The following is a 56,726-nucleotide window of genomic DNA, read 5'->3' on the forward strand; positions in this document are numbered from 1 at the left end:
ACGACGCCAAACCCTGTGGGAGCGAGCCTGCTCGCGATGGCGGTGGCCCATTTGGCATTGCGATGGCGGTGGCCCATTTGGCATTGATCTTGGCTGACAGGTCGCTATCGCGAGCAGGCTCGCTCCCACAGTGGAACTGCTGATAGAGGATATTTGTGTATCTTGGCTGACAGGTCGCTATCGCGAGCAGGCTCGCTCCCACAGTGGAACTGCTGATAGAGGATATTTGTGTACGACGCCAAACCCTGTGGGAGCGAGCCTGCTCGCGATGGCGGCAGCTCATTCGGCATTGAGTTGGCAGACAGACCGCCATCGCGAGCAAGCTCGGCTCCCACGGCGGGATGATTATGACAATTTTGAATAAGGTCTATTCGAAAGCGGTCTGTCCCCAAGCGGCATTTCTGCCCCTGATTCTGCGTCCTAGTCTTACGAGCCAGCCTGTTCGGGATTAGATTTCCTGAACGCCGTGGGGTCCCGGCTTTATTCAGGAAAGAGGAATCGGCTATGAACAGGTTTCTACGCGTGATGTTGTTGCTGAAGGTGTTGGTGATGTTGTCCCTGGGGTCCGGCGCTGTGTGGGCCGAGTGCGTGGATCATGAGCAACATGCCTCGAGCGGGCAGGGGGGACAGGGAGCAATGATGTTTGCTGCGGCCGACACCCAATCGGGGGATCAGGACGATGATGACTCGACGATCGACCAGCCCGACACCGACGATGGGGATGAGGGCGACGAAAGTGACGAAGGCGACAGTCAGACGTAATTTCTCGGCCGAGTAGAACACCGTGGCGAGGGAGCAAGCACCCTCTCCACGGTTTCAGCGGGTGTTACGCTGCGCCGTCAAGGAATTGCTCGGCGTAGTGGCATGCCACCAACCGATTATCCAATGGACGCAAGGCCGGCTCTTCGGTCTTGCAACGCTCGGTGGCATACGGACAGCGCTTGTGGAAGGCGCAGCCTGACGGCGGGTTGAGCGGGTTGGGCAGTTCGCCGACGATCTTGATCTTCGGCTTGTTCGGGTCCGGATGGATCGTCGGTGTAGCCGACAGCAGCGCCTGGGTGTACGGATGCAACGGGCGGCTGTAGATCGACTCGTTGGGGCCCATCTCCACTGGACGGCCGAGGTACATCACCATCACGTCGTCAGCGACGTGTTGCACCACCGCCAGGTTGTGGGAAATGAACACGTAGGCGGTATTGAACTCTTGCTGCAGATCCATGAACAGGTTCAGCACCTGGGCCTGGATCGACACGTCCAGCGCCGAGGTCGGTTCGTCCGCCACCAGCACCTTGGGTTGCAGCATCATGGCACGGGCCAGGGCGATGCGCTGGCGCTGGCCGCCGGAGAACATGTGCGGGTAGCGCTGATAATGTTCGGGGCGCAAGCCCACCTGCTTCATCATCGCCTGCACCTTCTCCCGCCGCTCGGTGGCCGACAGGCTGGTGTTGATCAGCAACGGCTCGGCCAGTTGATCGCCGATCTTTTGCCGCGGGTTGAGGGACGCGTAAGGGCTCTGGAACACCATCTGCACGTCTTTGCGTAACTGCTTGCGTTCGGCCTTGTTGGCGCCGGCCACTTCCTGTCCGGCGATTTTCAATGAGCCGGAGGACGGCTCTTCGATCAGGGTCAGGGCCCGGGCGAGGGTGGATTTGCCGCAACCGGATTCACCCACCACGGCCAGGGTCTTGCCGGCCTCGAGTTCGAACGACACGCCGTTGAGGGCGCGCACGGTGGCGTGGCCCTTGAACATGCCACGGGACACTTCGTAATGACGGGTCAGGTCACGGGCGGTAAGTACGACGGCCATCACGCCACCTCCTGGTTCAACGGGTAGAAGCAGCGGGCGAGGCTGTTGGTTTTCGGGTCAAGGGCAGGGCGCTGTTGACGGCAGTTGTCCTGCACGTAGGGGCAGCGTGGCGACAGCAGGCAGCCTTGCGGACGGTCATAGCGACCGGGAACGATGCCCGGCAACGTCGCCAGACGGTCGGCGCCCATGCTGTGTTCCGGAATCGCCGCCAGCAATGCCTCGCTGTACGGGTGGGCCGGAATGTCGAACAGCTCCGGCACCTTACCCACTTCCACGGCTTGACCGGCGTACATTACGCAGACGCGCTGGGCGGTTTCCGCGACGACGGCGAGGTCGTGGGTGATCAACACCAGGCCCATGTTCTGCTCTTTCTGCAAGGTCAGCAGCAGGTCCATGATCTGCGCCTGGATGGTCACGTCCAGGGCGGTGGTCGGTTCGTCGGCGATCAACAGCTTCGGCTCGCCGGCAATGGCCATGGCAATCGCCACACGCTGGCTCATGCCGCCGGACAGCTGATGAGGGTAGGCCTCCATGCGGCTGGCAGCGCCGGGGATCTCGACTTTTTCCAGCAATTCGATGGCGCGCTTGCGGGCGGCCTTGCCGGACATTTTCAGGTGCAGGCGCAACACTTCTTCGATCTGGAACCCCACGGTGTAGCTGGGGTTGAGCGCGGTCATCGGATCCTGGAAGACCATCGCCAGGTCCTTGCCGACGATCTGCCGGCGCTGGCGGGCGCTCAGCTTGAGCATGTTCTTGCCGTCGAAGTTCAGCGCATCGGCGGTGACGATGCCAGGGTGCTCGATCAGGCCCATCAGCGCCATCATGGTCACGGATTTACCCGAGCCCGATTCGCCAACGATGGCCAATACTTCGCCTTTATCCACGCTCAGGTCCAGGCCATCGACCACGGGAACGGCGTTGGCGTCGCCGAAGCGGACGTTGAGATTCTTGATTTCTAGCAGTGACATGGGAATCTCCTCAGGCGGCATTCTTGAGTTTCGGGTCCAGCGCGTCGCGCAGGCCGTCGCCCATCAGGTTGATTGCCAGCACGCTGAGCAAAATGGTCAGACCGGGCAGGCTAACGACCCACCAGGCGCGTTCGATGTAGTCCCGGGCCGAGGCCAGCATGGTGCCCCACTCCGGAGTCGGCGGCTGGACGCCCAGGCCGAGGAAGCCCAGGGCGGCGGCGTCGAGGATGGCCGAGGAAAAGCTCAGGGTCGCCTGCACGATCAGTGGTGCCATGCAATTGGGCAGCACGGTGATGAACATCAGGCGCGGCAGGCCGGCACCGGCCAGGCGGGCGGCGGTCACGTAGTCGCGGTTCAGTTCGCCCATGACGGCGGCGCGGGTCAGGCGCACGTAGGACGGCAGCGACACGATGGCAATGGCGATTACGGTGTTGATCAGGCCAGGGCCGAGAATGGCGACGATCGCCACGGCCAGCAGCAGCGAAGGCAGGGCCAGCATGATGTCCATCAGGCGCATGATGGTCGGGCCGAGGATGCGCGGGAAGAACCCGGCGAACAGGCCCAGCAGAATGCCCGGGATCAGCGACATCACCACCGACGACAAGCCGATCAGCAACGACAGGCGTGAACCCTGGATCAGCCGTGACAGCAGGTCGCGGCCCAGTTCGTCGGTGCCGAGCAGGAATTGCAGTTGCCCGCCTTCGAGCCAGACCGGTGGCGTCAGCAGGAAATCGCGATACTGCTCGCTCGGATCATGAGGGGCGACCCATGGGGCGAAGATCGCGCAGAACACCACCAGGATCATGAACATCAGCCCGGCCACGGCACCCTTGTTACGGGAAAATGCCTGCCAGAATTCTTTGTACGGGGACGGATACAGCAGGCTTTGATCGACTGCTACCGAAGGAGTTGGAGTACTCATGGATTTGATCTCAGCGCTGATGACGGATGCGTGGGTTGGCAAAGCCGTAGAGGATGTCCACGACGAAGTTGACCAGAATCACCAGGCAGGCGATTAACAGGATGCCGTTCTGCACCACGGGGTAGTCCCGGGCTCCGATGGCTTCGATCAGCCACTTGCCGATGCCCGGCCAGGAGAAGATCGTTTCGGTCAGGACCGCACCGGCCAGCAGCGTGCCGACCTGCAGGCCGACCACGGTCAGTACCGGGATCAGTGCGTTGCGCAGGCCGTGGACGAACACCACGCGCGCCGGCGACAGGCCCTTGGCCCGGGCGGTGCGGATGTAGTCTTCGCGCAGCACTTCGAGCATCGAGGAGCGGGTCATGCGGGCGATCACCGCCAGCGGAATGGTGCCCAGCACGATGGCCGGCAGGATCAGGTGATGCAGTGCGTCGAGGAACGCGCCCGGCTCATCGGCGAGCAAGGTGTCGATCAGCATGAAGCCGGTTTTCGGCTCTATGTCGTAGAGCAGGTCGATGCGTCCCGATACCGGTGTCCAACCCAGGGACACCGAGAAGAACATGATCAGGATCAGGCCCCACCAGAAGATCGGCATCGAATACCCCGCCAGGGAGATGCCCATCACCCCATGGTCGAACAGGGATCCTCGCTTGAGTGCCGCGATCACCCCGGCCAGCAGGCCCAGGATACCGGCGAACAACAGGGCGGCCATGGACAGTTCCAGGGTCGCGGGAAACAGGGAGCTGAACTCGGTCCAGACGCTTTCGCGGGTGCGTAGCGATTCGCCGAGATCACCGTGGGCCAGTTTGCCGATGTAGTCCAGGTATTGGGCATACAGCGGTTTGTTCAGGCCAAGGCGTTCCATTGCCTGAGCATGCATTTCGGGATCGACCCGACGTTCGCCCATCATCACTTCCACGGGGTCGCCGGGGATCATGCGAATCAACGCGAAGGTCAGCAAGGTGATGCCGAAGAACGTGGGGATCAGTAATCCCAGTCGGCGGGCAATAAAACTAAACATCTTCAGGTGTACCTCATCAGCCGGTTAGGCATGTCCGGCACCCCTTTGATCAGGGGATACCGGACGCTTTCTTATCTACTTCACCTGGGTGGTGGCGAAGTTGTTGGTGGTGAGCGGGCTAATGGAGTAGCCCTCTACGTTCTTGCGCATTGCCGTGAACATCCGGGTGTGGGCCATACTGATCCACGGTTGGTCCTGGTTGAAAATCACCTGGGCCTGTTCATAGAGCTTGATCCGCTCTTCAGGGTTCACGGAGGCGCGGGCCTGGTCGATCAGCGCCTGGAATTTCTCGTTGCACCAGCGGGCGTAGTTTTCGCCGTTCTTCGCAGCCTCGCAACTGAGCATAGGCGTCAGGAAATTATCCGGGTCGCCGTTATCGCCCGCCCATCCGGCGGACACCATGTCGTGCTCGCCGTTCTTCGCGCGCTTGAGCATTTCGCCCCATTCCATGACGCGGATGTCGACCTTGATCCCGATCTTCGCCAGGTCGGCCTGCATCATCTGCGCGCCGAGCATCGGGTTGGGGTTGGTCGGGCCGCCGCCGTTGCGGGTGAACAGGGTGAACACGGTGCCTTCCGGCACGCCGGCTTCCTTGAGCAACTGGCGGGCCTTGTCCAGGTCACGGGGCGGGTTCTTCAACTCGTGATTGAAACCCAGCAGTGTCGGCGGGTAGGGGTTGACCGCCACGCTGGCGTTGCCCTTGCCGAACAGCGCGTTGACGTAGGCTTCCTTGTCGAAGGCGATGTCGATGGCTTTGCGCACCCGCACGTCGCTCATGTACTTGTGTTGGGTGTTCATGGCGACGTAGGACACAGTCATGGCGTCCAGTTCATCGACTTTCAGGTTGGGGTCTTTCTTGATGCTCGGAATGTCGTCGGGCTTGGGGTACAGCGCGACCTGACACTCATTGGCCTTGAGCTTCTGCAGGCGCACATTGTTGTCGGTGGCGATGGCCAGTATCAGTGCATCGGCCGGCGGCTTGCCGCGGAAGTAATCCGGGTTGGCCTTGAAGCGAACCTGGGCGTCCTTGTTGTAGCGCTGGAAGATGAACGGCCCGGTGCCGACCGGCTTGCTGTTGAGGTCGCCGGTCTTGTTGGCCTTGAGCAACTGGTCGGCGTATTCGGCCGGGTAGATCGAGGAGAAGGCCATGGCGATGTCGGCCAGGAATGGCGCTTCACGGCGGGTCAGGGTGAACTTGACCGTATGCTCGTCGACTTTCTCGACGCTTTTCAACAGCTCTTTGAAACCCATGCTTTCAAAGTAGGGGAAGCCCACGCTCGACAGTTTGTGCCACGGATGATTCGGGTCCAGCTGGCGCTGGAAGCTCCAGACCACATCGTCGGCGTTCATGTCACGGGTTGGCTTGAAGTATTCGGTGGTGTGGAACTTGACGCCTTTGCGCAGGTGGAAGGTGTACGTCAGGCCATCGTCGCTGATGTCCCAGGATTCGGCCAGGGCCGGAATCACTTCGGTGGTGCCAGGCTTGAAATCGGCCAGGCGATTGAAAATGGTTTCCGCCACGGCGTCGGCAGTGACTGCAGTCGTGTACTGGACCATGTCGAAGCCTTCCGGGCTGGCTTCTGTACAAACCACCAAGGGTTTGGCCGTGGCGCCAACGGCGACACTCAGCAGCGCAGCGGCGAGGGCTGCGCGTAGGGGGATCATGTTCATCGTCATATCCTCTGCAATCGGTGAAACGGCAAAAGCCGGACGGCCGACCTCGTGAGTCGACCGTCCGGCGCAGGGTTTACAGAATGTTGAACGGGATGGTGGTGACCAGGCGGAACTCATTGATGTTGCCGTCGGCCTGATGTTCGCTGGCGCGGTGGGTCGTGTAGGTGGCACGAATCGCGGTGGCCTTGAGCGGGCCGCTCTGCACGGCATAAGACGCGCCGACGCCGTATTCGTAGTGACTTTCACCGTCCATCAGGCTCAGGTCGCCGCGCTGGGCACCTGGGTCGGTATAGGCCGTGCCCTTGTAATGAGTACCGTCAATACCCCAGCCGCGTGCTTGGTAGATATTGAACTTCAGACCTGGCACGCCGTACTCGGCCATGTTGATGCCATAGGCAATCTGGAACGACTTCTCATTCGGGCTGTTGAAGTCCGACAGCAGGGAGTTGGCCAGGTAGATGCCGTTGGTTTCGTGCAGGTAGTCGAAGTATTCGTCACCGTTCACTTCCTGATAGGAGAACGTCAGGCTGTGGGCTTGGTGCGTAAGACCGAACGACAGGGAGTAGGTATCGTTGTCGATATCCCCCATCAGCTTTTTGCCTTCATCGACGGTCTTGTAGTAGTTCAGGCTTGTGGTCAGGCTCACTACCTGGCTGTCACCCAACTCGTGGGTGGCGCCGAAGTAGTACTGGTTCCAGAAGTCTTCGACATTGGCCCCATACAGGCTGGTTTTGAGGCTCTTGAACGGCTGGTAGTTCACCCCCCCCATGTAGACCTTATCGGTTTCCACGCCGGTGGCGGAATATTCGCTGCGGAATTTCGACAGGCTCTGTTCGGTTCGTGGCGAAACACGGTCGAATCCGGCGACATCGAATGACAGGTTGTTGAATTCTTCGCTGTGCAGGCTGATGCCTTCAAAGCTGGAAGGCAATGGACGGTTACCGATAACGTCGACAATAGGCGTGCTGAAGTTCTGGCGGCCGGCGGTCAACGTGGTGTTCGATACACGGAACTTGACGTTGGCCAGACCCAGTTTGCTCCACTGGTCTACGGCATCGCCGTTGGAGTCTGCCAGGGTACGGTTCGAACCACCGGCAATGTGCTTGCGATCACGGTCCAGCACGATTGCGTTGTAGGCGGCCACTTCCGTGCTGACACCTACGGTACCTTGGGTAAAGCCGGAGGTGTAGTTGACGATGGTGCCCTGCACCCAGTTGATGCGACGGGAAATCGGGGTCCGGGGCACGGAAGGATCATTTTTGACGCTGTTTGGCTTGTAGCTGAACCGGTCGTCCCGGCGACGCAACTCATTGGCGTACCAGTTGCGGGTCGTACCGCTCAGGCTTTGCCCATCAATGAAACCTTTAGCTTCGCTTTGGGCGCTGCTGCCAGCCAGAGTGGTAGGTACGAACTCCTGACTTACAGATTCAGCGTAGGCGCTGGCCGTAACGCTGCTGATGGCCAGGGCCAGTAACGCGGTGCTGCTCAATTTCATGGGTAACGCTCCTTTTTCTTTCTTAATTAACGCCGGTCTTTTTTGGTGATACGGCTATCGGTTTTGCTGCTGAATACAGTTCGCAAACGTTTGCAGAAGGCCTGATCGGCGAATTACGGCAAGACGTCTGCGTAAGGCCCCCAAGGGGGCCTCGCTGTAGGACTAATCGGTTATGGGTTCAGGCTGACGCCCGAGAACACGTTGCGACCGAAGGGGCTGACCTTGAATCCTTCGACTTTGGCGCTCAGCGGCTGGTTGACCGTCGAGTGGGCAACAGGGGTGATCGGCACTTGCTGCTTGAGCAACTGCTGGGCCTGTTTGTAGAGCACGGTGCGCTGGTCGCGGTCGGTGACGACCTTGGCCTGTTTGATCAGCTTGTCGTAATCCTGGTCGCACCACATGGAGTAGTTGTTGCCGCCAATGGCGTCACAGCTGTACAGCGTGCCCAGCCAGTTGTCCGGGTCACCGTTGTCGCCGGTCCAGCCGATCAGGCTGATGTCGTGCTCACCGTTCTTGGTGCGCTTGATGTACTCGCCCCATTCGTAGCTGACGATCTTCACCTTCAAGCCGATCTTCGCCCAGTCGGCCTGGAGCATCTCGGCCATCAGCTTGGCATTGGGGTTATACGGGCGTTGCACGGGCATGGCCCATAGGGTGATTTCGGTGCCTTCCTTGACCCCAGCGGCCTTGAGCAACTCCTTGGCTTTTTCCGGGTTGTAGGCGGCGTCCTTGATCGTGTCGTCGTAGGACCACTGGGTCGGTGGCATGGCGTTGACCGCCAATTGCCCTGCGCCCTGGTACACGGCGTTGAGGATGGCCTGCTTGTTCACCGCCATGTCCAACGCGCGGCGCACTTCGACCTGGTCGAACGGCTTGTGGCGAGTGTTATAAGCGATGTAGCCAAGGTTGAAACCGGGCTTTTCGATCAACTGCAGCTTGGGATCGTTCTTCAAGGCCGGCACATCGGCCGGACGTGGATGCAGGGTGACCTGGCATTCGTTGGCCTTGAGCTTCTGCACCCGCACCGAGGCGTCGGTGTTGATCGAGAAGATCAGGTTCTTCAGCTTGACCCGTTCCGGCGCCCAATAGTGCGGGTTGGCGACGTAACGGATATTGGAATCTTTCTGGTAGCTCTTGAACTCGAACGGGCCGGTGCCGATGGGCTTCTGGTTGATGTCGCTCGGCTTGCCATTCTTGAGCAACTGCTCGGCGTACTCGGCCGAGAGGATCGCGGCGAAGCTCATGGCGATGTTCTGGATGAAGGCTGCATCGACACTGTTGAGCGTCATGACCACGGTCAGCGGTCCGGTCTTCTCCACCTTGGCGATGTTCTTGTTCAGGCTCATGCCATTGAAGTAGGGGAATTCGGTGGGGTAGGCCTTGCGAAATGGATGCTGCGGGTCAAGCATGCGGTTGAAGGTGAACAGCACGTCGTCGGCGTTGAAGTCCCGGGTCGGCTTGAAGTAGTCGGTGCTATGGAATTTCACGCCTTCGCGCAGGTGGAACGTGTATTTCAGGCCGTCTTCGGAAATATCCCAACTCGTCGCAAGGCCCGGTACGACATTGGTCGCGCCCTTTTCAAACTCGGCCAGGCGGTTGTACAGCGGCTCGGCGGCATCGTTGTCGGTGGCGGTGGTGTATTGCGCCGTGTCGAAACCGGCGGGGCTGCCTTCGGAGCAGAACACCAGGCTACCGCCGGCGGCGGCCTGGGCCACGGATGTCGCGGCCAGCAGGCCGGTACTCAGCAATGTAGATAAAACCAGGGTATGGCGCATGACGCTCCCTCTTTTGTTCGGGGTGTTTGACAGTGAACCGGCGTCCATCCGGGGACAGGTCCGGGGCACTGAGCTCATTCCATTGCATACAGCGATGCCGCAGGGTCGGCAGGTCTGCCGGGTCCCAACGGTAGGAGCCGTGGGTCTGGCAGTAAATGCGTAACGCCTGAAAGACTTGTGAGAAAGGGCGGTACGTCCTCAACCAGCTGCCGCGCTGCGCAGATGTTTTGGACTTAGGCGATTTCCTGGGTCTTGGCAGATAAAACAACGGCGCCGTCAGGAGACGCCGCCGTTGAACACCTTATTTGCTGACGCTGACACCGTAGAAGGAGTTCAAGCCGAATGGGCTGATCTTGAAGTCCTGCACATTGGTGCGCATGGGTTGGAACACCGTCGAGTGAGCGATAGGTGTCATCGGCACGGCATCCTTGAGGATGTGTTGCGCCTGCTTGTACAGCTCGGTGCGCTTGGACTGGTCCGAAGTGCGCTTGGCCTGCTTGACGATGTCGTCGAACTTCTTGTCGCACCACTTGGAGAAGTTGTTGCCCTGCAGCGAGTCGCAACCGAACAGCACGTTGAGCCAGTTGTCCGGGTCACCGTTATCGCCGCTCCAGCCGATCAGCATCGCGCCGTTCTCGCCGCCCTTGGAACGCTTGATGTACTCGCCCCACTCGTAGGTGACGATCTTGGCCTTGATGCCGATCTTGGCCCAGTCGGACTGCAGCATTTCAGCCATCAGCTTGGCGTTGGGGTTGTACGGACGCTGCACCGGCATCGCCCACAGGGTGATTTCGGTACCTTCCTTGATGCCCGCTTCCTTGAGCAACTGCTTGGCTTTCTCAGGATTGTACGGCGCATCCTTGATGGTGGTGTCATAGGACCACTGGGTCGGCGGCATGGCGTTGACCGCCAGTTGGCCGGCGCCCTGGTATACCGAGTCGATGATCTGCTGCTTGTTGACAGCCATGTCCAGTGCCTGACGCACTTTCAACTGGGCCATCGGGTTGGGCTGGTCGCTGCCCTTGATCTTGTCCATCACGTTGTAGGCGATGTAGCCCAGGTTGAAGCCTGGCTGGTCCGGCATCTTCAGGTTCTTGTCTTCACGGATGGCCTGCAAGTCGGCAGGGCGCGGGAAGAGGGTGATCTGGCATTCGTTCTTCTTCAGCTTCTGGATACGCACCGACGGGTCGGTGGTGATGGCGAAGATCAGGTTGTCGATCTTCACGTCTTCCGGAAGCCAGTAGTCCTTGTTGCCGGTGAAGCGGATGTTCGAGTCTTTCTGGTAGCTCTTGAACACGAACGGACCGGTGCCGATCGGCTTCTGGTTGATATCGGAAGGCTTGCCTTCCTTGAGCAACTGGGCGGCGTATTCGGCGGACTGGATGGACGCGAAGTGCATCGCCATGTTCTGGATGAACGCGGCATCGACAGCGTTGAGGGTGAACTTGACGGTCTTGTCGTCGAGCTTCTCGACCTTGGCGATGTTGGTGTCCATGCCCATGTCGGTGAAGTACGGGAATTCGGTCGGGTACGCCTTACGGAACGGATCGTCCTTGTTGATCATGCGGTTGAATGTGAACAGCACGTCGTCGGCGTTGAAGGTACGGGTCGGCTTGAAGTACGGGGTCGTATGGAACTTGACACCATCGCGCAGATGGAAGGTGTAGGTGAGACCGTCTTCGGAAATGTCCCACTTGGTCGCCAGGCCCGGGATCACGGCGGTGCCGCCACGCTCGAACTGGGTCAGACGGTTGAAGATGGTCTCGGCTGAGGCGTCGAAGTCGGTTCCGGTGGTGTATTGACCCGGGTCGAAGCCAGCCGGGCTGCCTTCGGAGCAGAACACCAGGTTAGTCGCAGCGGAGGCGAAGGGTGCGCTGGCTAATAAGCTTGCGCCGACTAAAAACGGAATGACCGCGTGTTTAAGCATGTTGGCCTCATGATTTGTTGTCATTTTTGGATTTGAGGGCGACCTCGTGAGTCGTCCTGCGGATACTTATGCAGGCCCCATACCCAATGCAAGATCCAGAGCGGTTCCAAATCTGAAACAGTGGCACGAACGTACCTTAATGTCGCATCTGTGTAAGTTCTGACGCAGTTGATCGTTTGCGCCGGCTTTTTTGGTGCAAACGATGCTTTGAATCGGTGCGCGTCGGAGGTGTCGCGCACCGGGTTGGGGCGGGTTTTACTGCTGCAAACCCACGCCGTAGAAGGGGGTAAGGCCAAACGGGCTGAGTTTGAAATCCACGACTTTCTTGTTTATTGGCTGGAACACCGTGGAGTTGGCAATCGGCGTAATCGGCACCTGTTGCTTGAGAATCCGTTGCGCCTGCCGGTACAGATCGATTCTCTGCTGGCGGTCGGTCGAGACCTTGGCTTGCTGGATCAGCTTGTCGTAGGCTGGGTCGCACCACTTCGCGTAGTTGCTGCCTTTGACCGCCGCGCAACTGTAGAGCACGCCAAGCCAGTTGTCGGGGTCGCCGTTGTCGCCGGTCCAGCCGTAGATCATCGCGTCGTGCTCGCCATTCTTGGCGCGCTTGATGTACTCCCCCCACTCATAGCTGACGATGTTGGCCTTGATGCCGATTTTCGCCCAGTCCTGCTGGATCATTTGCGCCGACATCCGCGCGTTGGGGTTGGAGGCGCGTTGCACCGTCATTGCCCATAAATTGATGGTGGTACCTGGCGCCACCCCGGCTTCCTTGAGTAGCGCCTTGGCCTTGGTCACGTCGTGGGGCGCATCCTTGATGGCCGGGTCGAATGACCACTGGGCCGGTGGCAGGGCGTTCTGGGCCAGTTGTCCGGCGCTCTGGTACACCGCTTTGATGATCGCCGGTTTATCGATGGCCATGTCCAGCGCCTGGCGGACCTTGAGCTGGTCCAGGGGCGGGTGCGTGACGTTGTAGGCGAGGAAACCCAGGTTGAAGCCGGGTTGCCTGAGCACCTGCAGGTTGGGGTCCTTTTCCATTACCTCGATGTCGGCCGGACGCGGGTAGCCGCTGACCTGGCATTCGTTGCGCTTGAGCTTTTGCAGGCGCACGGCGGCGTCGGGGGTGATGGAAAAGATCAGGTTATCGATTCTCACGTCCTCGGGTTTCCAGTAGGCCGTGTTGGCGGCGTAGCGGATCTGCGAGTCCTTCTGGTAACGCTTGAACACGAACGGGCCGGTGCCGACGGGTTTCTGATTGAGATCGCCGGCCTTGCCTTCCTTCAACAACTGCGCCGCGTATTCGGCGGACTGCACGGAGGCGAAACTCATCGCCAGGTTCTGCACGAACGCGGCGTCGACGTTGTTCAGGTTGAAGCGCACGGTGTGCTCGTCGACTTTTTCGACGTTCTTGATCGTGGTGTTCAGGCCCATGTCGGTGAAGTAGGGCGACTCGGTCGGGTAGGCCTGGCGGAACGGCTGTTGCGGATCGAGCAGGCGCTGGAAGGTGAACACCACGTCGTCGGCGTTGAAGTCGCGGGTGGGGGTGAAATAGTCGGTGGTGTGGAACTTCACACCGCCGCGCAGATGGAAGGTGTAGACCAGGCCATCGGCGGAGACGTCCCAGCTCGTCGCCAACCCCGGTTCGACTTCGGTGCCGCCGCGCTTGAACTGGGTGAGGCGATTGAAGACGGTTTCGGCCGAGGCGTCGAAGTCGGTGCCACTGGTGTACTGGCTGGGGTCGAACCCAGCGGGGCTGGCTTCGGAGCAGTAGACCAGGGTAGTGGCGGCCTGGGCCAGCGGGGCGCAGCCGATCAGGGCGAGGGTGAGCAGCAATGGTTGGAAAGTGGTTCTGTCCATGAAATCCCTTGGGGCGTGGTGACGGTTTTCATGGAGAGTAGCTGTGTAGTGGGGATGGTTGGAAATATCCAAAAGTGAGGGGGACCCCTGGCTTTGGGCATAGCCGCAGGTTGGATGCTGTCCTGTGGCGAGGGAGCTCGCTCCCGCTGGGCTGCGAAGCGGCCCCAAAAGCAGCGACGCTGCCTGTCTGACACGCCGAGGTGTCAGCTTCGGGTCTGCTTCGCAGCCCAGCGGGAGCAAGCTCCCTCGCCACGGTGTTGCGGTAGGGCTGGAGGCAGCGCGAATCATTCAGGTGCATCGGAAGGATCTTCTGGACCGAAGGGAAATTTTAGGGTTGCCCCTCGGAAGTGGGCTCCCTAACCTTTTGCCTGTCGCTGCGAACCAGTGACCAGGAGTGGAAACCTGAAATTAGTAGGTCGTAAGCCTCACGACCATAACGGCAAGTGATGGCTCCAATTTCATCGGGAGCATGCACATGAATGAAGGAAAGGCCGAACCAAACTTCAATAGAACCCATCCGCTATCAGACTTCGACGCCGTCGAAGATTTACTCAAGGACCGCGCCGCCGCCGAGCGTGCCTTGGGCCACTACCTCAAACCCAAGTCGCCAGAGCCACCCACCGATCCGCGCATCGACAGCCTGTTCTCCGTGACCGCCAAAGCGGACGCCGACACGCTATTGACCAGCACCTGCGAAACCCTGGCCTCGGTAAAGGCCATGGCCGAGGATCTGGCCTTCGAGGTGGATGGCACGCGCCGTAGTGTGGCGCTGGGGATTCATCAGTTGGTGGAGTTGTGTCAGTTGCTGGTGGACAAGGCGCTGGATCAGCTTGAAGTGCCGGCCAGTTCGGTCGAGGTGTAGCACGGACGGCCCTTGTGGCGAGGGAGCTTGCTCCCGCTGGGCTGCGAAGCAGCCCCAAAAGCAGCCACTCAGTTCATCTGACACACCGAGGTGTCAGGTTCGGGGTCTGCTGCGCAGCCCAGCGGGAGCAAGCTCCCTCGCCACAAGGACAGGGTTCAGCCAGTAGAGAAAACTGGCTGAGTACTCCTTACATCACTGCATCAACACCTCAATCGCCCCATCCGCCGTCATGCTCACCTTGCTGGTGCCCGCTTCCACTTCAGGTGTGACGGACTCGGCATCCATGGCCCCGGCCTTCATCATCATCGGTGCGCGCAGGTAGGGCTGCGGATAACCGTTGGTGTTGAGGTTCAGGTTGACGATTTTGTAGCCCTTGCCACCCAGGGCTTCGGTGGCCAGTTGGGCGCGGGCCTTGAAGGCGTTGACGGCGTCCTTGAGCAGGGCGTCTTCGCTGCTCTGGCGGGTGGCGGTGGAGATGGCGAAGTCCATGCCGCCCATTTTCATGTCGGTCAACAGTTCGCCAGTGAGTTTGGACAGGGCGGCGAAGTCGGCGCTTTCCAGGCGTAGTTCGGCGCGTTCGCGCCAGCCGGTGATTTTCTGGCCCTTGCTGTCGTAGATCGGATAGCTGTTGCGGCTGCCCTGGCGCAGGGTGATGTCCTTGACCTGCTTGGCCTGGCCGATGGCTTTGTTCAGCCTGGTGCTGACGGCGGCGGCGAGTTTGGCCGGGTCGGTGTTTTGTTCTTCGGTGTAGAGCGTGACGATCATCAGGTCACGGGCCACTTCCTGGCTGGCTTCGGCGCGCAGGGAAATCTGGTTGTAGTGCAGTTCATCGGCGGCCAGGGCCGGCAGGCTGGCGACGGTGCCGAGGCTGAGGGCGAGGAGGGCGGCGGGGCGACTGAACGTGTGCATGAAAGCTCCTTGGGATGATGTGCAGGGGTAAGGTCCGGGCCTGCGTGAACGATAAGACTCTAGCGTTTGTGGTGTGGTTCGCCCAGTTACAACTTCTATACAGATGCATGAGGCCAATGAAGATCCCCTCGCCACAAGGTGATAGGCAGCGTTCAGAGGCTGTGGCGCTTTGCCGCATAGCTGCCTCTGCAACCCGCGCCTTGGTTATACTCCGTGCGATTCGCCTGGAGCACTCATCAGGAGAGCTCATGCTCGCCCCTTTGCAAATGACTTCCGCCTCACGCCAGAATCTCTGGCGGCTGACGTTCATCCGTATCCTGGTCCTTGCGGCCCAGGCCGGGTCCGTGGGGCTCGCCTATTGGTTCCAGCTGTTGCCGCTGCCCTGGCTGCAACTGGCGATTACCCTGGTGTGCGCCTCGGTGTTGTGTGCGCTGACGGCCATTCGGCTGCGCGCCTCGTGGCCGGTGACGGAGCTGGAGTACGCGGTGCAACTGGCCTGCGACTTGTTTATCCACAGTGCTTTGCTGTATTTCTCTGGCGGTTCGACCAACCCTTTCGTGTCTTATTACCTGGTGCCGCTGACCATTGCCGCAGTGACATTGCCGTGGCGTTATTCGCTGATTCTTTCCGGTATCGCCCTGGCGCTGTACACCCTGTTGCTGGCGCGGTTCTATCCCCTGGAAACTTTCCCGATCGCCCGGGAAAACTTGCAGATCTACGGTATGTGGCTGAGTTTCGCCCTGGCCGCGGCGGTCATCACGTTTTTCGCCGCGCGCATGGCCGAGGAGCTTCGTCGCCAGGAGGAGCTGCGGGCGATCCGTCGTGAAGAAGGCCTGCGGGACGAACAACTGCTGGCCGTGGCTACCCAGGCCGCCGGCGCCGCCCATGAGCTGGGCACACCGCTGGCGACCATGAGCGTGCTGCTCAAGGAGATGCAACAGGATCATCCCGACCCGCTGTTGCAGGACGACCTCAGTGTGCTGCAGGATCAGGTCAAGCTCTGCAAGGAGACCCTGCAATACCTGGTGCGCGCCGCCGAGGCCAACCGCCGGCTGGCGATCGACATGCAGGACGTCACCGACTGGCTCGACGAAGCCCTCAATCGCTGGCACCTGATGCGCCCGGAGGCCAGTTATCGCTTTCGGTGCCTGGGCTACGGCCCCGTGCCGCGCATGGCGCCGCCACCGGACTTGACCCAGGCGTTGCTGAACCTGTTGAACAACGCTGCCGATGCCTGCCCCGAAGGCATGGAGGTGGCGCTGGACTGGAATGCCTACGAATTGATCATCAGCATTCGCGACCACGGTGCCGGTGTGCCGCTGGCCATCGCCGAGCAGATCGGCAAGCCGTTCTATACCACCAAGGGCAAAGGCCTGGGCCTGGGCCTGTTTTTGAGCAAGGCGAGCGTGACACGCGCTGGCGGCTCGGTGAAACTCTACCCCCATGAGAGCGGCGGTACGCTCACCGAGCTGCGCCTGCCCCATGCCGACCGAGGAGACGAACATGAGTGACGAGATCCAAGTCGATGGCGAAGAACTGCCGCACCTGTTGCTGGTGGATGATGACGCCACGTTTACCCGCGTCATGGCCCGGGCGATGTCCCGTCGCGGTTTTCGCGTGAGCACCGCCGGCTCCGCCGAGGAGGGCCTGACCATCGCCCAGGCCGACCTGCCGGACTATGCTGCCCTGGACCTGAAGATGGACGGCGACTCGGGCCTGGTGCTGCTGCCCAAGCTGTTGGAGCTGGACCCGGAGATGCGTGTGGTGATCCTCACCGGTTATTCGAGCATCGCCACGGCGGTCGAAGCCATCAAGCGCGGCGCCTGCAATTACCTGTGCAAACCGGCGGATGCCGATGACGTGCTGGCCGCGCTGCTGTCCGAGCACGCCGACCTCGACACCCTGGTACCGGAAAACCCCATGTCGGTGGATCGCCTGCAATGGGAGCACATCCAGCGGGTGCTGACCGAACATGAGGGCAACATTTCCGCCACCGCCCGCGCACTGGGCATGCACCGGCGCACCTTGCAGCGCAAATTGCAGAAGCGGCCCGTGCGTCGCTGAACCTGTGCTGAACGGATGTGGTCCACCCCCTCGCGGCACATCGGGCCGTTGCTCTATGATCGGCCCGAATCTTTCTCTTTATTGAGCTTTAACCATGAATCAGAACGCTGAATATTCCGCGGTCAACGATGCAGTGCGCGGGCAGTTTTTCCGCCGTGTCTGGCATATGACCACGCCTTACTGGCGCAGTGAGGAGAAGGGCAAGGCCTGGACGCTGTTGATCGCCGTCATCGCGCTGTCGCTGTTCAGCGTGGCGATTTCGGTGTGGATCAACAGTTGGTACAAGGATTTCTACAACGCCCTGCAAGAAAAGAACAGCGCGGCGTTCTGGCAGTTGATCCTGTACTTCTGCGGCATCGCCGCGGTGGCAATCCTGGGAGCGGTGTACCGCTTGTACCTCACGCAGATGCTCACCATCCGCTGGCGGGCCTGGTTGACCGAGCAGCATTTTGCCCGTTGGCTCGACAACAAGAATTACTACCAGCTGGAGCAGGGGGGCTACACCGACAACCCGGACCAGCGGATTTCCGAAGACCTCAACAGCTTCACCAGCAATACCTTGGGCCTGGGGCTGGGCTTGCTGCGCAACGTGGTCAGCCTGGTGTCGTTCTCGATCATTCTGTGGGGGGTGTCGGGCAGCATCGAGGTGTTCGGCTATACCATTCCCGGTTATATGTTCTGGTGCGCGTTGGTGTACGCGGCGGTGGGCAGTTGGCTGACGCACCTGATCGGCCGTCGCCTGATCGGCCTGAACAACAACCAGCAGCGCTTCGAAGCCGACCTGCGCTTTTCCATGGTGCGAGTGCGCGAGAATGCCGAAAGCATTGCGCTGTACAACGGCGAACCCAACGAAAACCGGCGCTTGAGCGGTCGTTTCGGACTGGTCTGGCATAACTTCTGGGACATCATGCGGGTATCCAAGCGCCTGACGTTCTTCACCTCCGGCTACAGCCAGATCGCGATCATCTTCCCGTTCATGGTGGCGGCGCCGCGTTACTTCGCCGGCAAGATCCAGCTGGGCGAACTCATGCAGATCAACTCGGCGTTCGGTAACGTGCAGGAGAGTTTCAGCTGGTTCATCAGTGCTTATACCGACCTGGCCGCATGGCGCGCCACCTGCGATCGTCTGCTGAGTTTCCGCCAGGCCATGAGCGACAACGAAGAGCGCGTACCGGCCATCGGCGTGGAGAACCAGGGCAGCCTGTTGAGCGTGCAGCACCTGGGGCTGGATGTGGCCGACGGTCGGCATCTGCTCAGCAACGCCGACATGACCATCGAGCCGGGCGAGCGGGTGATGCTCAGCGGCCGTTCCGGTAGTGGCAAATCCACGTTGTTCCGGGCGATGGGGCACTTGTGGTCCAGAGGCCGCGGACGCATTGTGCTGCCGGCGGCACGTTATCTGTTCCTGCCGCAGAAACCTTATCTGCCGATTGGCAGCCTGCGGGAAGTGCTGAGTTATCCACAGCCTGGCGATATCTACCCCAACGAACGTTATGCACAGGTACTCGAGACCTGCCGTCTGCCGCACCTGATCGCGCGCCTGGATGAAAGCAACCACTGGCAGCGCATGCTCTCCCCCGGCGAGCAACAGCGCCTGGCCTTTGCCCGCGCGTTGCTCTATGCACCGCAATGGTTGTACATGGATGAAGCCACCTCGGCGATGGACGAAGAGGATGAGGGCACGCTGTACCAGGCGCTCATCGATCAGTTGCCGGGGTTGAGCATCGTCAGCGTCGGCCACCGAAGCAGTTTGAAACGGTTCCATCCGCGACATGTACGTATCGAAAATGGCCAACTGCTGGAGCGGGCTGAAGTCACCTGATGGCCAGTTGTGCAGTATTGTGGCGAGGGGGGGCAGCGAAACGTCGCACCGCCCCGCTGGGCTGCGCAGCAGACCTTGTCCTGCCAGCAAAAGCCGATGTGGATTGATGGTTGTATTTGATGGGGCGCTCCGCGCCCAACGGGGATAAATTCCCTCGCCACAACCAGCAATCCCTGAGAAGGCCGGCAGGGAACACAGTGATCATACAACCGCGTTACGCTATGATGATGCGTATTCAATCGCTTGCCGAGAAAGAGTCCCATGGAAAAACCGATCGACGTACCGCGCTTTCCCCGTAAGCGCCGCAGCCTGGCGCAGGAGTTGGTGACGGTGTTGACCGAGCAGATCCGTGACGGCCTGCTCAAGCGAGGCGACAAGTTGCCCACCGAGTCGGCGATCATGGAAGCCCATGGCGTCAGCCGCACCGTGGTACGCGAAGCGATTTCCCGCTTGCAGGCGGCCGGCCAGGTGGAAACCCGCCACGGCATCGGCACATTCGTGCTGGACACGCCCAGCCCGAGCGGTTTTCGGATCGACCCGGCCACGGTAGTCACCTTGCGCGATGTGCTGGCGATTCTGGAGTTGCGCATCAGCCTGGAAGTGGAGTCCGCCGGGCTCGCAGCCCAGCGCCGCAGCGACGAGCAACTGGCAGCGATGCGCGCCGCCCTTGACGCACTGAACGAAAGTGCCGCTCACGCCACCGATGCGGTGGCCTCGGACTTCGCTTTCCATCTGGAAATCGCCCTGTCCACGGGCAACCGCTATTTCACCGACATCATGACCCACCTGGGCACCAGCATCATCCCGCGCACCCGGGTGAATTCGGCTCGCCTGGCCCATGACGACCAGCAACACTACATGGACCGCCTGAGCCGCGAGCACGAGGAAATCTACGAGGCCATCGCCCGCCAGGACTCCGACGCCGCCCGTGCGGCCATGCGTCTGCACCTGACCAACAGCCGCGAGCGGCTGCGCCAGGCCCATGAAGAAGCGCAAGCGCACGGCTGATCCCCGAGAACCCCTGTGGCGAGGGGATTTAGCGAAACGTTGTTGCACCGCCCCGTTGGGCTGCGTAGCGGCCCCAAAAGTAGCGATGCCGTCCCTCTGACGCACCGAGGTGTCAGGGTTGGGTCTGCTGCGCAGCCCAGCGGGGATAAATCCCCTCGCCACAGGGTGGTCTACGTCCATGGCGACGTACCAGCAGCATGAGCTGGAGAACCTTACTTGACCTTCAAGCGAACCGGCGCCGAAACCATCTCATCGCCATAGTCATCGGACTCGCTGAAATACCGATAGCGCAGTTCGACCACCTGGCCACGATACTTTTCCAGCCTGGCCTTGGGCACGGTCAGTTCCAGTTCGGTGAGTTTCTGGGCGTTGCCCTCGTCGTCATAGGTGGCCAGGGACTTTCGATCGACCCATTCAACGGGCTCCGAGCCGAGTAGCGGGGCGACTTCCCACTCGTATCCGATCTTGTCCAGGTCCGGGATTGTGAATTTCAACCCGCCCTCCAGTCCCGCCAGATCGATGGTGACTTCGTCTGTGTCCGGGAACCGGACGAGAACAGGCTTTTTATAGGTGCTCATAGTGTCACTCCTTGAGGGATCGACCGTGCGGTCAGGCTTTTTTAGGGCAAAGCCTGACGAGGTAAAACTGTCAAAGTCGACAGTGCGGATGAACGGCTCGCCGGACTTTTTCCCCCTCGATGACGAAATGCAGTTGACGTTCGTATTTTAAGTTGTACGATGACCTACAACTTCTGGCCGAAGCTTATCTCTCTCAAACACAATTTTGCGTCCCAGGGTGTTCGAATAATGAATCCACAAGAACTGAAGTCCATCCTCTCGTCTGGCCTGCTGTCGTTCCCGGTCACCGATTTCACTGCTCAAGGCGATTTCAATCGCGACAGCTACATCAAGCGCCTCGAGTGGCTGGCTCCGTACGGTGCCTCGGCCCTGTTCGCAGCCGGTGGTACGGGGGAGTTTTTCTCCCTGGCCGCCAGCGAGTATTCCCAGGTCATCAAGACGGCTGTCGACACCTGTGCCTCCAGCGTGCCAATCCTCGCCGGTGTCGGCGGTGCGACGCGCCAGGCTATCGAATACGCCCAAGAGGCCGAGCGCCTGGGTGCCAAAGGCCTCTTGCTGTTGCCGCACTACCTGACCGAAGCCAGCCAGGACGGCGTTGCCGCCCACGTTGAAGCCGTGTGCAAATCGGTGAAGATCGGCGTGGTGGTCTACAACCGCAACGTCTGCCGCCTGAACGCCGTGCTGCTCGAACAACTGGCCGAGCGTTGCCCGAACCTGATCGGCTACAAGGATGGCCTGGGCGATATCGAGTTGATGGTGTCGATCCGTCGTCGCCTCGGCGATCGCTTCAGCTACCTGGGTGGCCTGCCGACCGCTGAAGTCTACGCTGCGGCCTACAAGGCCCTGGGCGTGCCGGTCTATTCCTCGGCGGTGTTCAACTTCATCCCGAAAACCGCGATGGACTTCTACAACGCCATCGCCCGCGACGATCACGCCACTGTTGGCAAGATCATCGATGACTTCTTCCTGCCGTACCTGGATATCCGCAACCGCAAGGCCGGTTATGCCGTGAGCATCGTCAAGGCGGGCGCGAAGATCGTCGGCTACGACGCCGGTCCCGTGCGCACGCCGCTGACCGATCTGCTGCCGGACGAATATGAAGCCCTGGCCGCGCTGATCGACAAGCAAGGCAAGCAGTAACAGACCCGACGAGCCGCTGAGCAATCAGCGGCTCGTTCCCATGCTCAGCGTGGGAGCGACCTCGGAACCAGACAGGCTATTTGTAAGGAGAAGCATCCGTGGCAGATGCAAAGCGTTTCGATAACTACATCAATGGTCAGTGGGTGGCCGGTGCTGACTATTGCACCAACATCAACCCGTCTGATCTGTCCGATGTCATCGGCGAGTACGCCAAGGCTGACGCAGCGCAAGTCAATGCCGCCATCGAAGCCGCCCGCGCCGCGTTCCCGGCCTGGTCGACTTCGGGCATCCAGGCTCGTCACGACGCGCTGGACAAGGTCGGCAGCGAAATCCTCGCCCGTCGCGAAGAGCTCGGCCAACTGCTGGCCCGGGAAGAGGGCAAGACCCTGCCCGAAGCCATCGGCGAAGTGACCCGCGCCGGCAACATTTTCAAGTTCTTCGCCGGTGAATGCCTGCGCCTGTCCGGCGACTATGTGCCGTCGGTGCGTCCGGGCGTCAACGTCGAAGTGACCCGTGAAGCCCTGGGTGTGGTTGGCCTGATCACGCCGTGGAACTTTCCCATCGCCATCCCTGCGTGGAAAATTGCCCCGGCCCTGGCCTACGGCAACTGCGTGGTGATCAAGCCTGCCGAGCTGGTACCGGGTTGCGCCTGGGCCTTGGCGGAAATCATTTCCCGCGCCGGTTTCCCGGCCGGTGTGTTCAACCTGGTGATGGGCAGCGGCCGCGTGGTCGGTGACCTCCTGGTCAACAGCCCGAAGGTCGATGGCATCAGCTTCACCGGTTCCGTGGGCGTGGGCCGGCAGATCGCTGTCAGCTGCGTGTCGCGCCAGGCCAAGGTGCAGTTGGAAATGGGCGGCAAGAACCCACAGATCATCCTCGATGACGCCGACCTCAAGCAGGCTGTCGAACTGGCGGTGCAGAGTGCGTTCTACTCCACCGGCCAACGCTGCACGGCCTCGAGCCGCCTGATCGTCACCGCCGGTATCCACGACAAGTTCGTCGCGGCCATGGCCGAGCGCATGCAATCGATCAAGGTCGGTCATGCCCTGAAGGCGGGTACGGACATCGGCCCGGTGGTTTCCGAGGCCCAGCTCAACCAGGACCTGAAGTACATCGACATTGGCCAGAGCGAAGGTGCGCGGCTGGTCAGCGGTGGTGGCCTGGTGACCTGCGACACCGAAGGCTATTTCCTGGCGCCGACCCTGTTCGCCGACAGTGAAGCGGCAATGCGCATCAGCCGTGAAGAAATTTTCGGCCCGGTGGCCAACGTTGTGCGCGTGGCTGACTACGAGGCGGCGCTGGCGATGGCCAATGACACCGAGTTCGGTCTGTCCGCCGGTATCGCCACCACGTCGTTGAAGTATGCCAACCACTTCAAGCGCCATTCCCAGGCGGGCATGGTGATGGTCAACCTGCCAACCGCCGGCGTGGATTACCACGTGCCGTTCGGCGGACGCAAAGGTTCGTCCTATGGTTCGCGCGAGCAAGGTCGCTACGCGCAGGAGTTCTACACCGTGGTGAAGACCTCTTACATCGGTTCGTAACACGCAACACCGGTCGGCGTCGAAACCGGCGCCGACCGCACAAATTGATTTCCCGTATAAAAATAAATAGTGGAAGTAGATTACATGCAAGAAACCAAGCCGACCCGCGTCCGCTATTTGATCCTGCTCATGCTGTTTCTGGTGACGACGATCAACTATGCCGACCGCGCAACTATCGCCATCGCAGGCTCCAGCTTGCAGAAAGACCTCGGCATTGACGCCGTTACCCTTGGTTATATTTTCTCCGCTTTTGGTTGGGCCTACGTAGCCGGGCAGATTCCCGGTGGTTGGCTGCTCGACCGTTTCGGCTCGAAAAAAATCTATGCCCTGAGCATTTTTACCTGGTCGTTTTTCACCGTGCTGCAGGGCTATGTCGGTGAATTCGGCATGTCGACGGCCGTGGTTGCGCTGTTCATGCTGCGCTTTCTGGTCGGGCTGGCCGAAGCGCCATCCTTCCCGGGTAACGCACGTATTGTCGCCGCCTGGTTTCCCACCGCAGAGCGCGGCACCGCCTCGGCAATCTTCAATTCGGCGCAGTATTTCGCCACTGTGTTGTTCGCGCCGCTGATGGGCTGGATCGTCTACCGCTTCGGCTGGCAGCACGTGTTCATCGTGATGGGCGTGGTTGGCATCGTGTTCTCGCTGATCTGGCTCAAAGTGATCCACAGCCCGCGCCAGCATCCGATGATCAACGAAGCCGAGTTCAATCATATCGCCGCCAATGGCGCGATGGTCGACATGGACCAGGACAAGGGGAAGGGCAAGGAGAAGAAGGCCGACGGTCCGAAATGGGATTACATCCGCCAATTGCTCACCAATCGCATGATGCTCGGCGTGTACCTGGGCCAATACTGCATCAACGGTATCACCTACTTCTTCCTGACCTGGTTCCCGGTGTACCTGGTCCAGGAGCGTGGCATGACCATCCTCAAGGCCGGCTTCATCGCGTCCTTGCCGGCGATCTGCGGCTTCATCGGCGGCGTGCTGGGCGGGGTGATCTCCGATTACCTGCTGCGCAAGGGCCACTCGTTGACCTTCGCCCGCAAGGCCCCGATCATCGCCGGCCTGCTGGTGTCCAGCAGCATCGTGGCCTGCAATTATGTCGAAATCGAATGGATGGTGGTCGGCTTCATGGCCCTGGCCTTCTTCGGTAAAGGGGTGGGCGCGCTGGGCTGGGCCGTGGTGTCCGATACCTCGCCAAAACAGATCGCCGGCTTGAGCGGTGGCCTGTTCAACACCTTCGGCAACCTGGCATCGATCACTACACCAATCGTCATCGGCTACATCATCAGTGCCACCGGTTCGTTCAAGTGGGCACTGGTATTCGTCGGTTGCAACGCCTTGGTGGCGGTGTTCAGCTACCTGGTCATCGTTGGGCCGATCAAGCGTGTCGTGCTCAAGGAACCCACGGCCAGGGATGCCGACCTCTCCAGTCTGTCCGAAGCCAAGTCCTGAAGGAGCGGCACCGATGAAACTGATTGAACATGCCGATTCGCCCCGTTACATCCGCCTGCACGAGCGGGACAATGTGGTGATCGTCGTCAATGACCAGGGTGTTCCGGCCGGGACCGAATTCCCGGACGGCCTGGTCACCGTGGACTTCGTGCCCCAGAGCCACAAGGTCACGCTGCAGGACATTCCCGAGGGCGGCGAGGTGATTCGCTATGGCCAGGTGATTGGCTACGCGTTGCAACCGATCCCCCATGGCAGTTGGGTCAAGGAAGACCAGTTGCGCATGCCCACCGCGCCACCGCTGGACAGCCTGCCGCTGTCCACCGACGTGCCGGCGGCCGATGCGCCGCTGGAGGGTTATACCTTCGAAGGCTACCGTAACGCCGACGGTACCGTCGGCACGCGCAATATCCTGGGCATCACCACCACGGTGCAGTGCGTGACCGGGGTGCTGGATCATGCGGTCAAGCGCATCAAGGAAGAATTGCTGCCCAAGTACCCGAACGTTGATGACGTGGTGGCGCTGACCCACAGCTACGGCTGTGGCGTGGCGATCACCGCCACCGATGCGTACATCCCGATTCGTACCGTGCGCAACCTGGCGCGCAACCCGAACCTGGGTGGCGAGGCGCTGGTGATCAGCCTGGGCTGTGAAAAATTGCAGGCCGGACAGGTGATGCACGAAAACGACAGCTCGGTTGACCTCAGCGAGCCATGGTTGTATCGCTTGCAGGACTCCAGCCACGGCTTCACCGAGATGATCGAACAGATCATGGCGTTGGCTGAAACCCGCCTGAAGAAACTCGACCAGCGTCGTCGCGAAACCGTGCCGGCTTCGGAGTTGATCCTGGGTATGCAGTGCGGTGGCAGCGATGCGTTTTCCGGCATCACCGCCAACCCGGCCCTGGGCTATGCCTCGGACCTGTTGTTGCGTGCCGGGGCGACGGTGATGTTCTCCGAGGTCACCGAAGTACGCGACGCCATCTACCTGCTGACGTCCCGGGCGCAAACCCGGGAGGTTGCCCAGGAGCTGGTGCGCGAGATGGACTGGTACGACCGTTACCTGGCCAAGGGCGAGGCGGATCGCAGTGCCAACACCACGCCGGGCAACAAAAAGGGCGGGCTGTCGAACATCGTTGAAAAGTCCCTGGGCTCGATCGTCAAATCCGGCAGCAGTGCGATCAGCGGCGTGCTCGGTCCGGGCGAGCGTTTCAAGCAAAAAGGCCTGATCTTCTGCGCCACGCCGGCCAGCGATTTTGTCTGCGGCACGCTGCAATTGGCGGCGGGGATGAACCTGCACGTGTTCACCACCGGCCGTGGCACGCCTTACGGTTTGGCGATGGCTCCAGTGGTGAAGGTCTCGACCCGTACCGAACTGGCCCAGCGCTGGCCCGACCTGATCGACATCGACGCCGGCCGGATTGCCACTGGCCGTGCCTCGATCGAAGAGTTGGGCTGGGAACTGTTCCACTATTACCTTGATGTGGCCAGCGGCAAGAAGCAGACCTGGGCTGAACGGCACAAGCTGTACAACGACATCACCTTGTTCAACCCGGCGCCGATTACCTGATCTGACGTTGTCGTTGATCGTTCCCACGCTCTGCGTGGGAATGCAGCCAGGGACGCTCCGCGTCCCGAGAGCCGAACGCGGAGCGTCCGTTGAGGCATTTCCACGCAGAGCGTGGGAACGATCAGTGGGAAAGTGGCTTATTATTAGCCACCTAACGACACCCCTCTCAAGGTCCCCGGCATGCTGGCAATTTTCCTCGAAACCCTGAACATCACCGCGCCGGTGTTTGCCATGCTGTTTCTGGGGGTGTTGCTCAAGCGCATAGGCTGGATCAACGACAATTTCATCCACATCGCCTCGTCCCTGGTGTTCAACGTCACCATGCCGGCGCTGTTGTTCCTCGGCATCCTCCATGCCGACCTGCATGCGGCGCTGCAGCCGGACCTGCTGATCTATTTCTCCGTCGCCACCCTGGTGAGCTTCGCCATGGCCTGGGGCTGGGCGATCTGGCGTTGCCCGTGGGAAGATCGCGGCATCTATACCCAAGGGGCGTTTCGTGGCAATAACGGGGTCATCGGCCTGGCGCTGGCGGCGAGCATGTATGGCGACTATGGGATTTCCCTGGGGGCGATCCTCGCAGCGCTGGTGATCCTGTTCTACAACACGTTGTCGACCATCGTGCTGGCGGTCTACAGCCCGGTGATCAAGTCCGACCCGTGGAGCATCTGCAAAAGTGTGTTCAGCAACCCGCTGATTATCAGCGTGATCATTGCCGCGCCGTTCGCCTATTGGCAGATCGGCCTGCCGCACTGGTTCGAGACGTCAGGCAAGTACCTCGCGCAGATGACCTTGCCCCTGGCGCTGATCTGCATCGGCGGTACGCTGTCGCTGGCGGCGTTGCGCAAGAGTGGCAAGATGGCCATGAGTTCGAGCCTGGTGAAGATGGTCGGCCTGCCGGTGCTGACCACCCTGGGCGCCTGGCTCTGGGGCTTTCGCGGGGCGGAATTGGGGATTCTGTTCCTGTACTTCGGCAGCCCGACTGCCGCCGCCAGCTTCGTCATGGCCCGTGCCGCCGATGGCAACCATGAGCTGGCGGCGGCGATCATCGTCATCACCACGTTGATGGCGGCGATCACCACCAACCTGGGGATCTTTGTGTTGCAGTGGGGTGGGTGGATCTAGCTGCTGTGGTGTTCTTCAGATCCAATCGCGAGCAGGCTCGCTCCCACATTCGATCGCATTCCTTCTGAAGAAACCCGATCCACTGTGTGCGAGCCTGCTCGCGATGGCGCCAGTCCATACAGCCCAAATCCCGCGTTTCACTCCGACTTCTGATACGCCTCGATCACTTCCTGCGCCGCCCGAAACGCATCGATCGCCGCCGGCACCCCGGCATACACCGCGCAATGCAACAACGCTTCGCGAATCTCCTCCACCGTGCAGCCGTTGTTCAGCGCACCACGCACATGGCCTTTGAGTTCCTGCGGGCATTTGAGGGCGGTGAGGGCGGCAAGCGTGATCAGGCTGCGGGTTTTCAGCGGCAGGCCTTCGCGGCTCCAGACGCTGCCCCAGGCATGTTCATTGACGAAATCCTGCAGAGGCTGGGTGAATTCGGTGGCGTTGCCCAGGGCGCGGTCGACGAATGCGTCGCCCATCACCTGGCGACGCATGTCCAGGCCGGTCTTTGGAGTGTCGGTCATGGCAAATCCCTCTTGTGGTGTTGGCGGCGCCAGGCGCGCACGGAGGTGAACAGCAAGAATACGAGCAGGACCGGCAGCACGTAGAACAGCATCAGCCGTTCCAGTTGGCCAGCCAGGGGCATGCCGGTGGTAAACGACATCACGTGCAGCCCATAGGCCAGGTACAAGCCCAGGAGCAACAAGCCTTCGGCGCGGGTGACCCGGTAGCCGGAATAGAACACCGGCAGGCACAGCACCGCCACGCCGAGCATCACCGGCAGGTCGAAGTCCAGCGCGTTCGGCGAAACCGAAAGCGGCGTCGGTGCGAGGAGGGCGGTCACCCCGAGCACCCCCAGCAGGTTGAACAGGTTGCTGCCGATCACGTTGCCCACCGCGATGTCGCGCTGGCCCCGCAGAGCGGCGATCAGTGAGGTCGCAAGCTCCGGTAATGAGGTGCTGACGGCGACGATGGTCAGGCCGATGATACGTTCCGAAAGCCCCAGGTCGGTGGCGACCTCCACCGCCGCGCCCAGCAGCAGATGTCCGGCAAAAATCAGCAGCGCCAGACCCGCTGCGATCATCGACAGGCTCTTGAGCCAGGACGCCGGTGTCACTTTGACCGCTACGGCATGGGGACGCCCGGAGTGCCGTGACTGACGCAGCAACAAGCCCAGGTACACCGCCAGGGCGATCAGGAGCAGCACGCCGTCCAACCGCGTCAGCTCTTCGTTCCAGGCCAGCACGAACACCAACAGGCTGGCGCCGATCATCAGGGGGATGTCCAGGCGCACCAGTTGGCGCGAGACCCGCAACGGAATGATCAGCGCCGACAGGCCGAGGGTCACGAGAATGTTGAAGATACCGCTGCCGATCACGCTGCCCACGGCAATGTCGGCGTTCTGCGTCAGGGTCGCTTGCAGGCTGACGGCCATTTGTGGCGCGCTGCTGCCGAAGGCGACGACGCTCAGGCCGATGATCAGGGGGCGTACTTGCAAGCGCGCTGCCAAGCCGACAGCGGCCCGCACCAGCAATTCGGCGCCGGCAATCAGCAACAGCAGGCCACCGAACAGTTCGATCAGGCTGAAAAGCGGTAAAGCGGCGAGTAGGGAAATGGCTGGGCTCCGTCTATCAATCGTCGAGGGCTTGCACACGTACCCGCGCGGTGCCGCTGCGCAACATGCCCAATTGCTCGGCGGCTTCACGGGACACGTCGATCAGCCGGCCCCGAGTATAGGGGCCGCGGTCGTTGATACGGACCACGACACTGTCATTGTTGCCCAGGTTGGTGATTTTCACCCGTGTGCCGAACGGCAACTGGCGATGGGCGGCAGTCAGGCTGTGCTGGTCGAAACGCTCGCCACTGGCGGTGCGCTTGCCGTGGTGCCGGGCGCCGTAATAGGAGGCCACGCCCGTCTGGTCGTAGCCGTGTGGGTCGACCGTCCCGCTCTGGCTGGCGCAACCGGCCAACAGGGACAGCAGGGCGCAGGCGCCGAGGAGACGCTTCATAGAAGGATTGTCCGAGACAAATGTGGGAGCGAGCCAGTGGGAGCAAAGCTTGCTCGCGATGAACGATAACGCAATCTTCTGACGGATCGAGGTGCTTTCATCGCGAGCAAGCTTTGCTCCCACAGATTCGCTCCCACAGGGGAGAGTGGAGCCAGATTGAAAGACTGGCCCCATGGCCGTCAGCCCTCGAGCTTGCTTTTGAGCAGTTCGTTGACCTGTTGCGGGTTGGCCTTGCCCTTGGAGGCTTTCATGGCCTGGCCGACGAAGAAGCCGAACATCTTGCCGCGCTTGGCTTCATCCGCCGCACGGTATTGTTCGACCTGTTCGGCGTTGGCTGCGAGCATTTCATCAAGTACGGCAGAAATGGCACCGGTGTCGGTGACCTGCTTCAAGCCGCGCTTTTCGATGATCTCGTCGGCGCTGCCTTCGCCATTGGCCATGGCTTCGAAGACCATCTTGGCGATCTTGCCGGAGATGGTATTGTCCTTGATCCGCAACAGCATGCCGCCCAACTGCTCGGCCGACACCGGCGACTCGTCGATTTCCAGCCCCTGCTTGTTCAGCAGGCTGCCTAGTTCGACCATCACCCAGTTGGCCGCCAGCTTGGCGTCGCCGCCGATGCCGACGACTTTTTCAAAGTAATCGGCTTGTTCGCGGCTGGTGGCCAGGACGTTGGCGTCGTAGCTCGACAGCCCGAACTGCGCCTGGAAGCGCTCGCGTTTCTGTGGTGGCAGTTCCGGCAGGGTGGCCCGCACGTCATCGAGGAACGAGTCTTCGATCACCACCGGCAGCAGGTCCGGGTCGGGGAAGTAGCGGTAGTCGTTGGCTTCTTCCTTGCTGCGCATCGGACGGGTCTCGTCCTTGTTCGGGTCGTACAGGCGGGTCTGCTGGATGACCTTGCCACCGTCCTCGATCAGTTCGATCTGGCGCTGGATCTCGCTGTTGATCGCCTTCTCGATGAAGCGGAACGAGTTGACGTTCTTGATCTCGCAGCGCGTGCCGAATTCGGCCTGGCCCTTGGGCCGGATCGATACGTTGCAGTCGCAGCGCAGCGAGCCTTCGGCCATGTTGCCGTCGCAGATGCCCAGGTAGCGCACCAGTGCGTGGATTGCCTTGACGTAGGCCACGGCTTCCTTGGCACTGCGCATGTCCGGTTCGGAGACGATTTCCAGCAGCGGCGTGCCGGCACGGTTCAGGTCGATGCCGGTGGCGCCGTTGAACTCTTCGTGCAGGCTCTTGCCGGCGTCTTCTTCCAGGTGCGCCCGGGTGATGCCGACACGCTTGACCGTGCCGTCTTCCAGGGCGATGTCCAGGTGGCCCTTGCCGACAATCGGCAGTTCCATCTGGCTGATCTGGTAGCCCTTGGGCAGGTCCGGGTAGAAGTAGTTCTTGCGGGCGAACACGTTGTGCTGGCCGATCTCGGCGTCAATCGCCAGGCCGAACATCACCGCCATGCGCACCGCTTCGGCGTTGAGCACCGGCAGCACACCAGGCATGCCCAGGTCGACCAGGCTGGCCTGGGTGTTGGGCTCGGAGCCGAACGTGGTGGAACTGCCGGAAAAGATTTTCGACCGGGTGGTGAGCTGGGTGTGAATCTCCAGCCCGATCACGACTTCCCATTGCATGTGTTTCTCCTCAGAAGTCTTATCAGGGGATTTTGAAACGTCGCGAGCGAAGGTGAGGCAAGGCGAAAACTGGTGAGAAAGCGGAGTTGACTGTAGTCAATGAGCATTTCGAACCAGTTTTCAACGCAGCATTACCGAGCGCAGCAGTTTCAAAACCCCTGAGGGGTGCGGGTGTGCCAGTCAGTGTTCAACTGATACTGGTGAGCCACGTTGAGCAGGCGGCCTTCCTGGAAGTACGGCGCGAGCAACTGCACGCCCACCGGCAGGCCATCGACGAAACCGGCCGGCATGGACAGGCCCGGCAAACCGGCGAGGTTGGCGGTGATGGTGTAGACGTCTTCCAGGTAGGCAGCGACCGGGTCGCTGTTCTTGGCGCCGAGTTTCCAGGCCGGGTTCGGCGTGGTCGGGCCGAGGATGATGTCGACCTCGTTGAAGGCGGCCATGAAGTCGTTCTTCACCAGGCGGCGGATTTTCTGCGCCTTGAGGTAGTAGGCGTCGTAATAGCCGGCGGACAGCGCGTAAGTCCCGACCATGATCCGCCGCTGCACTTCGGCGCCGAAGCCTTCGCCACGGGAGCGCTTGTACAGGTCGATCAGGTTTTCCGGGTTTTCGCAGCGATAGCCGAAGCGTACGCCATCGAAACGCGAGAGGTTCGACGAGGCCTCCGCCGGGGCGATCACGTAATAGGCCGGAATCGCGTGCTGCATGTTCGGCAGGCTGATTTCCTTGACCACCGCGCCGAGCTTTTCCAGTTCCTTGACGCTGTTGTGGATCAGGTCGGCAATGCGCGGGTCGAGGCCGGCGCCGAAATATTCCTTCGGCACGCCGATACGCAGGCCTTGCAGCGAGCCGTTGAGGCCGGCGCTGTAGTCTGGCACCGGTTCATCGATGCTGGTGGAGTCGTTCGGGTCGAAGCCGGCCATGCCTTGCAGCAACAGTGCGCAATCTTCGGCGGTGCGCGCCAATGGGCCGCCCTGGTCGAGACTGGAGGCGTAGGCAATCATGCCCCAACGCGACACGCGACCGTAGGTGGGCTTGAGGCCGGTGAGGTTGGTGAAGGCCGCGGGCTGGCGAATCGAGCCGCCGGTGTCGGTAGCGGTAGCGGCCGGCAGCAGGCGCGCAGCCACGGCAGCGGCGGAACCGCCGGACGAACCGCCCGGTACGTGTTCCAGGTTCCAGGGGTTCTTCACCGCGCCGTAGTAGCTCGACTCGTTGGCCGAACCCATGGCGAATTCGTCCATGTTGGTCTTGCCCAGGGTCACAGCGCCGGCAGCGGCCAGCTTGGCGACCACGGTGGCGTCGTAAGGAGCCTTGAAGTTGTCGAGCATCTTCGAGCCGCAGCTGGTGCGGATGCCTTGGGTGCAGAACAGGTCCTTGTGAGCGATCGGCGCGCCGAGCAGGGCGCCGCCTTCACCGTTGGCGCGGCGGGCGTCGGCCGCCTTGGCCTGGCTCAGGGCCAGGTCTTCGGTCACGCTGATGAAGCTGTTGAGCTGCGGGTCGAGCTGGGCGATACGCGCCAGCAGGGTTTTGGTCAGCTCTTCGGAGGAAAACTTTTTATCGGCGAGTCCGCGGGCGATCTCGGCCAGTGTCATGTGATGCATGAGAGGCTCTTTCCCTTTAGTCGATGACTTTCGGAACCAGGTACAGGCCGTTTTCGACCGCTGGCGCGATGGACTGGTAGGCCTCGCGGTTATCGGGTTCGGTCACGACGTCGGCGCGCAGGCGCTGGCTGGCTTCCAGTGGGTGGGCCAGCGGTTCGATACCGTCGGTATTGACCGCCTGCATCTCGTCGACCAGCCCCAGAATGCTGTTCAGGGCAGAAGTGATGTGTGGAAGATCGGCTTCATTGAGGCCCAGGCAGGCCAGATGAGCGATTTTTTCCACGTCGGAGCGTTCAAGCGCCATGGGATTCTCCAGTGGAAAACAGAACGGACGCAGTCTGTCCGTGTGTTAGATTGTCGGAACACTACCGCATTTCTACGGTCCAGTGCCCTGTATCACAAGTACTGTTCTTTTTTGACGGCGTCCATTGCCGTCATGCTGCGTTGCCGCTTCTCGCCATAGCGGGCTATGACTCGTCGCGGCGCCTTGCCTGACGACAATAGCCACTCGTCAAAAAAGGAACGTATTTGCGAAACAGGGCACTTGCCGCGATTGTAGGGTTTGGTGCACGGAAAAGCGGCCAATTTAACATATTGGCGCCTTGCCCAAAATCCCTGTCGTTGTTAGAGTTTGCCGCACTTTTTTACCCACGCGTTGCCTAGGGTCCCTTTCCCATGTTCAAGAAACTGCGTGGCATGTTTTCCAGCGATCTCTCCATTGACCTGGGCACTGCCAACACCCTTATTTACGTGCGCGAGCGCGGTATCGTCCTGAATGAACCCTCGGTCGTGGCCATCCGCACCCACGGTAACCAGAAAAGTGTCGTGGCTGTTGGTACCGAAGCCAAGCGAATGCTGGGCCGTACACCGGGCAACATCGCCGCCATTCGTCCGATGAAGGACGGCGTGATCGCTGACTTCAGCGTCTGCGAAAAGATGCTGCAGTACTTCATCAACAAGGTCCACGAAAACAGTTTCCTGCAGCCCAGCCCTCGCGTGCTGATCTGCGTGCCATGCAAGTCCACTCAGGTGGAGCGTCGTGCCATCCGTGAATCGGCCCTGGGTGCCGGTGCCCGTGAGGTGTTCCTGATCGAAGAACCGATGGCCGCTGCCATCGGTGCCGGTCTGCCGGTGGAAGAAGCTCGTGGCTCGATGGTTGTCGACATCGGTGGCGGCACCACCGAGATCGCGCTGATCTCCCTCAACGGTGTGGTCTATGCCGAGTCCGTGCGTGTTGGTGGCGACCGTTTCGACGAAGCGATCATCACCTATGTGCGCCGTAACTACGGTAGCCTGATCGGCGAGTCCACCGCCGAGCGTATCAAGCAGGAAATCGGCACGGCCTACCCGGGCGGTGAAATCCGTGAGGTCGATGTTCGTGGCCGTAACCTGGCCGAAGGCGTTCCACGGGCATTTACCCTGAACTCCAACGAAGTGCTGGAAGCGCTGCAAGAGTCCCTGGCCACCATCGTCCAGGCGGTGAAAAGCGCTCTGGAGCAGTCGCCGCCGGAGCTGGCTTCCGACATCGCCGAGCGTGGCCTGGTGCTGACCGGTGGTGGCGCGTTGCTGCGTGACCTCGACAAGTTGCTGGCACAGGAAACCGGCTTGCCGGTGATCGTTGCCGAAGATCCGCTGACCTGTGTTGCCCGTGGCGGTGGTCGTGCCTTGGAAATGATGGACAAGCACACCATGGACCTGCTCTCCAGCGAATAAGTCTCGCCGGGTCCATGTTGTTCGCTTCCGGGCAGCACTTTGCAGTGCTGCCCGTTGCCGTTTATCTTCTGTCATTCGTATCCAGGCCGGTTTGATGCCGTATGAATAAAGAGAACATTTGCCTGGGAGGAGCGGCTTATTAAACCGCTTTTTGCCAAGGGCCCCTCGTTGGGTGTGCGCCTTCTGGTGCTGGCTGTGCTATCGGTTGCGCTGATGGTGGTCGATGCCCGCTTCACACTGCTCAAGCCCGTGCGCAGCCAGATGTCGCTGATCCTGATGGAGTCCTATTGGATCACCGACCTGCCGCAACGGCTGTGGCAAGGTGTGGCCAGTCAGTTCGGCAGCCGGACCGAGTTGGTCGCCGAGAACGAAAAACTCAAGACCGAGAACCTGCTCCTGCAGGGGCGTCTGCAGAAGCTGGCGGCCCTCACCGAGCAGAATGTGCGGCTGCGCGAGTTGCTCAATTCCTCTGCGCTGGTCAACGAAAAGGTCGAAGTGGCCGAACTGATCGGCATGGACCCCAACCCGTTCAGCCACCGGATCGTCATCAACAAGGGCGAGCGTGACGGTGTGGTCCTCGGTCAGCCGGTGCTCGATGCCCGCGGCCTGATGGGCCAAGTGGTGGAGTTGATGCCCTACACGTCTCGCGTGTTGCTGTTGACCGATACCACCCATAGCATCCCCGTGCAGGTCAACCGCAACGGTTTGCGAGCAATTGCCAGCGGGACCGGCAACCCGGAGCGCCTGGAGCTGCGGCACGTAGCCGACACCGCCGATATCAAGGAAGGCGACCTGCTGGTCAGCTCCGGCCTCGGCCAGCGGTTTCCTGCCGGCTATCCAGTGGCGATTGTCAAGGAAGTCATCCATGACTCCGGCCAGCCATTCGCCATTGTCCGTGCGGTACCGACCGCCGCGTTGAACCGCAGCCGTTACCTGCTGCTGGTATTCAGTGACAACCGCACGCCTGAAGAGCGCGCCAACGACGCTGCCGCGGCCCAGGAAGCCCAGGACCGGCAGGGTGGCGAAGCGGCTGCCCCTGGTGCCGGCGCAGCCGTGCCGGCCGCAACGCCAAATCCATCCGTGTCCGCACCGGTTACGCCGGCCTCGGCAACCACACCGGCTGCTGCGCCCGCCACTACGCCTGCCAGGCCTGCGCCTGCAACACCCGCTGCAACACCGGCCAGGCCTGCCACTCATGCAACGGCCACTCATGCACCAGCGGCCCAATCGGCGCGGCCTGCAACCAGAGCGCCCGCCGCTACGCCCGCCAACAGGGGAGCACGAGAAGAATGAGCAGTACCCAATCCGGTAACGGCTGGATGGTCTGGTTGACTTTCGCCATAGGCCTGTTGCTCAGCGTTTCGCCGCTGCCGCAGTTCATGGAAATCCTTCGTCCGTTGTGGCTGGCCTTGCTGCTGGCTTTCTGGGCGCTGGCGCTGCCGCACAAGGTCGGCATGGTCACTGCCTGGTGCCTGGGGCTGGCCGAAGACGTGCTCTATGGGACGCTGTTGGGGCAGAACGCGCTGATCCTGACCTTGATTACTTTTCTGGTGCTGTCGCTGCAGCAGCGCCTGCGGATGTTCCCGATGTGGCAACAGTGCCTGGTGATCCTGGTGATCTTCGGCCTGGCCCAACTGGTGCAGTTATGGCTCAGCGCGCTGACCGGCAATCGCCAGCCGACCCTGGCACTGGTGCTGCCGGCCCTGGTCAGTGCCTTGCTCTGGCCTTGGGTCAGCTTCGGTTTGCGCGGCCTGCGCCTGCGTTTCAAGATCAACTGATTCGCTAGGCTCTGTACGAAAAGTCTTGAGACGAAGGTCAGGCAAGGCGAAAACAGCCGAGCAAGCGCAGTGTACTGGAGTGCATGAGCATTCCGAGGCTGTTTTCAACGCAGCATGAACGAGTATCAAGGCTTTCCGTATAGAGCCTAGGGCTCAAGCGGGAGATGGATTGATGAAACCGCTTTACCTTGCCTCAGGCTCGCCGCGTCGGCGTGAGCTGCTTACGCAGATCGGCGTGTCCTTTACCGCCATCAGCGCGGACATCGACGAAACTCCCCTGAATCACGAGACCCCGTCGGCCTATGTCGAGCGCCTGGCGCGCGGCAAGGCCGAGGCCGGGCGGCGGACCTTGCCGATCGATGACGGTGGCTGCGTGTTGGGCGCCGATACGGCGGTAGTGCTGGACGGGCAGATTCTCGGCAAGCCACTGGACCAGTCTGAAGCGCGCTCGATGCTGCTGAGCCTGTCCGGTCGCGACCATGAGGTACTGACCGCCATCGCTCTTTTGGACGGGGAGCGCTGCGAATCCCGGGTGGTTCGCAGTCGGGTGCGCTTTCGCTCTATCACCGAAGAGGAAGCGGCGGCTTACTGGGCCAGTGGTGAACCCCGGGACAAGGCCGGTGGCTATGGCATCCAGGGATTGGGTGCGGTGTTCGTCGCCGGGCTTGAGGGCAGCTATTCTGCGGTGGTTGGCTTGCCGCTGTGCGAAACCGCACAACTGTTGGAGCATTTCGGCATACCCTGTTGGCAAACCTTGAACGTGCGTTGAGCGCCGTCTGACCAGATGCAGCCATTATCGTGAAAATGCCTGAACGAGACCCTGCCATGAGTGAAGAGATCCTGATCAACATCACGCCGATGGAATCGCGCGTGGCGGTGGTTGAAAACGGTGTGCTGCAAGAGGTTCATGTCGAACGCACGCAGAAGCGTGGCATTGTCGGCAACATCTACAAAGGCAAGGTGGTGCGGGTATTGCCCGGCATGCAGGCGGCGTTCGTCGATATCGGTCTGGACCGTGCTGCGTTCATCCATGCTTCGGAGATTTCCCTGCGCGAAGGGCCTGCCGTGGAGAGCATCGGCGCGCTGGTCCATGAAGGCCAGAGCCTGGTGGTGCAGGTCACCAAGGACCCCATCGGTTCCAAGGGCGCGCGCCTGACCACGCAACTGTCCATTCCGTCCCGCTACCTGGTGTACATGCCACGCACCGCCCATGTCGGCATTTCCCTGAAGATCGAGGACGAAGCCGAGCGCGAGCGGCTCAAGCAAGTGGTCAGCGATTGCGTGGAGAAAGAAGGGATCAAGGAAGCCGGCGGCTTCATCCTGCGCACCGCTGCCGAAGGCGCCGGGGCCGATGAGATTCTCATGGACATCCGTTACCTGCGAAGACTCTGGGACCAGATCGCCGCGCAGATCAAGACCATTGCCACCCCCAGCGTGATCTACGAAGACCTGGGCCTGGCATTGCGCACGCTGCGGGACCTGGTCAGCCCCAAGATCGAGAAAATCCGCATCGATTCCCGGGAAACCTTCCAGAAGACCACTCAGTTCGTGGCCGAGCTGATGCCGGAAATTGCCGACCGTCTCGAGCATTATCCCGGCGAACGGCCGATTTTCGACCTGTACGGCGTCGAGGACGAAATCCAGAAGGCCCTGGAGCGCAAAGTGCCGCTCAAGTCCGGCGGTTACCTGGTGGTCGACCCGGCCGAGGCCATGAGCACCATCGACGTCAACACCGGAGCGTTCGTTGGCCATCGCAATCTTGAGGAAACCATCTTCAAGACCAACCTGGAAGCTGCCACCGCTATCGCTCGCCAATTGCGCCTGCGCAACCTGGGCGGGATCATCATCATCGACTTCATCGACATGGAGGACGAAGAGCACCAGCGCCAGGTGCTGAGGACCCTGGAAAAACAACTCGAGCGCGATCACGCCAAGACCAACATCATCGGCATCACCGAGTTGGGCCTGGTGCAGATGACCCGCAAACGCACCCGCGAAAGTCTCGAGCAGGTGTTGTGCGAGCCGTGCAGCGCCTGCCAGGGCCGGGGCAAGCTCAAGACCCCGGAAACCGTGTGTTACGAAATCTTCAGGGAAATTCTCCGGGAAGCACGCGCTTACCAGGCCACTGGCTATAGAGTGTTGGCGAACCAGAAAGTGGTGGACCGCCTGCTCGATGAGGAGTCGGGTAATGTCGCGGAACTGGAGGCTTTTATCGGGCGCACGATCCGCTTCCAGGTGGAAACCATGTATTCCCAGGAACAATACGACGTTGTGCTGCTCTGAAGTGGCTCCTGAAGCGGTGGTCTCGCCGATTTGAATATCTTTGCCTGGGGAGTCCACTGACATGGAGCGTTTGACCCGCATTCTGGCCGCGCTGACCCGCTGGGGCTTGGGTCTGTGCGCGCTACTGCTGGTGCTGCTGGCGCTATATGTCAGTCTGGGGCGGGAGCTGGCGCCGCTGGTAGCCGAGTACCGCGCCGAGATCGAGGATCGGGCCACCGAAGCGCTGGGCATGCCGTTGCGCGTCGGCAGCGTGGAGGGTAAATGGAGCGGCCTGGCGCCGATTCTGCTGGCTCGCGACGTGATGATCGGCGAAGGGGCCAATGCCATGCACCTGGATGAGGTGCGTGCCGTGCCCGACATATGGGCCAGCCTGCTGGCCCGGCAGGTGCGCATCGCCCACTTGGAACTCGGTGGGCTGAAAATCAGCCTCAAGGAAGGCACCGACGGCAAATGGGCCTTGGAAGGTCTGCCAGTCAAGGAAGATCAGCCGTTCGACCCGCAGCAATTGTTCGATCGCATGCAGGTGGTATCGAGGCTCTCGATCCTGGACAGCCAAGTGACCTTGCAGCCGCTGGATCAGGCGCCGCTGACCCTGACCTATGTAGGCCTGAGCCTCAGGACCGGCGTCAGCCGCCAGCGCCTGGATGTACGCCTGACCTTGCCCGACGGGCAACCGCTGGCAATCAACCTGCGTACCCGCATCCGCGCCGCGGACTGGAAGAACGGCCAGGCCGATGCGTACCTGAGCCTGCCGCAGAGCGACTGGTCGAAATGGCTGCCGAAGCGCCTGACCCGGGAGTGGAATTTCTCCCAGGCCAAGGCCGGCGGCGAGTTCTGGCTGAGTTGGGGGAACGGCACGCTGCAGAGCGCTGCCGTGCGCCTGAATGCGCCGGACATCACCGGCGCCTACGCCGAGCGCAAGCCGGTACAGATCCGCAACCTGGCACTCAACGGATATTTCCAGCGCGGCAGCGACGGGTTCACCGCGACGTTCGATTCCCTGGCGATGAGTCTGGGAGACGTCCGCTGGGAGTCGCGCCTGCAATTGCAGCAGAGCGTCGGCACCGAGCAGACTGAAGAACTCTGGCATGTGCAGGCCGATCGCCTCGACCTGGCCCCGCTTACGCCGCTGCTCAATGCCCTGGCGCCTCTGCCCGCGGGCGTAGCGACGGCCATCGACCGTCTCAGGTTCACCGGTGGTCTGCGCAATGTGTTGGTGGACTACCGGCCGCAGAATGCCGGAGATCGGAAGGTCAGCTTCGCCACGAACCTGGATACGGTAGGCTTCAATGCGTATCACGGTGCTCCGGCGGCGCGTAATGTCTCGGGCAGCCTCAGCGGCGACCTCGGTGGCGGCGAGCTGCGCATGGACAGCAAGGATTTTTCCCTGCACCTGGATCCGATCTTCGCCAAGCCCTGGCAGTACCTGCAGGCCAATGCGCGGCTGACCTGGAAGCTCGACCAGCACGGCTTTACCCTGATCGCGCCCTACCTGAAGGTGCTGGGGGAGGAGGGCAGGATTGCCGGAGACTTCCTGATCCGCCTGCATTTCGACCATAGCCAGGAAGACTACATGGACCTGCGGGTCGGCCTGGTGGATGGCGATGGGCGCTACACCGCCAAGTATCTGCCGGCGGTGCTGAGCCCGGCCCTGGATGAGTGGTTGCGCACGGCCATCGTCAAGGGTGCCGTGGATGAAGGGTTTTTCCAGTATCAGGGTTCGCTGAACCACGGCGCCGAGGACGCGGCCCGCAGCATCAGCCTGTTCTTCAAGGTGCATGACGCCGAGCTGGCCTTCCAGCCGGGCTGGCCTTCGGTCGGCAAGGTCAGTGGCGACGTTTTCGTCGAAGACAGCGGCGTGCGCATTTTCGCCAGCCAGGGACAATTGCTGGGCACCCAGGTCAGAGACGTGGCGGTGAACATTCCCCATGTCCCGAGCGGGCAGCATTCCCATCTGCTATTGGAGGGTGGGTTCAGCGGGGGGTTGGGAGACGGGCTGAAAATCCTGCAGACAGCGCCGATCGGCACGGCCGAGACGTTCGCCGGCTGGGAAGGCGAAGGCGGCCTGCAAGGCAATGTGAAGCTCGATATCCCATTGGCCAAGGGTGATCAACCGAAGATTCTGGTGGACTTCAGCACCGCCGACGCCCGACTCAAACTCAGCGATCCGGTGCTGGAGCTGACCCAGCTCAAGGGCGACTTCCGTTTCGACAGCAACAAGGGGCTGAGCGGCAAGAACATCACGGCCCGGGCGTTCGACCGACCTTTGACCGCGCAGATCTTTGCCGATGGCCGTGCCGGTGCGCTCAATACCCGGGTGGCTGCGTCCGGGCGGCTGGACGTCAAGAAACTCACCGACTGGCTGAACGTTACCCAGCCGTTGCCCGTTTCCGGAGTCGTTCCTTACCAGTTGCAGGTGATACTCGACGGGGCCGATAGCCAGTTGTCGGTCAGTTCCAACCTAAAGGGTGTGGCGGTGGACCTGCCGGCGCCCTTCGGCATGACGGCCGATACCGGGCGTGACACGGTGTTCCGCATGACGCTGCAGGGCCCGGAGCGACGTTACTGGGTCAATTATGGCGACCTCGCCAACTTAACGTACGCCGCGCCGGGCGGGAAGCCGGCCGATGGTCGTGGTGAGCTGTTGCTCGGAGGCGGCGATGCAGTCTTGCCTGGAGCCAAAGGGTTGCGGCTGCGTGGGACGCTGTCGGAACTGGATGTCGGGCCCTGGCAGGACCTGATGAACAAGTACGCCGGACAGGACCCCAGCGGCAGCGCCAGGCAATTGCTCAGCGGCGTCGACCTGAAGGTGGGCAAGCTCACGGCCATGGGGACGACCCTGGACCAGGCATCGGTGCAACTGGACCGCAAGCCGGACGCCTGGGCCTTGCGGCTCGACAGCCAGCAGGCCAAGGGCAGCGCCAGCCTGCCGGATGCGAAGAGCGCTCCGATCGGGATCAAGCTGGACTATGTTCGCCTGCCGGCCGCGGACCCGACGGTGCAGGCCGATGAAAACGCGCCGGACCCCTTGGCATCGGTGGACCCCACACGGATCCCGGCCATGGATATCGCGATCGACCAGTTGTTCCAGGGACCGGATCTGATCGGCGCCTGGTCATTGAAGGTGCGTCCGACCAGCAAAGGCATTGCGCTGAACAATCTGGACCTGGGGCTCAAGGGCATGACGTTGCAGGGCAGTGGCGGTTGGGAAGGCGTGCCCGGCTCAACCCGCAGCTGGTACAAGGGGCGCATCGGCGGCAAGAACCTGGCGGATGTGCTCAAGGGCTGGGGATTCGCCCCAAGCGTGACCAGCCAGGCCTTTCATCTGGACGTCGATGGCAACTGGCCCGGCTCACCGGCGTGGGTCGCGACCAAGCGCTTTTCCGGCAGTATCGATGCGTCGTTGAGCAAAGGCCAGTTCGTCGAGGTCGAGGGCAGCGCCCAGGCATTGCGGGTGTTCGGCCTGCTGAACTTCAACTCCATTGGTCGGCGGCTGCGCCTGGACTTCTCCGACCTGTTCAGCAAGGGCCTGAGCTACGACCGGGTCAAAGGGCTGTTGGTGGCGAGCAATGGTGTCTACGTGACCCGTGAACCCATTACTCTGACTGGCCCTTCGAGCAACCTGGAACTCAACGGAACATTGGACATGGTGGCAGACCGGGTCGATGCCAAGTTGCAGGTGACATTGCCGGTGAGCAACAACCTGCCGATTGCCGCGCTGATTGTCGGCGCACCGGCGGTGGGCGGAGCACTGTTTCTGATCGACAAGTTGATCGGTGACCGCGTGGCGCGTTTTGCCAGCGTAAGATACGACGTCAAGGGGCCGTGGAAAGAGCCGAAGATCACCTTCGACAAGCCGTTCTAGTGGGCGGCGCAATCCGCCCTGCGGGAGCGAGCCTGTGGGAGCAACCTGTGGGAGCAAAGCTTGCTCGCGATGAACGATGACGCGGGTTTACAGTTGCACCGAGTCGTCCGTATCGCGAGCGAGCTTTGCTCCCACAGCCCTCACGGCAAGGATAAGGACAGGAACAGGAGGAAAGCACCATGCCAGTCGCAGTGATTCAAATGGTCAGCCAGAGCGATGTGCTCGCCAACCTGGCGCGTGCCCGTGTTTTGCTGGAGCAGGCTGCCGCTGGCGGTGCGCGGCTGGCGGTGTTGCCGGAAAACTTCGCGGCGATGGGGCGGCGGGACGTGGCCGACCTCGGTCGTGCCGAAGCCTTTGGTCAGGGACCGATCCTGCCCTGGTTGAAACAGGTCGCCCGTGACCTCAGGTTATGGGTTGTGGCCGGCACGTTGCCCTTGCCGCCGGTGGACCGGCCCGAGGCCAAGGCCCATGCCTGCTCGCTGCTGGTGGACGATCAGGGCCAGATCGTGGCGCGGTACGACAAACTGCACCTGTTCGACGTTGATGTGGCTGACAATCGTGGGCGCTACCGTGAGTCTGATGACTATGCTTATGGCGGTAACGTGGTGGTCGCTGATACGCCGGTGGGCAGGGTGGGCCTGACGGTCTGCTATGACTTGCGTTTTCCGGAGCTGTATAGCGAGCTGCGGGCTGCCGGCGCCGAATTGATTACGGCGCCCTCGGCGTTCACCGCCGTCACCGGTGCAGCTCATTGGGAGGTGCTGATTCGCGCCCGGGCCATTGAAACCCAGTGCTATGTGCTGGCGGCCGCCCAAGGGGGCGTGCATCCGGGGCCTCGGGAAACCTTTGGCCATGCGGCCATTGTCGACCCATGGGGGCGGGTGCTGGCGCAACAGGATCAAGGCGAAGCCGTGCTGCTGGCCGAGCGTGACAGCAGCGAACAGGCGTCCATCCGGGCGCGCATGCCGGTGGCCAGCCATCGGCGCTTTTTCTCGCAGGGCGCTCGACAGCGACCTGTCCAAGACGACGAATTCAAGGCGTAAAACATATGAGCGGGTTGTTGTCCTCAGTCAGTGAACACCTTCTATCCCCCGGCGGCGTAACTCTTGAGAGCCTGCAAAGCGTGCTGGGCGACTTGGCCGGTCCGGGTATCGATGCGGCCGACCTGTATTTCCAGGGACAGATCTCCGAGTCCTGGTCGCTGGAAGACGGCATCGTCAAGGAAGGCAGTTTCAACCTTGACCAGGGCGTGGGCGTGCGTGCCCAGTCCGGCGAGAAAACCGGATTCGCCTACAGCAATGCCATTACCCTCGAAGCCCTGGGGGCTGCGGCCCGTGCGGCGCGTTCGATTTCCCGGGCCGGGCAGAACGGCACGGTACAGGCCTTCAGCAGCCAGGACGTCGCGCAGTTGTATGCACCGGATAATCCGCTGGAGGTCATGAGCCGGGCCGAGAAGGTCGAACTGCTCAAGCGCATCGATGTCGCGACCCGGGCCCTCGACCCGCGCATCCAGCAGGTGTCGGTGAGCATGGCCGGCGTCTGGGAACGCATCCTGGTGGCCTCCACCGACGGTGGCTTGGCGGCGGATGTACGGCCGCTGGTGCGGTTCAATGTCAGTGTGATTGTCGAGCAGAACGGTCGCCGCGAGCGCGGGGGGCATGGCGGCGGCGGGCGTACCGACTACCGCTATTTCCTCAGTGAAGACCGCGCCATGGGTTACGCCAGGGAGGCCTTGCGCCAGGCGCTGGTCAACCTGGAAGCCATTCCCGCACCGGCTGGCACGTTGCCGGTGGTGCTGGGGTCCGGCTGGTCCGGTGTGCTGCTGCACGAAGCGGTGGGGCATGGCCTGGAGGGCGATTTCAACCGCAAAGGCAGTTCGGCCTACAGCGGACGCATGGGCGAAATGGTCGCTTCGAAACTCTGCACCATTGTCGATGATGGCACCTTGGCCGGGCGGCGCGGTTCGCTGAGCGTCGATGACGAGGGCACCCCGACCGAGTGCACCACGCTGATCGAAAACGGCGTACTCAAAGGCTACATGCAGGACAAGCTCAACGCGCGGTTGATGGGCGTCGCCCGTACCGGCAACGGGCGTCGTGAGTCTTACGCGCACCTGCCCATGCCACGCATGACCAACACTTACATGCTGGGTGGACAAAGTGATCCTGCGGAAATCATCGCTTCGGTGAAAAAAGGCATCTACTGCGCCAACCTCGGCGGCGGCCAGGTGGACATCACCAGCGGCAAGTTCGTGTTCTCCACCAGCGAGGCCTACCTGATCGAGGACGGCAAGATCACCGCGCCGGTCAAGGGAGCGACGCTGATCGGAAACGGACCGGAGGCCATGAGCAAGGTGTCGATGGTCGGTAACGACCTGGCCCTGGACAGTGGGGTAGGAACGTGCGGCAAGGATGGGCAGTCGGTACCGGTGGGTGTCGGTCAGCCGACCCTGAAGATCGATGCGATTACCGTGGGTGGTACGGGCGCGTAGGAGCTGCCGAAGGCTGCGATCTTTTGATCTTTCACCCTGGATCAATGGTATGGGAAAGATCGCAGCCTCGCTGCACTCGGCAGCTCCTGCAGGACGCTACTCAGCGCAAGCCGCGTTGAGTTTCGTCCAGCTCCCGGATGTACTTGAAGATTTTACGGCTCGAAGCCGGTGGCTTGTTCTGCGCCACTTCGTGCTGGGCCTGACGAATCAGGGAACGCAACTGCTGGCGATCGGCCTCCGGATAGTCGACGACGAATTTTTCCAGGGTAGCGTCGTCGCCAGCGATCAAGCGATCACGCCAGCGCTCCAGGTTATGGAAGCGTTCGTTGTACTGCCGGGTGGAGGCGTCGAGTTGATCGAGCAGGACCAGGATGGCGTCAGTGTCCTGATCGCGCATCAGTTTGCCGATGAACTGCAGGTGCCGTTTCCGCGCGATATTCGCGGTGTGCTTGGGCGCATCGGCCAGGGCCCGGCGCAAGGCGTCGGTCAAGGGCAGTTTGGCCAGCAAGTCCGGCTTGAGTGTTGTCAGGCGCTCGCCGAGGTCAACCAGAGCATGCAGCTCGCGTTTGACCTGGGATTTGCTTTTTTCACCCTCGTAGAGGGAGTCGTCGTAAGAATCAACCATGGGGGCAGTCCGCAAAGAAACGCCGCCATGATAACCAGTCGGGGGCCGCTTGTCCGGCCCGGTCGCTCGAAGGCCTTACCGAAAGCAGAATTTGAGTGGAGAAAGCCATGAGTGCAGTTCAGAGCGTCGGCCCGCAAGCATTGCCGGCACTGCAGGAGCAGGTCGAGCAGATCCTTGCCGAGGCCAAACGACAGGGCGCCAGTGCCTGTGAGGTGGCGGTGTCACTGGAGCAGGGCTTGTCGACGTCGGTACGCCAGCGTGAGGTGGAAACCGTCGAGTTCAACCGCGACCAGGGTTTTGGCATTACCTTGTACGCGGGGCAGCGCAAGGGCTCGGCCAGTACGTCGGCCAGCGGCCCGGACGCCATTCGCGAAACCGTCGCCGCGGCACTGGCGATTGCCCAGCACACCTCCGAAGACGAGGCCTCGGGCCTGGCCGATGCCGCCCTGATGTGCCAGGAGGCGCGGGATTTCGATCTGTTCCACGCTTGGGACATCACCCCCGAACAAGCCATCGAGCAGGCGTTGCGCTGTGAAGCGGCAGCATTCGATACCGACCCGCGGATCAGGAATGCCGACGGCACGACGCTCAATACCCACCAGGGCTGCCGGGTGTACGGCAACAGTCACGGCTTCATCGGCGGCTACGCGTCGACCCGTCACAGCCTCAGCTGCGTGATGATTGCCGAAGCCAATGGCCAGATGCAGCGCGATTACTGGTACGACGTGAACCGCCAGGGCAATCTGCTGATGGATCCGCTGGTGATTGGCCAGAAAGCCGCGCAACGGGCGGCCAGTCGTTTGGGCGCGCGACCTGTGCCGACCTGTGAAGTGCCGGTACTGTTTGCCGCCGAGTTGGCTGGTGGGTTGTTCGGCAGCTTCCTGTCGGCGGTGTCCGGCGGCAATCTGTATCGCAAGTCTTCGTTTCTCGAAGGCTCGCTGGGGCAGAAACTGTTCCCGGAATGGATGACCATCGATGAACGTCCGCACCTGATGCAGGCCATGGGCAGTTCGGCTTTCGACGGTGATGGCCTGGCCACGTATGCCAAGCCGTTCGTGGAGAGGGGGGAACTGGTGTCCTACATTCTCGGCACGTATTCGGGTCGCAAACTCGGCATGCCGAGCACCGCCAATGCGGGTGGCGTGCACAACCTGTTCGTGACCCATGGCGAAGAGGACCAGGCGGCCTTGCTGCGGCGGATGGGCAAAGGGTTGCTGGTGACCGAACTGATGGGGCATGGCCTGAACATGGTAACCGGCGATTACTCCCGGGGTGCGGCCGGGTTCTGGGTCGAAAATGGCGAGATTCAGTTCCCTGTCCAGGAAGTGACCATTGCCGGCAACATGCGCGACATGTTCAAGCAGATCGTGGCGGTGGGGAAGGATCTGGAGCTGCGCAGCAACATCCGCACCGGTTCGGTGCTGATCGAGCGAATGATGGTGGCTGGCAGCTGACCTCGTTGCAATAAAAAAGGCGCGGCATCCCTAATGGGTGACGCGCCTTTTTTGTACTCGCGAAACCAAGAGCCTGAGCCTGGAGCTTATTCGCCCTCATCGAAGTAGCGGTTGATCAGGTCCACCAGGGCATCCATCGCCTCATGTTCTTGTTCACCTTGGGTTTGCAGGTGAATCGTGGTGCCCTTGCCCGCTGCAAGCATCATCATGGCCATGATGCTTTTACCGTCGATCATGGTTTCAGGCTCAGGCGTCCGACCGACGCGGATGGTCGTCTCCTTGAACTGACCGGCAACGCCGACAAACTTGGCTGAAGCCCGGGCGTGCAAGCCCAGCTTGTTGATGATTTCAATTTCCCGAGCAGGCATCGCGATATGAATCCTTTAGCTGAGGTCGCGGTGGCGAACCTGGACGTTCTTCAGGGATTGTTGCAGGAGCTGGCCCAGGCGCTCGGTCAGATAGACGGAGCGGTGATGACCACCGGTACAGCCGATGGCAATCGTGACATAGGCACGGTTGCTTGCGGCGAAACGGGGTAGCCATTTAAGCAGGTAGCCGGAGATGTCCTGGAACATTTCCTCGACATCCGGTTGAGCCGCCAGGTAGTCGATCACCGGTTGGTCGAGCCCGGATTGCTCGCGCAGCTCCGGTTTCCAATATGGGTTGGGCAGGCAGCGCACATCGAACACCAGGTCGGCGTCTACCGGCATGCCACGCTTGAAGCCGAACGACTCCACCAGGAACGCCGTGCCGGGCTCCGGCTGGTTCAGCAGGCGCAACTTGATGGTGTCGCGCAACTGATACAGGTTCAGGTTCGTGGTATTGACCTTCAAGTCCGCGAGGTCGGCAATCGGTCCGAGCAACTGGCTTTCGTCTTCAATGGCTTCGGCCAGCGAGCGGTTGGCATTGCTCAGCGGGTGGCGCCGTCGGGTCTCGGAAAAGCGCTTGAGCAGTGTTTCATCATCGGCATCCAGATACAGGACATCGCACTGGATATGCCGGCTGCGCACTTCCTCGAGCAGCTCGGGGAAACGCGACAAGTGGCTCGGCAGGTTGCGCGCATCGACAGAAACCGCCACCAGCGGTTGCGCCAGCTCGGTATGGATCAGCGCCCGCTCGGCCAACTCCGGCAGCAGGCCGGCCGGCAGGTTGTCGATGCAATAGTAGCCGCTGTCCTCAAGCACATTGAGCGCCGTGCTTTTACCGGAGCCGGAGCGGCCGCTAACGATGATCAGGCGCATGATTAATGACCGTTCTGCTCGTCCAGGACGACCTGATACAAGGCTTGGTTACTCGGTGCGCTGCGCAGTTTTTCGCGCACTTCCTTGCGGTCCAGCATGCTGGCGATCTGGCGCAGCAGTTCAAGATGCGCATCGGTCGCTGCTTCCGGAACCAGCAATACGAACAACAGGTCAACCGGTGCGCCGTCGATGGCGTCGAAATCTATGGCGGCTTCAAGGTGCAGCAGCGCGCTGATGGGCGTGATGCATCCCTTGAGGCGACAGTGAGGAATGGCGATGCCGTTGCCAAAACCGGTGGAACCGAGTTTTTCACGGGCAACCAGGGCCTCGAAAACGTCCTGCATTTCCAGATCCGGCACTTCGCGGTGGATCAGGTTGGCAATTTGTTCGAGGGCTTTCTTTTTACTGCCGCCCGGCGCGTTCACCATGGAACGGCCGGGGGTCAGGATGGTTTCTAGTCGGATCATGGATTGGGGGAGTTAACGACCGGTAGCGCCCTGGAGGAGGCTCTGGGTCTTTTCCTTATGCTTTTTGAGTTGGCGATCCAGCTTGTCGGTCAGCAGGTCAATCGCGGCGTACATGTCTGTATGCTCCGCATTGGCAACCACCTCTCCGCCGGGGATATGCAGTGTGGCTTCGATTTTCTGCAGCAGCTTCTCGACGTTCATCGTGACCTGCACGTTGGTGATCTTGTCGAAATGCCGTTCCAATCGGTCGAGTTTTTCGCCGATGTAGGTACGCAGGGGTTCGGTCACTTCCAGTTGGTGTCCACTGATGTTGACTTGCATACAGCTTCTCCTTCGTTGCCAGTGCATAAAGCGGCAGGCAGAAATACCTGCCACTGGAACGCTGTGGCGTGGCCTGTTACATCAACCGCTTGCGTTCGCTCGAAGGCGCGATCCCGAGGGATTCGCGATACTTGGCGACGGTACGGCGGGCCACCTGAATGCCTTGTGCCTCCAGTAAACCAGCGATCTTGCTGTCACTCAACGGCTTTTTCTGATTTTCCGCGGCCACCAGTTTCTTGATGATCGCGCGGATGGCCGTGGAAGAGCATTCGCCGCCTTCGGAGGTGCTGACGTGGCTGGAGAAAAAATATTTCAATTCGTAGATACCCCGTGGGGTATGCATGAATTTCTGCGTGGTCACACGGGAAATTGTCGATTCGTGCATGCCCACTGCCTCGGCAATGTCGTGCAGGACCAGCGGTTTCATCGCTTCGTCGCCGTAGTCCAGGAAGCCGCGTTGGTGCTCGACGATCTGGGTGGCGACCTTCATCAGGGTTTCGTTGCGACTCTGCAGGCTCTTGATGAACCAGCGCGCTTCCTGCAGCTGGTTGCGCATGAAGGTGTTGTCGGCGCTGGTGTCGGCACGCTTTACAAAGCCGGCATACTGGGCGTTGACCCGCAGCTTGGGTACCGACTCCTGGTTCAGCTCCACCAGCCAGCGATCGTTGTGCTTGCGCACGATCACATCGGGAACCACGTACTCGGGCTCGGTGGCCTCGATCTGGGAGCCCGGGCGCGGGTTGAGGCTCTGGACCAGTTCGATCACCTGGCGCAGCTCATCTTCCTTGAGCTTCATGCGTCGCATCAGTTGGCTGTAGTCGCGGCCGCCCAGCAGATCGATATAGTCGGTGACCAGTCGCTTGGCTTCGGCCAGCCATGGCGTCTTGGCGGACAACTGGCGCAGTTGCAGGAGCAGGCACTCACCCAGGTTGCGGGCGCCGATGCCGGCCGGCTCGAACTGCTGGATACGGTGCAGGACGGCCTCGATCTCGTCCAGCTCGATGTCCAGCTCCGGATCGAAGGCTTCGAGAATTTCTTCGAGGGTTTCGTCCAGGTAGCCCTGGTTGTTGATGCAGTCGATCAGGGTCACGGCGATCAGGCGATCGGTGTCGGACATCGGTGCCAGGTTCAGTTGCCACAGCAGGTGGCTTTGCAGGCTTTCACCGGCGGAAGTGCGGGTGGTGAAGTCCCACTCGTCATCATCGCTGCTCGGCAGGCTGCTGGCGCTGGTCTGGTAGACGTCTTCCCAGGCCGTGTCCACGGGCAGGTCGTTGGGGATGCGTTCGTTCCATTCGCCATCATCGAGGTTGTCCACCGTCGGGGCGGCTTCCTCCTGGTAGGACGGTTCCTGGGTCTCGGTATTGGGTTTCTGCTCGACGTTGTCGGCCAGCGGATCAGTGTTGTCGAAGTCGTCGCCTTCTTCCTGGCGTTCGAGCATCGGATTGGATTCCAGGGCCTCTTGGATTTCCTGTTGCAGGTCCAGGGTCGACAATTGGAGCAGGCGGATGGCCTGTTGCAGCTGCGGTGTCATCGTCAGCTGCTGGCCCATTCTCAAGACTAGCGATGGTTTCATGGCAGGGGCTTAACACCTTATTCGCCGGCGCACATGCGCCATCCACTACAAGGGCGCCGAAGCGCCAAACCTTAAGCAAATTATATGCCTGAAGCAGAAGTGTTTGCCTAGGGGAATTTCTCAATTAGTTTCCCGATGATAGGGGATTCACTGAGAGTATCCCGAAGCGTTGCGTGTTTGAGTCCGCAGCGCAGGGACATTTGCCAGGCACTTCGCTTACAGGCGGAACTCATGACCCAGATACACTTCCTTGACCAGTTCGTTGGCCAGGATGGTGGTGGAGTCACCTTCGGCGATCAATTGGCCGTCATTGACGATGTAGGCGGTTTCACAGATGTCCAGCGTCTCGCGCACGTTGTGGTCGGTGATCAGCACGCCGATCCCCTTCGCCTTGAGGTGGTGGATGATCTGCTTGATGTCACCTACCGAAATCGGGTCCACGCCGGCGAACGGTTCGTCGAGCAGAATGAATTTCGGTGCGGTGGCCAGGGCGCGGGCAATTTCCACTCGACGCCGTTCGCCACCGGACAGGCTCATGCCCAGGTTGTCGCGGATGTGGCTGATGTGGAATTCCTGCAGCAGGCTTTCCAGCTCCTGACGACGACCGGCCTTGTCGAGTTCCTTGCGGGTTTCGAGAATCGCCATGATGTTGTCGGCTACCGACAGTTTGCGGAAGATCGACGCTTCTTGTGGCAGGTAGCCGATGCCGGCCTTTGCCCGGCCATGCATAGGCTGGTGGCTGACGTCCAGGTCGTCGATCAGGACGCGGCCCTGATCGGCCTGGACCAGGCCGACGATCATGTAGAAACAGGTGGTCTTGCCCGCGCCGTTGGGGCCGAGCAGACCGACGATCTGCCCGCTGTCGATGGACAGGCTGACATCGCGCACGACCTGACGGCTCTTGTAGCTCTTGGCCAGGTGCTGAGCTTTCAGAGTTGCCATTACTGGGGCCTTTGCTCGGTTTTCTTTTTCGGCTGGATGACCATGTCGATCCGTGGGCGCTGCTCGGTCACCTTGCTGCCGGTGGCGCGACCGGCGCTGGCGAGTTTCTTGTTCGTGTCGTAGACGATTTTCTCGCCTTGGGTGACGTTGTTGTCCTTGTCGATGACCTTGGCACGATCGATCAGCACGACGCGGTCCTGGGACGCGTGATACTGGATGGTCACGCCGTAGCCTTGCACGGGCTTGGTGTCGCCGGCCGTTTGCAGTTGCTCGAAATAGGCCAGGTTGCCCACCGAGGTCACTACGTCGATATCGCCGGACTGGGTGCGGGTAATGGTCACGGTGTTGCCGGTGACCTTCATTGAGCCCTGAGTGATGATCACGTCGCCTTTATAAGTGGCGACCCCGTTCTTGTCGTCCAATTGGGCGTCGTCGGCCTGGATGCGGATAGGCTGATCACGGTCGTTGGGAAGAGACCAGGCGCTCGCGCTTCCCAGTGCTGCGCCCAGACTGAGCAAAATAGGGAGGGTTTTAGCGAGCTTCATACTGTCCTCTTACGTTCGATAGCAGGTGTATCCTGCTTTCCTTCAGATACGCTTTCATTCCCGTGCCGGTCGATACACCACCGGCGCCGTCGATTCTAACGGGTTGCTCGGTCTGCGCATATTGTCGCTGCGGGAACACGGTCATGCGAGTGCTGGTGATGATGGTCGTGCGGTTCTTCTCGTCGGTTCGTGCGACGCGTACCGAGTCGATCAGTTCCACTTCGGTGCCGCCGGAGTTGACTTCGGCACGCTTGCTCTGCACGTGCCACGGAAACTCCGTGCCACGGAACATGTTCAGGTCCGGATTGGCGACCAGTGTAATGTCGGTGGCCTTGACGTGATCGACCTTGTCGGACGTCATTTCGTACTGCACCTTGCCGTCAGGCAGGTACTGCAGTGTATGCGTGTTGGTCGCGTACCAGTCGATATCGTTTTCCTCGACCTTGACGGCAGGGCGGTCGAGAAAGCGCTCGGGGCTGATGTTCCAGTAGCCCACCGCCGCGAAAATTGCCGCGATACACGCGAACAGCAGGATGGTGCGAATTTTCTTGCTCAGCATAAATGGCTCACAGGTACGCGGCGTTTGCCGCTTCGAGGCGGCCCTGGGCGCGCAGGATCAGTTCGCAGAATTCACGGGCCGCGCCTTCGCCGCCTCGCGCGGCGGTAACGCCGTGGGCGTGCTCGCGTACGAAGCCGGCTGCGTTGGCCACTGCCATGCCCAGGCCAACCCGGCGGATCACCGGCAGGTCAGGCAGATCGTCACCCAGGTACGCAACCTGTTCATAGCTTAGATTGAGTTGGCCCAGGAGCTCGTCCAGGACCACCAGTTTATCCTCGCGGCCCTGATAAAGGTGGGGGATGCCGAGGTTCTTTGCGCGCCGTTCGACCACCGGGGTCTTGCGGCCGCTGATGATGGCCGTCTGCACGCCGGCGGCCATCAGCATCTTGATGCCCTGGCCGTCGAGGGTATTGAACGTCTTGAACTCGCTGCCGTCTTCGAGGAAATACAGGCGTCCGTCGGTCAGCACGCCGTCCACGTCGAACACGGCCAGCTTGATGTCCTTAGCTCGTTGCAGCAGGTCTGCGTTCATTTACATGACTCCTGCACGCAGCAAGTCGTGCATGTTCAGGGCGCCCACCGGGCGGTCTTCGGCATCGACCACCACCAAGGCGCTGATCTTGTGGTCTTCCATGATTTTCAGGGCTTCGGCAGCGAGCATGTCCGCGCGGGCCGTCTTGCCATGGGGCGTCATGACCTGCTCAATGGTGGCACTGTGCACATCGATGGTGCGGTCCAGAGTGCGACGCAAGTCGCCGTCAGTGAAGATCCCGGCGAGCTTGCCGTCGGCCTCCAGGATCACCGTCATGCCCAGGCCCTTGCGCGTCATTTCCATGAGTGCATCCTTGAGCAGCGTGCCGCGTTGCACCTGTGGCAACTCTTCACCGGCGTGCATCACGTTTTCGACCTTCAGCAGCAGGCGGCGGCCCAGGGCTCCCCCTGGGTGGGAAAAGGCAAAGTCCTCCGCCGTGAACCCTCTGGCCTCCAGCAGGGCTACGGCCAGGGCATCGCCCATGACCAGAGCAGCGGTGGTGGAGGAGGTCGGTGCCAGATTCAGCGGGCAGGCCTCGTGCTCGACGTGAACGTTGAGGTTCACTTCGGCGGCCTTGGCCAGCGGCGAGTCCGGGTTGCCGGTGAGGCTGATCAGCCGGATGCCCAGGCGTTTGATCAACGGCAGCAGTGTAATGATTTCATTGGTGGAGCCGGAGTTGGACAGTGCCAGGATGATGTCGTCCCGGGTGATCATGCCCATGTCACCATGGCTGGCTTCGGCCGGGTGGACGAAGAATGCCGTGGTGCCCGTGCTGGCCAGGGTCGCGGCGATCTTGTTGCCGACGTGTCCGGACTTGCCCATGCCGACCACGACGACGCGGCCTTTGCTGGCCAGAATCATCTCGCAGGCGCGTACGAAATCAGCGTCGATGCGGGGCAGCAAGCCTTGCACGGCTTCGAGCTCGAGGCGGATGGTACGTTGTGCCGATTGAATCAGGTCGCTGGTTTGGCTCATGTCAGAAATCGTATAGCCCGATGAAAAGGCGGCGATTATACCGGCAATGAACAATTCCCTCACGCAAGTTCGTCATGCTTCGTGCAAACACCCCGCCCGGTTTGAATAAAATGTGCTCATTTCCCTTAAGTCAGGCTTAACCAGCCAGGGGTGGCCCTTGGGCGTGCGGCCGTTGCGGTGATATAGTTCGCCGCCGGTTCGGGTGCCCGGCGGTAGCGACGTTAACGGCTGGTCAGGGCATTCGGATATGAGGCTGCATCGCAAGGAGTTTAGATGAGTGCCGACAACGCCTACGCGGTCGAGCTGAAGGGGCTGTCCTTCAAGCGAGGGACGCGCAGCATTTTCAATGACATCGATATTCGCATTCCGCGCGGAAAGGTGACCGGCATCATGGGGCCTTCCGGATGCGGAAAGACCACGCTGCTGCGCCTGATGGGCGCACAGTTGCGTCCTGACGCCGGTGAAGTCTGGGTCAATGGCCAGAATCTTCCCAAGCTGTCGCGCAGCGATCTGTTCGATGCGCGCAAGCACATGGGCGTACTGTTCCAGAGCGGCGCGCTGTTCACCGATCTCGACGTGTTCGAGAACGTGGCGTTCCCGCTGCGGGTCCATACCGACCTGCCGGAGGAGATGATCCGCGACATCGTCCTGCTGAAATTGCAGGCGGTCGGGCTGCGTGGCGCCCTCGATTTGATGCCGGACGAACTGTCCGGCGGCATGAAGCGTCGGGTTGCCCTGGCGCGGGCGATTGCCCTCGATCCGAAAATCCTCATGTATGACGAGCCCTTTGTCGGGCAGGACCCTATCGCCATGGGCGTGCTGGTGCGCCTGATCCGGTTGCTCAATGATGCCCTGGGTATCACCAGTATCGTGGTATCCCACGACCTGGCTGAAACCGCCAGCATCGCGGACTACATCTATGTGGTCGGCGATGGACAGGTGTTGGGGCAGGGTACGCCCCAAGAGCTGATGGCGTCGGACAACTCGCGCATTCGCCAATTCATGAAGGGTGATCCGGACGGTCCGGTGGCGTTCCATTTTCCGGCCACGGATTACCGTACCGATCTGCTGGGGAAGCGCTGATGCGCAAGAAATCATTAATAGAAAGAATTCGCCTGTTTGGCCGCTCCGGCATCGACGTACTGGCGGTGCTGGGCCGTTCCACGTTGTTCCTGGCTCATGCCTTGCTGGGGCGCAACTCCACGAGCGGCGGTTTTGGCCTGCTGGTCAAGCAGTTGCACTCAGTGGGGGTGATGTCCCTGGTGATCATCGTGGTGTCCGGGATTTTCATCGGCATGGTGCTGGCGTTGCAGGGTTTCAATATCCTGTCCAGCTACGGTTCGGAGCAGGCGGTCGGGCAGATGGTTGCGCTGACGCTGTTGCGTGAACTCGGTCCGGTGGTGACCGCGTTGCTGTTCGCCGGGCGCGCCGGGTCGGCGCTGACGGCCGAAATCGGCAACATGAAGTCCACTGAGCAACTGTCCAGCCTGGAAATGATCGGCGTCGACCCGCTCAAGTACATCATTGCCCCGCGCCTGTGGGCCGGCTTCATTTCCTTGCCGGTTCTGGCAATCATCTTCAGCGTCGTCGGCATCTGGGGTGGTTCCTGGGTGGCCGTCGACTGGCTGGGCATTTATGACGGGTCCTACTGGTCCAACATGCAGAACAGTGTCGACTTCCTCGATGATGTGCTCAATGGCGTCATCAAGAGTGCTGTATTCGCTTTTGTGGTGACCTGGATCGCCGTGTTTCAAGGCTATGACTGCGAGCCCACGTCCGAGGGGATCAGCCGTGCCACAACCAAGACCGTGGTGTACGCCTCGCTGGCGGTCCTGGGCCTTGACTTTATTCTGACCGCCTTGATGTTTGGAGATTTCTGATGCAAAACCGCACCCTGGAAATCGGTGTCGGCCTTTTCCTGCTGGCCGGCATCCTGGCGTTATTGCTGCTGGCCCTGCGAGTCAGCGGCCTGGCGCCGACTGCGAACACCGATACTTATAAACTTTATGCTTATTTTGACAATATCGCCGGTTTGACGGTCAGAGCCAAGGTGACCATGGCCGGTGTCACTATCGGCAACGTCACGGCAATCGATCTGGATCGCGACAGTTTCACCGGACGGGTGACGATGGAGGTGGAAAAGCGCGTGGATAACCTGCCGACTGATTCCACTGCATCTATCCTGACGGCGGGTCTGCTGGGTGAGAAATACATCGGTATCAGCGTGGGTGGGGAAGAATCCCTGCTCAAGGACGGTGGGACCATCCATGACACGCAGTCGTCGCTGGTGCTCGAGGACCTGATCGGGAAATTCCTGCTTAATACCGTTAGCAAAGACGCTAAATGAGGAGCCTTTCGATGATCTCTATCTTGCGACGCAGCCTGTTGGTCCTGCTGGCAGCCCTGCCGCTGATGGCCAATGCCCTGGCGGCGCCTTCCGCCCACGATATCATCCAGGACACCACGACCCGCCTGCTGGCAGACCTTGCCGCCAACAAGGAGCAATACAAGCAGGATCCGGGCGCATTCTATGATGCGCTGAACGGCATTGTTGGTCCGGTGGTGGACGCCGATGGCATCTCGCGCAGCATCATGACGGTCAAGTACTCGCGCAAG

Annotated in this window: 51 protein-coding genes and 1 pseudogene (1 of these 52 running past the window's edge); 24 read left to right on the forward strand and 28 right to left on the reverse strand. The window is 61.2% G+C overall.

Annotated elements, in window-relative coordinates:
- The first annotated feature begins 504 nt into the window (after positions 1-504).
- A complete protein-coding gene (locus AD665_RS14000; protein ID WP_024777448.1) occupies positions 505-762 on the forward strand; it encodes a hypothetical protein in 258 nt (85 codons plus the stop codon).
- 64 nt (positions 763-826) lie between these two features.
- Here the strand turns inward: AD665_RS14000 and AD665_RS14005 are convergent, their stop codons facing one another.
- The 9 genes from AD665_RS14005 to AD665_RS14045 all read right to left on the reverse strand — a co-directional run bounded on the left by AD665_RS14005 (position 827) and on the right by AD665_RS14045 (position 13,446).
- Positions 827-1,807 carry a peptide ABC transporter ATP-binding protein gene (locus tag AD665_RS14005; RefSeq protein ID WP_024777449.1) on the reverse strand — a complete coding sequence of 327 codons (981 nt, stop codon included), beginning with the start codon at positions 1,805-1,807 and terminating at the stop codon, positions 827-829.
- Positions 1,807-2,775 (reverse strand): ABC transporter ATP-binding protein, encoded by a 969-nt coding sequence (locus AD665_RS14010; protein ID WP_053192503.1) that lies wholly within the window; start codon positions 2,773-2,775, stop codon positions 1,807-1,809. The genes AD665_RS14005 and AD665_RS14010 overlap by 1 nt, the downstream gene beginning before the upstream one ends.
- Before the next feature lie 10 nt (positions 2,776-2,785).
- Entirely contained in the window at positions 2,786-3,697 is a 912-nt protein-coding gene (locus AD665_RS14015) for an ABC transporter permease subunit (protein WP_024777451.1), read from the reverse strand.
- Between the two features lie 10 nt (positions 3,698-3,707).
- A complete protein-coding gene (locus AD665_RS14020; RefSeq protein ID WP_024777452.1) occupies positions 3,708-4,718 on the reverse strand; it encodes an ABC transporter permease subunit in 1,011 nt (336 codons plus the stop codon).
- Between the two features lie 75 nt (positions 4,719-4,793).
- Positions 4,794-6,389, reverse strand: a complete 1,596-nt coding sequence (locus AD665_RS14025; protein WP_024777453.1) for an ABC transporter substrate-binding protein — start codon at positions 6,387-6,389, stop codon at positions 4,794-4,796.
- A gap of 76 nt (positions 6,390-6,465) precedes the next feature.
- Entirely contained in the window at positions 6,466-7,887 is a 1,422-nt protein-coding gene (locus tag AD665_RS14030; RefSeq protein WP_024777454.1) for an OprD family porin, read from the reverse strand.
- Positions 7,888-8,057: 170 nt separating this feature from the next.
- On the reverse strand, positions 8,058-9,662 hold the full coding sequence (locus AD665_RS14035) for an ABC transporter substrate-binding protein (RefSeq protein ID WP_053192505.1): 1,605 nt from the start codon (positions 9,660-9,662) through the stop codon (positions 8,058-8,060).
- 301 nt (positions 9,663-9,963) lie between these two features.
- Complete coding sequence (locus AD665_RS14040) at positions 9,964-11,589, reverse strand: ABC transporter substrate-binding protein (protein WP_053192507.1); 1,626 nt, start codon at positions 11,587-11,589, stop codon at positions 9,964-9,966.
- 255 nt (positions 11,590-11,844) lie between these two features.
- The gene (locus AD665_RS14045; RefSeq protein ID WP_053192508.1) at positions 11,845-13,446 is read right to left on the reverse strand and encodes an ABC transporter substrate-binding protein; all 1,602 of its coding nucleotides are present in this window, start codon (positions 13,444-13,446) and stop codon (positions 11,845-11,847) included.
- Between the two features lie 475 nt (positions 13,447-13,921).
- Here AD665_RS14045 and AD665_RS14050 point away from each other — a divergent pair, with 475 nt between their 5' ends.
- Complete coding sequence (locus AD665_RS14050; protein ID WP_024777457.1) at positions 13,922-14,308, forward strand: DUF6124 family protein; 387 nt, start codon at positions 13,922-13,924, stop codon at positions 14,306-14,308.
- A gap of 192 nt (positions 14,309-14,500) precedes the next feature.
- Here the strand turns inward: AD665_RS14050 and AD665_RS14055 are convergent, their stop codons facing one another.
- Complete coding sequence (locus tag AD665_RS14055) at positions 14,501-15,217, reverse strand: SIMPL domain-containing protein (protein ID WP_053192510.1); 717 nt, start codon at positions 15,215-15,217, stop codon at positions 14,501-14,503.
- Between the two features lie 248 nt (positions 15,218-15,465).
- Between AD665_RS14055 and AD665_RS14060 the strand changes: the two genes are divergently transcribed.
- From AD665_RS14060 to AD665_RS14075, 4 genes are all read left to right on the forward strand, one after another.
- On the forward strand, positions 15,466-16,728 hold the full coding sequence (locus AD665_RS14060) for an ATP-binding protein (protein WP_024777459.1): 1,263 nt from the start codon (positions 15,466-15,468) through the stop codon (positions 16,726-16,728).
- Complete coding sequence (locus AD665_RS14065; protein ID WP_003177957.1) at positions 16,721-17,281, forward strand: response regulator transcription factor; 561 nt, start codon at positions 16,721-16,723, stop codon at positions 17,279-17,281. The genes AD665_RS14060 and AD665_RS14065 overlap by 8 nt, the downstream gene beginning before the upstream one ends.
- A gap of 94 nt (positions 17,282-17,375) precedes the next feature.
- Positions 17,376-19,103, forward strand: coding sequence for an ABC transporter ATP-binding protein/permease (locus AD665_RS14070; RefSeq protein ID WP_024777460.1), 1,728 nt, complete (start codon positions 17,376-17,378; stop codon positions 19,101-19,103).
- Positions 19,104-19,364: 261 nt separating this feature from the next.
- A complete protein-coding gene (locus tag AD665_RS14075) occupies positions 19,365-20,111 on the forward strand; it encodes a FadR/GntR family transcriptional regulator (RefSeq protein WP_024777461.1) in 747 nt (248 codons plus the stop codon).
- Positions 20,112-20,323: 212 nt separating this feature from the next.
- Here the strand turns inward: AD665_RS14075 and AD665_RS14080 are convergent, their stop codons facing one another.
- Positions 20,324-20,689 carry a hypothetical protein gene (locus AD665_RS14080; RefSeq protein ID WP_053192512.1) on the reverse strand — a complete coding sequence of 122 codons (366 nt, stop codon included), beginning with the start codon at positions 20,687-20,689 and terminating at the stop codon, positions 20,324-20,326.
- A gap of 228 nt (positions 20,690-20,917) precedes the next feature.
- Between AD665_RS14080 and kdgD the strand changes: the two genes are divergently transcribed.
- From kdgD to AD665_RS14105, 5 genes are all read left to right on the forward strand, one after another.
- Positions 20,918-21,829, forward strand: coding sequence for a 5-dehydro-4-deoxyglucarate dehydratase (gene kdgD, locus AD665_RS14085; protein ID WP_053192514.1), 912 nt, complete (start codon positions 20,918-20,920; stop codon positions 21,827-21,829).
- Between the two features lie 98 nt (positions 21,830-21,927).
- The gene (locus tag AD665_RS14090) at positions 21,928-23,373 is read left to right on the forward strand and encodes an aldehyde dehydrogenase family protein (RefSeq protein WP_024777464.1); all 1,446 of its coding nucleotides are present in this window, start codon (positions 21,928-21,930) and stop codon (positions 23,371-23,373) included.
- 84 nt (positions 23,374-23,457) lie between these two features.
- The gene (locus AD665_RS14095) at positions 23,458-24,828 is read left to right on the forward strand and encodes an MFS transporter (protein ID WP_053192516.1); all 1,371 of its coding nucleotides are present in this window, start codon (positions 23,458-23,460) and stop codon (positions 24,826-24,828) included.
- A 13-nt stretch (positions 24,829-24,841) separates the two neighbouring features.
- Positions 24,842-26,395 carry a galactarate dehydratase gene (gene garD, locus AD665_RS14100; protein ID WP_053192518.1) on the forward strand — a complete coding sequence of 518 codons (1,554 nt, stop codon included), beginning with the start codon at positions 24,842-24,844 and terminating at the stop codon, positions 26,393-26,395.
- A 180-nt stretch (positions 26,396-26,575) separates the two neighbouring features.
- On the forward strand, positions 26,576-27,517 hold the full coding sequence (locus AD665_RS14105) for an AEC family transporter (RefSeq protein ID WP_024777467.1): 942 nt from the start codon (positions 26,576-26,578) through the stop codon (positions 27,515-27,517).
- A 137-nt stretch (positions 27,518-27,654) separates the two neighbouring features.
- On the opposite strand, the gene AD665_RS14110 is transcribed toward AD665_RS14105, so the two are convergent.
- The 6 genes and pseudogenes from AD665_RS14110 to gatC form a co-directional block, all read right to left on the reverse strand.
- On the reverse strand, positions 27,655-28,035 hold the full coding sequence (locus AD665_RS14110) for a carboxymuconolactone decarboxylase family protein (RefSeq protein WP_024777468.1): 381 nt from the start codon (positions 28,033-28,035) through the stop codon (positions 27,655-27,657).
- The gene (locus AD665_RS14115) at positions 28,032-29,093 is read right to left on the reverse strand and encodes a calcium/sodium antiporter (RefSeq protein ID WP_053192863.1); all 1,062 of its coding nucleotides are present in this window, start codon (positions 29,091-29,093) and stop codon (positions 28,032-28,034) included. The genes AD665_RS14110 and AD665_RS14115 overlap by 4 nt, the downstream gene beginning before the upstream one ends.
- Before the next feature lie 49 nt (positions 29,094-29,142).
- A complete protein-coding gene (locus AD665_RS14120; protein ID WP_024777470.1) occupies positions 29,143-29,520 on the reverse strand; it encodes a septal ring lytic transglycosylase RlpA family protein in 378 nt (125 codons plus the stop codon).
- A gap of 179 nt (positions 29,521-29,699) precedes the next feature.
- Positions 29,700-31,151: pseudogene (gatB, locus tag AD665_RS14125) on the reverse strand (Asp-tRNA(Asn)/Glu-tRNA(Gln) amidotransferase subunit GatB); the annotation flags it as partial.
- A gap of 143 nt (positions 31,152-31,294) precedes the next feature.
- Positions 31,295-32,746, reverse strand: a complete 1,452-nt coding sequence (gene gatA, locus AD665_RS14130; RefSeq protein WP_024777472.1) for an Asp-tRNA(Asn)/Glu-tRNA(Gln) amidotransferase subunit GatA — start codon at positions 32,744-32,746, stop codon at positions 31,295-31,297.
- A 16-nt stretch (positions 32,747-32,762) separates the two neighbouring features.
- Positions 32,763-33,050, reverse strand: coding sequence for an Asp-tRNA(Asn)/Glu-tRNA(Gln) amidotransferase subunit GatC (gene gatC / locus AD665_RS14135; RefSeq protein WP_024777473.1), 288 nt, complete (start codon positions 33,048-33,050; stop codon positions 32,763-32,765).
- A 371-nt stretch (positions 33,051-33,421) separates the two neighbouring features.
- Here gatC and mreB point away from each other — a divergent pair, with 371 nt between their 5' ends.
- The 8 genes from mreB to tldD all read left to right on the forward strand — a co-directional run bounded on the left by mreB (position 33,422) and on the right by tldD (position 44,876).
- Complete coding sequence (gene mreB, locus AD665_RS14140) at positions 33,422-34,459, forward strand: rod shape-determining protein MreB (RefSeq protein WP_015093487.1); 1,038 nt, start codon at positions 33,422-33,424, stop codon at positions 34,457-34,459.
- Positions 34,460-34,633: 174 nt separating this feature from the next.
- A complete protein-coding gene (mreC, locus tag AD665_RS14145) occupies positions 34,634-35,752 on the forward strand; it encodes a rod shape-determining protein MreC (RefSeq protein ID WP_024777474.1) in 1,119 nt (372 codons plus the stop codon).
- On the forward strand, positions 35,749-36,237 hold the full coding sequence (gene mreD, locus AD665_RS14150; protein WP_003197820.1) for a rod shape-determining protein MreD: 489 nt from the start codon (positions 35,749-35,751) through the stop codon (positions 36,235-36,237). The genes mreC and mreD overlap by 4 nt, the downstream gene beginning before the upstream one ends.
- A 172-nt stretch (positions 36,238-36,409) precedes the next feature.
- Complete coding sequence (locus AD665_RS14155) at positions 36,410-37,006, forward strand: Maf family protein (RefSeq protein ID WP_024777475.1); 597 nt, start codon at positions 36,410-36,412, stop codon at positions 37,004-37,006.
- 56 nt (positions 37,007-37,062) lie between these two features.
- Complete coding sequence (gene rng / locus AD665_RS14160; RefSeq protein ID WP_024777476.1) at positions 37,063-38,520, forward strand: ribonuclease G; 1,458 nt, start codon at positions 37,063-37,065, stop codon at positions 38,518-38,520.
- 61 nt (positions 38,521-38,581) lie between these two features.
- Positions 38,582-42,385: a YhdP family protein gene (locus AD665_RS14165; RefSeq protein ID WP_053192521.1), complete on the forward strand. Its 3,804-nt coding sequence runs from the start codon at positions 38,582-38,584 to the stop codon at positions 42,383-42,385.
- Between the two features lie 179 nt (positions 42,386-42,564).
- On the forward strand, positions 42,565-43,428 hold the full coding sequence (locus AD665_RS14170) for a carbon-nitrogen hydrolase family protein (RefSeq protein ID WP_024777478.1): 864 nt from the start codon (positions 42,565-42,567) through the stop codon (positions 43,426-43,428).
- 5 nt (positions 43,429-43,433) lie between these two features.
- Positions 43,434-44,876 carry a metalloprotease TldD gene (gene tldD, locus AD665_RS14175; protein WP_024777479.1) on the forward strand — a complete coding sequence of 481 codons (1,443 nt, stop codon included), beginning with the start codon at positions 43,434-43,436 and terminating at the stop codon, positions 44,874-44,876.
- A 100-nt stretch (positions 44,877-44,976) separates the two neighbouring features.
- Here tldD and yjgA read toward each other — a convergent pair whose 3' ends face one another.
- Positions 44,977-45,501 (reverse strand): ribosome biogenesis factor YjgA, encoded by a 525-nt coding sequence (gene yjgA / locus AD665_RS14180; protein WP_024777480.1) that lies wholly within the window; start codon positions 45,499-45,501, stop codon positions 44,977-44,979.
- A gap of 107 nt (positions 45,502-45,608) precedes the next feature.
- On the opposite strand from yjgA, the gene pmbA reads away from it, so the two are divergent.
- On the forward strand, positions 45,609-46,955 hold the full coding sequence (gene pmbA, locus AD665_RS14185; protein WP_053192523.1) for a metalloprotease PmbA: 1,347 nt from the start codon (positions 45,609-45,611) through the stop codon (positions 46,953-46,955).
- 86 nt (positions 46,956-47,041) lie between these two features.
- Here pmbA and AD665_RS14190 read toward each other — a convergent pair whose 3' ends face one another.
- From AD665_RS14190 to AD665_RS14235, 10 genes are all read right to left on the reverse strand, one after another.
- Positions 47,042-47,323: an HPr family phosphocarrier protein gene (locus AD665_RS14190; protein ID WP_024777482.1), complete on the reverse strand. Its 282-nt coding sequence runs from the start codon at positions 47,321-47,323 to the stop codon at positions 47,042-47,044.
- Positions 47,324-47,338: 15 nt separating this feature from the next.
- Positions 47,339-48,196: an RNase adapter RapZ gene (gene rapZ / locus AD665_RS14195; protein WP_024777483.1), complete on the reverse strand. Its 858-nt coding sequence runs from the start codon at positions 48,194-48,196 to the stop codon at positions 47,339-47,341.
- 2 nt (positions 48,197-48,198) lie between these two features.
- Complete coding sequence (ptsN, locus tag AD665_RS14200) at positions 48,199-48,663, reverse strand: PTS IIA-like nitrogen regulatory protein PtsN (RefSeq protein WP_024777484.1); 465 nt, start codon at positions 48,661-48,663, stop codon at positions 48,199-48,201.
- A gap of 12 nt (positions 48,664-48,675) precedes the next feature.
- The gene (hpf, locus tag AD665_RS14205; protein ID WP_003178005.1) at positions 48,676-48,984 is read right to left on the reverse strand and encodes a ribosome hibernation-promoting factor, HPF/YfiA family; all 309 of its coding nucleotides are present in this window, start codon (positions 48,982-48,984) and stop codon (positions 48,676-48,678) included.
- 76 nt (positions 48,985-49,060) lie between these two features.
- Complete coding sequence (locus AD665_RS14210; protein ID WP_024777485.1) at positions 49,061-50,557, reverse strand: RNA polymerase factor sigma-54; 1,497 nt, start codon at positions 50,555-50,557, stop codon at positions 49,061-49,063.
- Positions 50,558-50,773: 216 nt separating this feature from the next.
- The gene (lptB, locus tag AD665_RS14215) at positions 50,774-51,499 is read right to left on the reverse strand and encodes an LPS export ABC transporter ATP-binding protein (RefSeq protein ID WP_024777486.1); all 726 of its coding nucleotides are present in this window, start codon (positions 51,497-51,499) and stop codon (positions 50,774-50,776) included.
- Positions 51,499-52,044 carry a lipopolysaccharide transport periplasmic protein LptA gene (gene lptA / locus AD665_RS14220; protein WP_024777487.1) on the reverse strand — a complete coding sequence of 182 codons (546 nt, stop codon included), beginning with the start codon at positions 52,042-52,044 and terminating at the stop codon, positions 51,499-51,501. Before lptA ends, lptB begins: the two co-directional genes overlap by 1 nt.
- Positions 52,031-52,603 carry an LPS export ABC transporter periplasmic protein LptC gene (gene lptC, locus AD665_RS14225; protein WP_024777488.1) on the reverse strand — a complete coding sequence of 191 codons (573 nt, stop codon included), beginning with the start codon at positions 52,601-52,603 and terminating at the stop codon, positions 52,031-52,033. The genes lptA and lptC overlap by 14 nt, the downstream gene beginning before the upstream one ends.
- 7 nt (positions 52,604-52,610) lie before the next feature.
- Complete coding sequence (locus AD665_RS14230) at positions 52,611-53,135, reverse strand: KdsC family phosphatase (protein ID WP_024777489.1); 525 nt, start codon at positions 53,133-53,135, stop codon at positions 52,611-52,613.
- A complete protein-coding gene (locus tag AD665_RS14235) occupies positions 53,136-54,110 on the reverse strand; it encodes a KpsF/GutQ family sugar-phosphate isomerase (RefSeq protein WP_024777490.1) in 975 nt (324 codons plus the stop codon).
- A gap of 273 nt (positions 54,111-54,383) precedes the next feature.
- Here AD665_RS14235 and AD665_RS14240 point away from each other — a divergent pair, with 273 nt between their 5' ends.
- The 4 genes in view from AD665_RS14240 to AD665_RS14255 are tightly spaced (at most 11 nt apart) and all read left to right on the forward strand, a layout consistent with a single transcriptional unit that may run on beyond the window.
- On the forward strand, positions 54,384-55,193 hold the full coding sequence (locus AD665_RS14240) for an ATP-binding cassette domain-containing protein (protein WP_024777491.1): 810 nt from the start codon (positions 54,384-54,386) through the stop codon (positions 55,191-55,193).
- Positions 55,193-55,990 carry a lipid asymmetry maintenance ABC transporter permease subunit MlaE gene (mlaE, locus tag AD665_RS14245; RefSeq protein ID WP_024777492.1) on the forward strand — a complete coding sequence of 266 codons (798 nt, stop codon included), beginning with the start codon at positions 55,193-55,195 and terminating at the stop codon, positions 55,988-55,990. Before AD665_RS14240 ends, mlaE begins: the two co-directional genes overlap by 1 nt.
- A complete protein-coding gene (gene mlaD / locus AD665_RS14250) occupies positions 55,990-56,457 on the forward strand; it encodes an outer membrane lipid asymmetry maintenance protein MlaD (protein WP_053192525.1) in 468 nt (155 codons plus the stop codon). Before mlaE ends, mlaD begins: the two co-directional genes overlap by 1 nt.
- An 11-nt stretch (positions 56,458-56,468) precedes the next feature.
- Positions 56,469-56,726: the beginning of an MlaC/ttg2D family ABC transporter substrate-binding protein gene (locus AD665_RS14255; protein ID WP_024777494.1), read on the forward strand. Its footprint extends 396 nt past the window's final position; the window shows 258 of its 654 coding nt (coding positions 1-258); it begins with the start codon at positions 56,469-56,471; its stop codon lies off the right edge, out of view.

Source organism: Pseudomonas corrugata (assembly GCF_001269905.1).
Classification (GTDB): domain Bacteria; phylum Pseudomonadota; class Gammaproteobacteria; order Pseudomonadales; family Pseudomonadaceae; genus Aquipseudomonas; species Aquipseudomonas corrugata.

Bases quoted from the DNA above. Each gene is read 5' to 3' on its own strand.
- AD665_RS14000 (WP_024777448.1), top strand. From the start codon at position 505: ATGAACAGGTTTCTACGCGTGATGTTGTTGCTGAAGGTGTTGGTGATG.
- AD665_RS14005 (WP_024777449.1), bottom strand. From the start codon at position 1,807: ATGGCCGTCGTACTTACCGCCCGTGACCTGACCCGTCATTACGAAGTG.
- AD665_RS14010 (WP_053192503.1), bottom strand. From the start codon at position 2,775: ATGTCACTGCTAGAAATCAAGAATCTCAACGTCCGCTTCGGCGACGCC.
- AD665_RS14015 (WP_024777451.1), bottom strand. From the start codon at position 3,697: ATGAGTACTCCAACTCCTTCGGTAGCAGTCGATCAAAGCCTGCTGTAT.
- AD665_RS14020 (WP_024777452.1), bottom strand. From the start codon at position 4,718: ATGTTTAGTTTTATTGCCCGCCGACTGGGATTACTGATCCCCACGTTC.
- AD665_RS14025 (WP_024777453.1), bottom strand. From the start codon at position 6,389: ATGAACATGATCCCCCTACGCGCAGCCCTCGCCGCTGCGCTGCTGAGT.
- AD665_RS14030 (WP_024777454.1), bottom strand. From the start codon at position 7,887: ATGAAATTGAGCAGCACCGCGTTACTGGCCCTGGCCATCAGCAGCGTT.
- AD665_RS14035 (WP_053192505.1), bottom strand. From the start codon at position 9,662: ATGCGCCATACCCTGGTTTTATCTACATTGCTGAGTACCGGCCTGCTG.
- AD665_RS14040 (WP_053192507.1), bottom strand. From the start codon at position 11,589: ATGCTTAAACACGCGGTCATTCCGTTTTTAGTCGGCGCAAGCTTATTA.
- AD665_RS14045 (WP_053192508.1), bottom strand. From the start codon at position 13,446: ATGGACAGAACCACTTTCCAACCATTGCTGCTCACCCTCGCCCTGATC.
- AD665_RS14050 (WP_024777457.1), top strand. From the start codon at position 13,922: ATGAATGAAGGAAAGGCCGAACCAAACTTCAATAGAACCCATCCGCTA.
- AD665_RS14055 (WP_053192510.1), bottom strand. From the start codon at position 15,217: ATGCACACGTTCAGTCGCCCCGCCGCCCTCCTCGCCCTCAGCCTCGGC.
- AD665_RS14060 (WP_024777459.1), top strand. From the start codon at position 15,466: ATGCTCGCCCCTTTGCAAATGACTTCCGCCTCACGCCAGAATCTCTGG.
- AD665_RS14065 (WP_003177957.1), top strand. From the start codon at position 16,721: ATGAGTGACGAGATCCAAGTCGATGGCGAAGAACTGCCGCACCTGTTG.
- AD665_RS14070 (WP_024777460.1), top strand. From the start codon at position 17,376: ATGAATCAGAACGCTGAATATTCCGCGGTCAACGATGCAGTGCGCGGG.
- AD665_RS14075 (WP_024777461.1), top strand. From the start codon at position 19,365: ATGGAAAAACCGATCGACGTACCGCGCTTTCCCCGTAAGCGCCGCAGC.
- AD665_RS14080 (WP_053192512.1), bottom strand. From the start codon at position 20,689: ATGAGCACCTATAAAAAGCCTGTTCTCGTCCGGTTCCCGGACACAGAC.
- kdgD (WP_053192514.1), top strand. From the start codon at position 20,918: ATGAATCCACAAGAACTGAAGTCCATCCTCTCGTCTGGCCTGCTGTCG.
- AD665_RS14095 (WP_053192516.1), top strand. From the start codon at position 23,458: ATGCAAGAAACCAAGCCGACCCGCGTCCGCTATTTGATCCTGCTCATG.
- garD (WP_053192518.1), top strand. From the start codon at position 24,842: ATGAAACTGATTGAACATGCCGATTCGCCCCGTTACATCCGCCTGCAC.
- AD665_RS14105 (WP_024777467.1), top strand. From the start codon at position 26,576: ATGCTGGCAATTTTCCTCGAAACCCTGAACATCACCGCGCCGGTGTTT.
- AD665_RS14110 (WP_024777468.1), bottom strand. From the start codon at position 28,035: ATGACCGACACTCCAAAGACCGGCCTGGACATGCGTCGCCAGGTGATG.
- AD665_RS14120 (WP_024777470.1), bottom strand. From the start codon at position 29,520: ATGAAGCGTCTCCTCGGCGCCTGCGCCCTGCTGTCCCTGTTGGCCGGT.
- gatA (WP_024777472.1), bottom strand. From the start codon at position 32,746: ATGCATCACATGACACTGGCCGAGATCGCCCGCGGACTCGCCGATAAA.
- gatC (WP_024777473.1), bottom strand. From the start codon at position 33,050: ATGGCGCTTGAACGCTCCGACGTGGAAAAAATCGCTCATCTGGCCTGC.
- mreB (WP_015093487.1), top strand. From the start codon at position 33,422: ATGTTCAAGAAACTGCGTGGCATGTTTTCCAGCGATCTCTCCATTGAC.
- mreD (WP_003197820.1), top strand. From the start codon at position 35,749: ATGAGCAGTACCCAATCCGGTAACGGCTGGATGGTCTGGTTGACTTTC.
- AD665_RS14155 (WP_024777475.1), top strand. From the start codon at position 36,410: ATGAAACCGCTTTACCTTGCCTCAGGCTCGCCGCGTCGGCGTGAGCTG.
- rng (WP_024777476.1), top strand. From the start codon at position 37,063: ATGAGTGAAGAGATCCTGATCAACATCACGCCGATGGAATCGCGCGTG.
- AD665_RS14165 (WP_053192521.1), top strand. From the start codon at position 38,582: ATGGAGCGTTTGACCCGCATTCTGGCCGCGCTGACCCGCTGGGGCTTG.
- AD665_RS14170 (WP_024777478.1), top strand. From the start codon at position 42,565: ATGCCAGTCGCAGTGATTCAAATGGTCAGCCAGAGCGATGTGCTCGCC.
- tldD (WP_024777479.1), top strand. From the start codon at position 43,434: ATGAGCGGGTTGTTGTCCTCAGTCAGTGAACACCTTCTATCCCCCGGC.
- yjgA (WP_024777480.1), bottom strand. From the start codon at position 45,501: ATGGTTGATTCTTACGACGACTCCCTCTACGAGGGTGAAAAAAGCAAA.
- pmbA (WP_053192523.1), top strand. From the start codon at position 45,609: ATGAGTGCAGTTCAGAGCGTCGGCCCGCAAGCATTGCCGGCACTGCAG.
- AD665_RS14190 (WP_024777482.1), bottom strand. From the start codon at position 47,323: ATGCCTGCTCGGGAAATTGAAATCATCAACAAGCTGGGCTTGCACGCC.
- rapZ (WP_024777483.1), bottom strand. From the start codon at position 48,196: ATGCGCCTGATCATCGTTAGCGGCCGCTCCGGCTCCGGTAAAAGCACG.
- ptsN (WP_024777484.1), bottom strand. From the start codon at position 48,663: ATGATCCGACTAGAAACCATCCTGACCCCCGGCCGTTCCATGGTGAAC.
- hpf (WP_003178005.1), bottom strand. From the start codon at position 48,984: ATGCAAGTCAACATCAGTGGACACCAACTGGAAGTGACCGAACCCCTG.
- AD665_RS14210 (WP_024777485.1), bottom strand. From the start codon at position 50,557: ATGAAACCATCGCTAGTCTTGAGAATGGGCCAGCAGCTGACGATGACA.
- lptB (WP_024777486.1), bottom strand. From the start codon at position 51,499: ATGGCAACTCTGAAAGCTCAGCACCTGGCCAAGAGCTACAAGAGCCGT.
- lptA (WP_024777487.1), bottom strand. From the start codon at position 52,044: ATGAAGCTCGCTAAAACCCTCCCTATTTTGCTCAGTCTGGGCGCAGCA.
- lptC (WP_024777488.1), bottom strand. From the start codon at position 52,603: ATGCTGAGCAAGAAAATTCGCACCATCCTGCTGTTCGCGTGTATCGCG.
- AD665_RS14230 (WP_024777489.1), bottom strand. From the start codon at position 53,135: ATGAACGCAGACCTGCTGCAACGAGCTAAGGACATCAAGCTGGCCGTG.
- AD665_RS14235 (WP_024777490.1), bottom strand. From the start codon at position 54,110: ATGAGCCAAACCAGCGACCTGATTCAATCGGCACAACGTACCATCCGC.
- AD665_RS14240 (WP_024777491.1), top strand. From the start codon at position 54,384: ATGAGTGCCGACAACGCCTACGCGGTCGAGCTGAAGGGGCTGTCCTTC.
- mlaE (WP_024777492.1), top strand. From the start codon at position 55,193: ATGCGCAAGAAATCATTAATAGAAAGAATTCGCCTGTTTGGCCGCTCC.
- mlaD (WP_053192525.1), top strand. From the start codon at position 55,990: ATGCAAAACCGCACCCTGGAAATCGGTGTCGGCCTTTTCCTGCTGGCC.